The sequence below is a fragment of the Metabacillus sp. YM-086 genome, assembly GCF_048059995.1.
In the GTDB taxonomy this organism is placed as follows: domain Bacteria; phylum Bacillota; class Bacilli; order Bacillales; family Bacillaceae; genus Metabacillus; species Metabacillus litoralis_B.
Genome location: NZ_JBLUOI010000033.1, coordinates 1 through 53,769 on the forward strand (window position 1 = coordinate 1; position 53,769 = coordinate 53,769).

A 53,769-nucleotide genomic window follows, 5' to 3' on the forward strand; every position below is an offset into this window, starting at 1 on the left:
TCGGAAAGCAAGTGTCTGGAGCGCAATGGAACGAGCCCATTCTTGTGATTAAACTATATAAAAAATAGTCTTGTTATAAAACAGATTCATCTTCATTCTGTTTTTTTATGTTCTTCTAAATATAGAATTCTTTCCAACATCGTAGGATGCGTATACCGGAAAATCTTAACCAATGTTGGAGGATTAACTTGACTTAGCCCTGCCCTAGATAACTCTTGGAAAGATTGTATAGCAGCCTCATGGTTACCTGTCATCTCAATCGCATACATATCTGCTGACTTTTCCTGATACCTTGCTACCGTATTTGAAAGTGGACTTGAAGCAAAGGTTAGCACGCCTAAAAGCAATAAAAATAACGGAAAGGAAGGTAACTCTTTCATTGACCTGATCTTTAAAAACTTACCGTTGCGCTTAATAAACAATCTCATTAACTTATCAATTAAAAATAAGCCAACTAAGCTTAATAATAAATAACCTGCAATACCTACATAAATATGATTCATCACGTAATGACCCATTTCATGAGCCATAATAAACAAGATTTCTTCTTCACTTAAACGAGTTAACGTAGTATCCCATAATACAATTCTGGAGTTAGACCCAATTCCTGTTACATACGCATTCAGTGCATTTGTTTTTTCTGACATATTTACTTCATATACATGCTCAGCAGGAATATTAGCTTGATCAGCCAACTCTAATATCTTTTCCTCTAGTTCTTTGTTTTGTAACGGATAGAAATCATTATAAAGTGGATCAATAACTACCGGTTGAAAAAACATAAGAAATAACGAGAAAGGAATCGATAAAAACCATGCGTAAAGCCACCATCTTTTTTCAAAACGTTTGATAAGCCAGTAAAGAACAATGATGATAACTGTCATCAGCAAGTAATTAACCCAAAAATCAATGAGCTGATCCTTCATCCAAGCTGAAAAGGATTGCGTTGTAATATGATACATTTTTGATAATTGATAACCAATCATGTCTACAGGAAAGGAAAGAATACTAATAAATAATGATAACCAAAAAAAGTATATAGCTGATTGCAAGCTGAAAATTTTCGAGGTCGCATTTGACCAGTCCTGCATTTTACGAGAAAAACCAGTTATCATGAACACAAATAATAAAAACCATTCAAACGGAATCGTTACAAAATACAAGAAGTTTCGAATGGTCGAATATTCCTGTGACAAGACCAATTCTCTTCCTGTCATAAAGGTTGCAGGATCAGCTGATGTTCCCTCATAAGGGGCCGGTACGCCTGATCCGGAAAAGATAAATAAATACCAGTACACTGCTAATCCATATACAAAATAAAGTAAAATTGATCGCGTTAACCATTTCCTCATCCGCACATTCCCCCTTGAACAAGCTCTTATTTCTAGTTTAGTGCTTAGCTCGTTTCATTAGAACTGAAAAGGGAAGGCGTTTAAGTCTTTGTTCCCTCTCAACCTACGAAAAAAACATGCTATATAAAACAAGGGTACCAATTGATCCCATAACAACAACAATTACATTTGCGCCAGTAAAAGCTATTAGAGTTGCTGCAGCCGCACCTACTAATCCGAAAACGATATCATCACTAATCAGAAAAATTCCTGGAACAATTAAAGCACCTAATGTTGCATATGGTACATTCTTTAATACATTTTGGACAAATACCGGCAATTTTAACTGACCTAACGCAACTAAAGGAATCATTCTTGGTAAATATGTAACTAATCCCATCCCAATAATCATCAATAAAATTGTTTTATCCACGTTGTTCCACCTCATTTGTTTGTTTAGAATAGAAAAATTCCACGATTATTGCTGAAAGCAAGGTTGATAAAACAATTGCCCAGCCTGTTGAAATCATTTGAGATGCATAACAAAGTGAATTCAAAATCGCAGCAACCACTGCCAAATACATCACTTTTCGATGCTTCTTAAGTGATGGGATTAATAACCCAATAAACATGGCATACAACGCAATACCCATGCTTTCTTGAACAGTTGTCGGCAAGCTTGCCCCAATAACATATCCTATTCCTGAGTTAATAACCCAACTTGCATAAGAAATAAGCATAAGTCCAAATAAATATCCTGCATTGACGTTACCATCCCTCGTTGATGCCACCGTAAACGTTTCATCCGTTAATCCAAAGGAATACAGAGCCTTTTTCCACAATGAGTCATTTTCAACCTTCTCACTTAGTGAAGCAGACATTAAAAAATGGCGAATATTAACGATGAATGTTGTGAAAATAATTTCGATAATTCCCGTACCAACAGCTAGTAAACTTAAACATATATATTGTGAAGCACCGGCAAACACAATTAAACTCATTAACACTGTCTCAGAAAGTGAGAGTCCAGTAGATTTTGATAGTAAGCCAAATGTTAAAGCAACAGGTAAATACCCAATCGCAATGCTAATCCCACCTTGTGTTCCTTGAAGAAAATCAGATTGCTTTTTCGCTAAAGTGGTTGTAGACATAATAATACCTCCTTTTTATTGCTCATCATGATTTATGAATAATACATTAGTAGATAAAAACTCGTTTTTTGATCCGTAAGATTTGCATACGTATGGGACTGACTTGCCTGAAAACGCATAGAATCCCCTTTTTTCAGAACATATTTAACATCTTGAATGGAGATTGTTGCTTCTCCATCACAAACTAAAATATATTCCTCAACACTTCCATGATGTCTTTCTGATTTATGAACACAACCTGGCATTAATTCAAGAAAATACACCTCAAACTTTTTAGATGAATCAAATGGAAAATAAGGATATACTTGTAATTGTTCGTCATTTTCTGTTACTGCTGTTTTTTCGTGTAGTCTCACAACTGTAACAGTAGGTTCTTTCTCCTCCACTAATGAAGAAAATGACACTTGAAGACCGTTTGCAATCTTCCAAAGAGTGTTTACCGTTGGACTTGATTCTCCTTTTTCGATTTGTGAAAGCATCCCCTTGCTTACACCAGTTAATTGAGCAAGCTGATCATAACTATACCCTCTAAGCTTACGTATATTTTTTAGATTCTCCGCAATTTGAGTTTGAATTGAATTCATATATTTCTCCCATTTTTTGTTATTGTATAATATATTATACAATCGTACTTTTTAACATACAATACTTTTATCTTTTCTCACGTTATCTCCTTCCATTTCTTCACACCATAAGGTACATTAAAAGTAACTTTTATTTCTTAAAGGTGGGATAACTTGCTTGATGCCTATTTTGAAAAAATACAAGAAAAATTGAGTTTAGTCATGCAAAGCGAACAAGAAGGAATGGAGAAGGTTGCAGCAAAAGTGGCTCAAACAATAATGTGCAATGGTATTATCCAATTATTTGGATGTGGACACTCTCATATCCTAACAGAGGAAGTGTTTTATCGAGCAGGTGGACTAGCACCAATAAAACCCATATTCATCGAATCTTTAATGCTTCACGAAGATGCTGTTAGATCTTCTCAACTTGAAAGACAAAACCACTATGCAGAAGAGTTTTTAAAGCATCAGGATATACAACCTCATGACCTTGTAATAGTAATTTCAACTTCAGGACTTAATCCAGTACCTATTGACGTTGCCCTTCATGCTAAAGATAAAGGTGCAGATGTTGTTGGAATTAGTTCATTTCAATATATTCATTCTCAACCTTCTAGACATAGAACTGGAAAGTATCTATCACAAGTTGTTGATTTTGCTTTAAATAATCATGCGAATACAGGTGATGCAACCATTACATATGGAAATTTCGGTGTTCCCTTCGGACCTACCTCTACTGTTGTTGGAGCATCTATGCTAAATGGGATTTTTGCTGAGGCCATAAAGATTATGATAAATAATGATTTTGAACCTCCAATTTTTCGGAGCGGAAATATTGAAGGAGCAGATTTTCATAATCAACAACTAATTCATAAATACCGTGGAAGAATCCCCTTATTAACCCAAATTGAAAATAAATAAGCTTTACCTACATTTGCAGGTAAAGCTTATTTATTTTCGTTCTATATTAATCTTAAATTTATATCGGTCCGCACGATAGGAAGACTTAACAATCTCAAGTGGTGTACCATCTTCTAAATAAGTTTCTCGTTGGATGAGCAACACAGGAACATTTTTGTTAACATTCAAATGTTTTATATCTTCATCTCTAACAATAGCGGCTTCAACCGTTTGAGCTGCATGACCAATACTCAGCTGTAGGTCATCCTCAATATACTTGTATAAGGAATTTCCCAAAATATCAGGTGTTAGCCCCGGAATTAACTTTACTGGAAGATAACTAGTTTCAACTGCAATCGGTTCATCATTTGCTAAACGTAATCTTTTTATTTTATAAATAAGTTCTTCTTCTTCAAGGGAAAGCCACTCTTTTATTTCTTCTATAGCAGGGGAGACCTCGAAGTGTAACAGCTTACTCCCTGGTACTAGGTTTCGAGCCTTCATATCTTCTGTAAAACTTGTGAGTCCTTGTAAATTTTGTTCAAACTTTTGACTCGATACAAAAGTTCCCTTCCCTTTTTCTCTATAAAGATATCCCTTATTAACTAAATTCGTTATGGCTTGTCGAACCGTCATTCGACTTATTTGATAGTTTTCTGAGAGTTCTCTCTCTGACGGCAATACATCACCAGGCTGTAGCTCTTCAGAAATTATTGATTTTTTAATTTGCTCTTCTAACTGATAATACAAAGGAAGAGGAGAATGTTTGTCAATCACATAAAGATCTCCTTTCGATATCACTACTTATTCATTATATTAAATAATGCTAGGTTTTTACAATTATTTAAAGAAATTCATCGTATGACCGACATACGTTTGGAAAGGCATGGCTTGTCGCCAAGCCCTAATGGTGAAAGCCTTAGCTTTCCCCATATATACCATCCATAAAATTTTATGCTTTCTGATCGTACAAAATAGAAAACTACCTGTTTCAGCGATCAGGTAGTCTTCTTCTTTTTATTTTCTAATTTTTTCAATTTCATCAGCCACAAATTGAACTTGTGTCCCTATGATGACTTGTATGCTTTGTGGACCAACAATATTTATCCCTGGAATGTTTGTTGATTTAATTTTTTCTTGATCAACGGCATTCATATCTTTTACTTCAACCCTCAATCTAGTCACACAGTTATCTACAGATGTAACATTTTCATCTCCACCTAAACCTTCATATATCTTCTTCGCCATAATAGCGAACTTATTATCAGCTGAGTCCGTGCCCTCTTCTTGTACATTTGCATCTGTATCAGCTTCTCTACCTGGAGTAGCTAGGTTGAATTTAGTTATTAAGAAACGGAACAATACATAATAGATCATCGCAAAAACTAACCCTTGAATTAACAACATATACGGCTGATTAGCTAACGGTAATCTTGAACTTAAGACGAAGTCGACTAATCCTGCACTAAACCCAAAGCCTGCTGTCCAGTGAAATAATGAAGCAATGGCTAAAGATATACCTGTTAATGCTGCATGAACAACATATAGTGCAGGTGCTAAAAACATGAATGAAAATTCAAGTGGTTCTGTTACACCAGTAAAGAATGACGCAAAGCCTGCTGCTAACATTAAAGATGCTGCTTGTTTCTTTCTTTTTGTCTTAGCTGTATGATACATCGCTAAAGCTGCTGCTGGTAAACCGAACATCATAATCGGGAAGAAACCAGCTTGGTACATTCCAGTAATACCCTTCGTACCAGTACCTGCCCAGAAATTACCGATATCATTAATTCCTGCAACGTCAAACCAAAATACTGAGTTTAATGCATGATGTAAACCAGTTGGAATGAGTAATCGGTTAAAAAATCCATATAAACCAGCGCCTATAAACTCTAATTTACTAATAGCAGTTCCGAATGAAACTAATCCTGTAAAAATAACTGGCCATGCAAAGAATAAAACAACTGAGACAACTAGCATAGAAACAGCTGTCATAATTGGTACTAGACGCTTACCACTAAAGAAGGCTAAAGCTGCAGGTAATTGCACCTCACTAAAGCGGTTGTACATCATAGAAGCAACAATACCTGAAAGGATTCCGACAAACTGGTTTTCAATCTTAGCAAATGCCGGGTTAACTGCTTCTGGATCTACACCTTGCAGCAAAGCAACGGAGTTAGTTGATAATAGGGTTGTTACAACAAGAAATGCAACTAAGCCACTAAGTGCTGCGGAACCATCTTTGGTTTTAGACATTCCTAAAGCCACACCAACTGCAAAAAGAATGGACATGTTGTCGATAATAGAAGATCCAGCTTTAATTAAGAATGCCGCAATTGGATTACCTGCTCCCCAGCCAGATGGATCAATCCAATATCCTATGCCCATTAAAATTGCAGCGGCTGGTAATACTGCTACTGGAAGCATTAAAGAGCGGCCAATATTTTGTAAGTATTTCATCATATGACTTCCCCCTTATCCAAAGTTGAATAACAATAAATATAAAATGGCATTACAATATGTTGTTTCTTGTTACTTGGAAGCGTTTTTACACAAATATCTTATCACCATTAGATATAGATGTCTATACCAATTTTATAAATCAGAATCGTTAGTTTGTCATAATTCCTGTTATATTTTCATACATGGTTTTTTCAACCGGTATAGACAACTATATATTGAGATGCTATGCTTTAAATATGAATTCTTATAAAAGGAGTACATTTAAAATGAGCTCATTTTCAAATAAGCTGATCATTCAGAATGGAACGATTTACTCTGAAAACCAAGTCATTAAGAGCGGCTTTCTAAAGATAGATGAGGGAAAAGTTAGTGATATTAGTTTGTCTCATTTCACAACAAGTCACTCTGATTACACAATCATCAAGATACCAGATACTTTTACTGTTATACCTGGCATGATCGACCTTCATATCCATGGTGCAAATGGGGCAGATACTATGGATGCAACAAAAGAGGCATTGGATGTGATGGCTTCTACTCTTCCAATGGAAGGGACAACAAGTTTCTTAGCAACCACAATAACAGAAGATATAAAAGTGATAGAAAAATGTCTAGTAAATGGAAGTGAGTATATTCACTCCTTACAATCAGAAGGTAATGCAGAGGTATTAGGGATTCATTTAGAAGGTCCCTTTATTCATAAAGATAAAGCTGGCGCACAACCAATTCAACACATTTTAAACCCTGACTTGGAACTCTTTAAAACATGGCAATCAATAGCTAATAACAATATTAAGCTAGTTACCCTTGCCCCAGAGCTTCCAGGGGGGACCGAATTTCTACAATATTTAAAAGATCAAGGAATTATATCTTCCATTGCTCATTCTCAAGCAACATATAAGCAGGTATTGGTTGCAATTGAAAATGGTCTTTCACATGTTACACACTTATTCAACCAAATGACAGGCTTGCATCATCGTGACCCTGGAATTGTTGGAGCAGCATTTCTAAAAAATGAACTAAAGGTAGAGCTGATTGCCGACGGTATTCATGTTTGTCCTGAAGTTGTGAAACTAGCCTATGATCAAATAACAGATGAGAGATTAATCTTAATCTCTGACGCTATGAGAGCAAAATGGCTTGTTGACGGAAAATATGATTTAGGTGGACAAATGGTTACTGTGAAGGAAGGGAAAGCCCTACTAGAAAAAAACACTTTGGCTGGTAGTGTCCTTAAAATGATTGATGCATTTAAAAACATCCAGCGCTTTACTGGTTGTTCCATTAAAAGTGCTATTAAGATGGCTTCGGAAAATCCAGCAAAACAATTAAATGTGTTTGATCGTAAGGGTAGCATATCAATCGGAAAAGATGCAGATCTTGTCATACTTGATGAAGAGATGAACATTTTTATGACTATTTGTAATGGGAAAATCGCTTATACAAATCAAGAACATGGTCATAAAATAGTAGAGGAGTAGTTTTGAAAGCAGCTATTGCAAGATCTATTTTATGCTTGTTCTGTTAAGGAGATGACATCACTTGAAAATCATTGAAGTAAAAAATTATGATGAAATGTGTTTAAAAGCTGCTGAGTATATTATTAATAGGGTTAAAAATAATCTAAACTTGAATCTAGGTTTAGCAACAGGCGGAACTCCTAAAGGTGTCTATAAAAAACTAATTGAAGATCATCAACAAAATCACACATCATATAAGCAAGTAAAAACATTTAATTTAGATGAGTATATTGGACTTTCAAAAGAAGATTCTAACAGTTATCATCACTATATGAATGAAAACTTATTTCAACATTTAAATATTCTAAACGAAAATACTCATATTCCTTCAGGTTTGAATGATGACAATGAAGCTGAATGTAGAAAGTATGAAAGCTTGATTATCGAAGCTGGAGGAATTGATCTACAGATTCTGGGTATAGGAGCAAATGGGCACATCGGCTTCAATGAGCCTGGCACCTCCTTTCATTCAAAAACACATGTTGTTGATCTTGCCCAGTCCACAAGAAAAGCGAATGCCCGCTTCTTTCATAGTCTAGATGAAGTCCCAACCCAAGCCATTACAATGGGTATTCAGACAATTTATCAAAGTAAGGAAATTTTATTATTAGCTTCTGGAAAATCAAAACAAGATGCGATGGTGAAACTACTAAGTGGTGAAATTACAGAAGAGTTTCCTGCTTCCATTTTAAACAATCATCCTAAAGTACTAATAATTGCAGATGAAGAAGCCTTGTTTCGTGTTAAAGAAATAAGTATATTCTAGTAATAGAAAAAGGTACATGCTCCGCACTGGAACATGTACCTTTTCTATTACTAGCTCATCCTTAAATAAGTAGTGCTTTATCAGATAATGAGCTATCTGACTTAATTTTTGAGAACTCTTCTAATAATGAATTTACCGTTAATCCCTGTTTTTGGTCTCCCTCAGCCTGAAAAACAATTTGCCCCTTATCCATCATGATCAGTCGATTTCCGAGATCTACCGCCTGCTGCATATTATGGGTAATCATTAACGTCGTTAAATTCCCCTTTTCAACAAGCTTCTTCGTTAAGTTCGTAATCAACTCTGCTCTTGAAGGATCAAGTGCAGCCGTATGCTCATCAAGCAACAGAATATCAGGCTTTGTAAATGTGGCCATTAATAGAGATAAAGCCTGTCGTTCTCCACCAGAAAGTAATCCAACTTTAGCAGACAAACGATTTTCAAGACCAAGACCTAACATTTCAAGCTGCTCTTTGAAAAACACACGTCGTTTCGCTGTTACACCAGGCTTCAGGCTTCGTTTATGAACTCTGGAATAAGCAATTGCTAGGTTTTCTTCAATCGTTAAAGTTGGCGCCGTTCCAGCCATCGGATCTTGGAAAACCCGTCCAATGTATCGTGAGCGTTTGTACTCTCTTACATCAAGCATGGATTGGTCCTTAATTCGAACATCACCATCATCTGGAGTGATTCTTCCAGCAATAACATTTAACAGCGTAGACTTTCCTGCACCATTACTTCCAATAACCGTAACAAAGTCTCCTTCTTCTAAAGACAATGATAAATGGTTTAAGGCGATTTTCTCATCAAGGGATCCTTCATTGAAAACTTTATATATTTGCTTTAGTTGTAGCAATGTTCGCACCCCGCTTTCTTCGTAAGCTTTTCTTCCGTTTATCTTTTTGCTTATCAATGATTTGCGGAATAACAAGTGCTCCTATAACAATACATGCTGTAATCAGCTTCATATCTCCTGTTTCGAAAAAATTTACTCGAAGTGCCATCGCAACAATAATTCGATATACAATTGCCCCGATAATAACAGCTATCGTTGCGCGCACAATTGTTTTTGTACCGACTAATGCCTCACCAATAATAACAGATGCTAAACCAATGATAATCATCCCAATACCCATTCCAACATCACTAAAGCCGTTGTATTGAGCAATAAATGCACCAGAAAATGCAACAAGTGCATTGGATAAACCAAGTCCTACAATTTTTAACATATCTGTATTTGCAGAAAAACTTGTTATCATATTTTGATTATCACCAACAGCTCTAATCGCTAGACCAAGCTCTGTTTTCAAGAAATAGTCTAAAAGATATTTAATTACTAAAATCATGATTAACATCGTAATAACGACTGACCATGTTTTCGGGACAAATCCTTCCAGGCCAAGTGAAATAAAGAGACTCTGAAGGCCAGCATCAATCCCAAGCTTGTTCCAGCCTTCTAATAATTGTGTAAAAACTGTTTCTTCCTGTAATAACGGAACATTTGATTTCCCCATAATTCTAAGATTAATAGAATACAGGGCGATCATCATTAATATCCCGGAAAGCAGAGGGTTAATATTCCCTTTAGTATGCAGCACCCCTGTGATACAGCCAGCCAGAAAGCCTACAATCAATGCGACTAATGTGGCCATGAAAGGATTCACACCGTTAACAATTAATACGGCACTCACTGCTGCGCCAGTTACAAAGCTGCCGTCTACTGTTAAATCAGGGAAGTCTAATATTCTAAATGATAGGTATACTCCTAGAGCCATAATCGCATAAATTAAGCCTGACTCTACTGATCCAAATAGGGCTGTAAACATAATTTCTCACCTTTATTCAAGAATTTCTGCTTCTTCTTTCCATTCTTCTTTTATTTCAATTCCCATATCCTCAGCTGATTTTGCGTTGATTTGTAGTTTAAGTTTTTGAGGATATTGTACTGGAATTTCACTTGCTTTTTTCTCACCATTTAATATGCTAACTGCCATTTCTCCAGCTTCAAAGCCAATATCATAGTAATCAAAACCATAAGCTGCGAAGCCACCACGTTCTACAGAATCTAATTCACCAACAAATAATGGTAGGTCATTATCACTAGCAACACCAATTACACTTTCTAATGCAGAAACTACTGTGTTATCTGTGATAACGTATAAGGAATCAACTTTACCAACTAAAGATTCTGCTGCTTGTTTTACTTCTGCTGATGTTGACACAGAAGCTTCAACAACCTCTAAATCTGTTCCTTCCATTGCTTTCTTAACAAGATCAATTTGAGCAACAGAGTTCTGTTCTCCAGAGTTATAGATCATCCCAACTTTAGTTCCATCGATGTTTTCATCAATAAACTTCACTGTATTAGGAATTGCATCCGGATGAGTATCGGTTGTTCCTGTTATGTTTGCACCAGGTTCTTCAAAGCTTTTTACTAAGCCGCCTCCAACTGGATCTGTTACAGAAGTAAAGATAATTGGAATATCTGTTGTTGCATTTAAAGCACTCTGAGCGCTTGGTGTTGAGTTAGCGAAAATTAAGTCAACTCCATCACCAACAAAGTTATTAGCAATCGTTTGGCTATTATTTTGATCTCCTTGTGCAATTTGAACATCATATTCAACTTCCAAGCCTTTTTCTTTTAATGCTGCTTTAAATCCTTCTAATGCTGCATCAAGTGATGGATGCTCAACGATTTGGTTTACACCAATTGTATAGGTCTTTTCTCCGCTACCAGCATCTGAACCAGAGTCTCCGCTGCTACTTTCAGACGTTCCTTCACTGCCTCCACAACCCGATAATGCTAGAAAGCTAGCAAGCATTAAACCTGTACCAATTTTCCAACCTTTTTTCATACAAAAGTCCCCCTTTAATGATTGTTCCCTTTTATGCTTTTATGCTTTTATTGATTAAATTATACAGGAGAAATCAAATAGTTCAATATTTTTCGAAAATTTAATAATGTTTTTTTCTATATTTCAGCCTATACTTCCTTACTTTAAAGCGAAAAAACACAGATATCATAAGGATATCTGTGTTTTTGTTCATGAAAAAAATACCATTCATTTCATTCTAGCAAAATACTATTTTTGTAAAACTTGATCTTTAAGAGCTCTCCTTAATATTTTTCCAGTAGTATTCTTTGGTAGCTCTTCTAAGAATTCAATTGAACTAGGTACTTTGTACTTAGCAAGGTGCTGTTTACAGTACTCCAAAAGGTCATCCTCTGTCATTTTGTCATCCTTGACGACGACAAAGCATTTGACTGCTTCGCCAAAATTTGGGTCAGGAACGCCTAAAACAGCAACCTCTACAACTTCTTCATGATTATAAAGTACCTCCTCCACTTCACGTGGATATACATTATAACCACCTACAATAATCATATCTTTCTTTCGATCAACAATATAGAAATACCCTTCTTCATCCTGTCTTGCCAAATCACCTGTATAAAGCCAGCCGTCTCGTAATGTATGTGCCGTTTCTTCTGGCATTTTATAATAGCCCTTCATAACATTAGGACCTCTAACGATAAGCTCTCCTACATGATTTGGTGGTAATTCCTCTCCAAGCTCATTTACAACCTTATTTTCAACGTTCACAATATTTGTCCCAATTGAACCAGCCTTTCTTGGGCGGTCAAGTGGATTAAAGCAAGTAACCGGAGATGCTTCGGATAAACCATAGCCCTCTGAAACAATAACCTTGAATTTTTGTTCAAATCCTTTTAATAATGCTACAGGCATCGATGCCCCACCTGAAATACAAATGCGCAATGACTTTAAATCATCAGGCTGTGCTTTGTCATACTGAAGTAAGAAGTTATACATAGTTGGAACTCCAGCAAAAACTGTTGCCTGATAGCTCTTAACTAATTGAAAAATAACTTCAGGACTGAATCTCGGAACAATAAGTAATGTGGCTCCATTCATTAAAGGTGCATTTAAAGAAACTGTTAAGCAAAATACATGAAACATCGGCAATGTTGTCACAACAATATCATCACTTGTCATCTTTAAATAATTTGCCGTATCAATTGCATTGCTATATAAGTTTTTATGCGTCAACATCGCACCCTTTGGTTTACCAGTTGTACCAGACGTATAGAGAATAACAGCAACATCATCATCTGATAACTCCGGACCAACAAACCTCGGGCTACCTGTTGAAAGCATCTTTGTAAACCCTTTCATTTTTGTGTATATAGATAGCTTCGTTACATCTACATCTGTTTTGCTATCAGTAGGTGGTGTTTCACACGTAATAATGTGTTCAAGCTTAGGCAGCTTTTCATTCATTTTTTCAAATAACGGTATTAACAAATCTAACGTAATGACCGACTTAACATCTCCGTTATTAATAATATAAGCAATTTCATCAGGTGTGTAGATAGGATTGATCGGAATAACGGTTGCTCCAGCTCTTAAAGCTCCGTATAAAGAGATAACAAAATAAGGTGAATTTCCTAAAACAACTGCGACATGATCCCCTTTGTTTATTCCCATGTCTGTTAAGCTGCTTGCAAATTGATTAATTGCTCCCTCTAACTGCAAATAAGAAGTTTCATTACCTTCAAAAATAAATGCCGGCTTTGTTCCATGTTCTTTTACAGTTTCTGAAAACCGTAAAGATAAATTCATTCTCCCACCCCTTTAAAAATGAATGAGTAACCATTCATTTTATGTTTTTGAAAATACTCCCTTGCTTTCCATGAGACAACGGCTACACTAGAATATTCGATTTTTCATATAGGCTGTATAAATTACTTATATCGCCAACTTTTAAAATATTCTATCTTTATTATATTGAAAGTAGAAAAATTATACAATCACATGGAATGGATTTCATCTTATATTTTATAGTTTTATAGGAACTTCTCTGAAGTTATTACAGGATTTAAATGAACTTAAGCCTAATTTTATTACTGTATTAATTTTGAGGGCAAAATATTTTTACAGATAAAGGGTCACTAGTATATAGTAACCCTTTACGAACAATTAATCTTCAGACCACTCTTGGCAAGAAGTACTTTACCTGAGAAGATATTCTCCGCATCTCTTTTTAAATCATTATGATCTCCAAAATGAGGCAAATGAGTAATAAGCAGTTGGTTCACTCCTGCTTTTTGAGCTATTTCTCCAACTTCCTGACTATTCATATGTCCCATCTTCGCACCATCTTGATGTGAATAAAGACTGCACTCAGCGATAAGGAGATCTGCTTTATTTGAAAAAGGTATAAACTCATGCTTATAGCTAGAATCAGCCGTATAAATGACAGTTGATTTATGATCTGTTATTTTCATTGCAAAGCATGGTGCCGGATGAGATGTTTCTAAAAAAGAGATGGTAAAGGGTCCAACAGAAACCACCTGATCTGATGTATACTCGATGCCTTTTGTTGCATCTTTATATGTTAGTTTCTGGAAGCCTCCCTTATCTAATTTATGACCATAAATTGGCAGCGTCTTACCTTTTCCATTAATGATCGTTGTAACATAGCGAGCATATTGCAGGGGACCAACATCAGCTATATGATCGTGATGATAGTGGGATAAAATGACGGCATCCAATTCATCAATCGTTAAGTACTCTTGTAGTTTTGATAGCACTGCACTACCACAATCCACTAGTAGTTTAAATCCATCTGATTCCACTAAATACCCTGATGTCGCTTCATTTACTTTTGGAAAGCCACCCCAAAAGCCAATAACGGTTACTTCCATCTCTAATTCCCCTCCTTTTAGACCTTTCCATTATAAACCAATATTAGGATTCATAAAATCGAAATTCTTTATACCAAAAATTGGCTAATACCTATTTTTAGTTGGTAAAACTCCTACAAATCAACAACTTTTACCTTTCTACTCGAAAATTGTTACAAAACAGTTGTTGACACTTTTTAATCTGTTATAATACAATGAGTGTAATAAAATCAAACGGAGGGGATTCCAAATGATAATGAAAATAACTGAATTTTTCAGAAACTTACCTAAAAAACAATGTAAAGAGTGTGGAAACGAAATTGAAGAGCAACATGAATGCTATGGCAACACTTGCAATGAATGCTTGCATGTTACTGAAATCTAAGTCGTTTACTTGCGCCTAATCTGTTCAATAACAGTTTTATGTTTTTGTATCTGATACAGAACAAAAATAGAAGCTTTACTAAGTAGTTTGGTTTTCGAGTACAAAACTTAATTAGCAGTCCAATTCGCAATTGAATTGGACTGCATTTTTTGTTGCTTATCAAGAATCTTCATAAGTGTAAGGGTATTTTAGCACCCTAATTCTCATTCCTTTCAACAGGATGAGTTTGTTTGCTAAATTAATTGGGGATTGATGGACTGAAAGTGGTAGGTTTTTGGATATTCCAGTTAGAAAATAGTGTAGAAAGAAAAGACTCTGATGTTATTTAGTATAGAACTGATAGGCGGAGAAATTCCGGTTAACGTATATAGTAGGTGCTTAAGAAGCCGATATAAGCGGATATATTCCGGTTAACTTCCATATTTTCAACTAAATCTAAAGAATAGGTTCGTATAAGCAGAAAAACTCCCCTTATTTTGTAGGAAATGTTGGTATTTCCCAATTTAAAAGGAATTTTTCCGTTTATTTTTTAATTAACACAACTATAGAGTGCAAAAAATGCTTGGAGACAGTAAAATGTTCCAAGCATTTTTGCTAATCAAATTATCTGTTCATTTAAGCGAGAATGACCGTTCAAATAGTACGGATATTTCTAATTTTGTACTTCAAAACCGAACCCGTTAGGAACTTTACCTCTAGTTTCTTTTTCATTCATTAAAATAAAAAAGAAGAAGATTAGTATCTCCTTCTTCTTTAAGATGTCGCAACTAGATTTCTATTGTTCAATGATTCACGAAATACTAGTTTTGAAGAGAATTCATGGTTCTCAAAAACACGGAATTGTTTTTTATGTATTTTTTCACAAATGACTTCAATTGATTTTTTAGCCATGATTTCTACTGGTTGTAAGACGGTTGCAATCATTGGATCGATTAATTTTGTCATTGCCATATTGTCGTATCCAACAACCGTCAAATCTCCAGGAATATTCCAGCCTAACTTCTTAGCCTCAGAGATAACGCCCGCTGCCACAGCATCTTCACCAGCAATTAGTGCAGTTGGTGCAGCCTTCATATTTTCAAGCTTTCGAAAAATTTGCTGACCATCGTCCACTGTGGAAACCCTTTCAAAAAAGTACTGATCATAATCATGTATATTTGCTTCTTGTAAAGCAGACATAAATCCTTCCAGTCTCGACTGTGTTCCGTTTTTACTCATCCCACTAGAACAGTACGCAATACGTGTATGACCCCTTTCAAGCAGATACTTTGCAACCATGTAGCCACTTTCTGCCTGATTTATATACACCTTTGGTACTTGAGCACAATCTACATTTTCATTACAAAGAATGACCGGACCGAAGTTCAAATAAGTGTCAATAACTGACCAATCATTTTCAACTGATGTCATAATGACCCCATCTACCTGCTTGGTTTTCAAGAGATTTAAATAACGGCATTCTTTTTGTTTTGAAAATTGTGTCTGGCAAATAATTAATTGATACCCTTTAGAAGAAGCTTCCATCTCTAAGATTTCAATCAATTGACTAAAAAATGGATTTGATATTCTAGGTATCAAAACAGCAATAATCCCGGTTTTTTGATTTCTTAAGCTTCTTGCTGCAGAATTAGGAACATACCCCAATTGTTCCATTGCTTTCTGTACAAGCTTCTTTTTCTCATCAGAAACATACGGATGATCATTTAAGACTCGAGATACAGTTGTTCTAGATAAACCCGCTAGTTTCGCGACATCTTCAATGGTAGACAAATTTCTCCCTCCCCATAGGCTCTATGTTGCCCACCTTGTTTGACCTTTGGAAACGTTTTCAGGTTTAATTATATGAAAATATCTTTTGTAATTCAATCTTTTTTTCAAAATTGTTCCTATTTTCATAGAGAATAGGATGTTACTTTATAAAGGGGGCTATCGAATTAGGCTGTTCCATTGCGCTGCAGACACTTTCTTTCCGTGGGGCGTGCGCTGAGCCTCCTGGGCTTTTGCCTGCGGTTCTCACCTGTCCCGCTGCTCCCACAGGAGTCAAGTGTCTTCCGCTCCATTTCACTATTGCTTTAATAAAATCACTTTAATTCTACAATCTTAACGAAAAATAACCCTAAAACAAAAAACAAGAATAAAGCCCACTGACCTTATTCTTGTTGATTAAATTAGATAGATACAGAGTTACTTAGCCGTGACAAATTGACTGACTGAGTGTTGTAGTTCTTCATTTTGTTCTTTCATATTTTTTATTTTTTCTACCATGTCAAAGGTAAGATCTAGATTGGCTTTCATATTTTGATAGACTTGCTCCATTCTGCCTGTCATTTTCTTAAAGCTGTCTTGTTGTTCATATCTTCTTCCTTGGATTGTTACGGTATCTTGATTAACTCGTTCTAACGTAACAAGAAAGCTGTTCATAAAATGACTTACTTGAAAAACTTTTTCATCAATTGTACTGAATCGTTTAGGCATTTTTGATAATTCCGTGCTAAGTAGGTCTATTTTTTTAGAAAGCTCTATTACCTCTGAAAAACCGGCAGTGGTTTCTTGTGTTGTTTGCTGAATCATCTTTCGAATATCTTCAGTAGAACTTTTAGATTTTAGAGCAAGCTTTTTAATCTCATTCGCTACTATTGTAAAGCCTCTTCCTGATTCCCCAGCTCTTGCTGCCTCAATGCTAGCGTTGAGGGATAATAAGTTTATTTGTTCAGAAACGTCCGTAATAATGTCAATCATCTGTCCACTTTCATTTGCATAGTTGGTAATCTTAGAGATATTCTCGTTAAACAATGTCATCTTTTGATGAACATCATCGTTGAGCTCTCCTACATTATGAACAAAGCTTGATATGTCCGATATTTCCTTTTGAATCCAATTTAATTGATTTCCAATTTGTTCAATCGATGAGAATGCCTGCTGAATCTCAGCAATGACTTGATTTTCGACTTCTATTTCTTTCTCCAACCACTTTTCTGATTGTGTTACGTATGAATAAGTTTCCTCTATTTCAGTCATTTGAAGACTGGCACTCTGTTTTGAATCCTCACTTAGGGATAATACATTGCCTGTTGTGGAAAGCACATTAGCTGTTTGTGTTTTTACTTGATGCACAAGATCATTTAACGTTGATAGCACCGTATTAAATGCTTCATTAAGCTCGGCCATGTCCTCCCCAGCCTCATATCGGATTTTTTTCGTTAAATCACCCTTTGCGGCAGCAATCTCATTCATCGCGACAATTGTGTCTAATACAGATATTGAAGCACCATGCTCACTAACATTTAAGCCTGCTTCTTCCTCTTCTTTTTCTACTCTTATTTTCATTGTAAATTTCATAGTTCCGTAAATGATCAATCCCATCCCAAAAGCCCAGACAAAAGCCGCTCCAATTCCTAAAAGCTGAACACCAATTTGTTCTATTCTAGTTTCACGCACAAGACTTTCAAGTGGTGCAAATAAAGCTAAAGCCAACGTTCCCCATGCTCCACATACACCATGAACAGCAATCGCTCCAATGGCATCATCAATCTTAAAGACAGAGTCTATTAACCTTAAAGAGAAAATAACTAGAACTCCACCAATTGCCCCGCTTATCAAAGCAAACTCCGGAGTTAATATATTAGCACCTGCTGTTACAGAAACAAGACCTGCGAGAATTCCGTTTAATATATCTTCTACTCTCGGTCTTTTATCAAGCATCCAACTAATGATTAATGCAGCTGTTCCACCACTTACCGCACCAAAATGAGTGTTTAAAGATATTAATGCAATGCTTACATCTGCTACTCCAGTAGATCCTGCATTAAACCCAAACCAACCAAGCCATAAAATAAATACACCAGTTACAGCTAAAACTGCATTCGACATAGTGAATTTTCTACTTTCACCTGTAGAAGTATATTTTCCAATTCGAGGTCCTACTATAATCGCAGCCGCCAAGGCAACCCATCCCCCAATGGAATGAACAACAGTGGAACCAGCAAAATCTATAAAACCTAGAGACTCAAGCCATCCTTGACTATCTCCATTCCATAAGCTTCCCCAAGCCCAATGTCCAAAGATTGGATAAATGATTGCACTTATCATGATCGTCCCGATAATATACGCACCAAATTTCACACGTTCAGCAATAGCACCGGAAACGATCGTTGCAGCTGTTCCGGCAAAAACAATTTGAAATAATAAAAATGCCCAATTATAAGGATCTTCCCCAAGGCCTCGTAAAAAAAATCCATCTAGCCCTATCCACCCAGAAGCTGAACTGCCAAACATTAAGGCAAAACCAACCAGAGCAAACACAATTGTTGTAATGAGTAAATCAATAACATTTTTCATTGCTACATTAATTGAATTTTTTGCTCTTACTACCCCAGCCTCAAGCAAAGTGAAACCAGCCTGCATAAAAAAGACTAGAAAGGTGGCAATAACAATCCATAAAACATTCATATTTAGTTCGATCGTCTCCATTTCCTACCTCCAAATGATATTAATAGTTACATATAATGTTATATTTTATAACACATTAGGTAAAAAGGGGGAATTTTCTGAAAAAAATATATAAATTTGTTTTATTTTGTCATTTTTATAAGGTCAATCCTACTGCAAAACAAAAGGTCTGACCCGAACTCGGATCAGACCTTTCTTATCCTTCTATTTGACCTACGTCTTCTTGCACACTGGACTTTTTCACCTTTAATGAAAAATAGATGATCGTCCCGATAATAAACATTGCAAAAAAGCCAATCAATACATATGCTTGATTCCACATTTCAGTAAAATCTCCAGTGGAAATAATCGCTCTTAACCCTGCCACTGAGTATGTCATCGGTAACCAATGATTAATCACTTGAAAAACATCAGGAAGTAATTCAAGCGGGAAGGTTCCTGCACTTGTGGTTAACTGCAGAATTAATATAATGATTGCGATAAACCGCCCTGGATCAGCCATTGTTGTTACAAAAAATTGCACAATAGCCATAAAGGTTAAACTCGTTAAAATACTAAACAAGAAAAACAAACCAATATTTTTTACTTCCAGGCCCAATCCATATAAAAGGAGTATATCAGCTAAAACTGCTTGGAAAATTGAAACAACGAATAAAATACTAAATTTACTAATAAACCATGTCATTCCAGAGCTTGGTTCTCCAGCTGGTTTCCGTAATGGAAAAACAACCGTAAATAAAAGTGTTCCTACAAATAATGCTAAGGAAAGAAAGTATGGAGCAAGTCCTGTGCCATAATTTGATACTTTATTTATTTCTTCTTTAGACAGTTGAACTGGCTCAGCTATCATGTCATATTGATCTTCTGTTCCTTTAACATCTTTTGTATCTTCTGTTGCCTCCGCTAGTTTTGATGAGAGCTCGTTTGTACCATCGGATAACTCTGTTAATCCATTGTCCATTTTAGTGGAACCATCTGCAAGTTGAACAGATCCATCTTGTAAGGCCACCGCCCCATTCGCTAATTCATGTATACCACTTTCAAGCTTCACTCCACCATTTGTTAACCTAGATACTCCTGTTTTCATTTGATTGATTCTTTCGCCAAAAGTAGCTAAGCCAGACGTTATTTGTGATTGACCACCACTAACTTGAAGAGCACCGCTATAAAGTTTCTCTTGTCCAGTCCCAATCTGATCGATTGCCTCTTGAACAGCAACGGTACCTTCATAAAGCTGAGTACTTTTTTCCGGTAAGTCCACTACTTTTTCATGTAACTTTTCAGCACCTGCTGTTAATTCAGTTAAATTAGTTGCAAGTTCTTGCTGCCCTTTATTAATACTGTTTAATGCTTCAGCTAAAGCCATTAATTCTGCCTTTTGCTCCTCAGGTATAGATGCTCCTTCAAGCTTTGTCACCATTTCATTCACTTTGTTGGTTACACCAGAGAGATTTTCGGATAAATAAGCAGCTCCTTCACTAGCTGTGAGACTTCCTTCTGCCAATTGCTCCGTTCCTGTAACCAACTCAGGAGCTGATGTGTTTAATTGTTGGGTTCCAGTTGTTAGATCTGGTAAGGATTTCTCAAGTTCTTGAATTCCTTCCAAGGAGCTTTTTAAACCTGCTACCAGTTGAGTTGATCCACTTTCCGTTTCAACAGAGCCATTGTAAAGATCGTTTTGCCCTTGAAGCATGGCAGTTAAGCCATTTTCTACTTCACTCATTCCATCTGATAATTTCACTGTACCTTTTTCAGCTTCATTAAGTCCCTCTTTAAAGGTAATTGATTTGGTAACTAATTGCTTAAGGTTATCATTTAGTGTGCTTGAGCCTTCCTTCAGTTCATTTACACCATCATTGATTTTTTGAGAACCATCATTTGCCTCACTGATCCCATCAGCCATAAGCTTGATATTTTCAAATAACCCTTCTGCATATGTTTTTGTTAATGAATGAGAAACCTCTTCTTTTATTTTCTCAACGGCACTCTCACCTATTTGACCTGAAATAAAGTTATATCCTTTATTTGTTTTAAAAGATAACTCAAGATTTTGCGGACGATCATCTAATAATGTTGTAGCATTTTCTGAAAAGTTTTTAGGAATTTCGATAATCATGTAATAATCATGATTTTTTAAACCTTTTTCAGCTTCATCTTTTTCTACGTAATGCCAATTAAATGTAGAGTCTTCCTTAAGTGTTTCGATTAACTCGCTACCAACATCTAAAGGTTCACCTTCAAATATTGCCCCTTCATCTTGATTAACAACTGCAACAGGTAATTGATCGAGCTGTCCATAAGGATCCCAAAATGCGCTAAGATATCCACCGCTGTACATTAACGGTATAAACAATACTCCAATAACAGCGATCAATACTTTTCTATTTTGTAAGAGTGCTTTCCATTCTGCTTTTATTAAAGACACTTTTATATCTCCTCCAACAATAACTATTTGACCAAAATGTTCATTTAGTCATTTTCTATCAAAAAGAGAGGATTATCATAGTGACAATCCTTTAAGTAAATAGCCCTCAAAGATTTCAGCAATCTTTTCTTTCCCTAGGGGTTGATGATGTTTTTCCCAATCAAAAATAAGTGCAACATACAATTTTAAAATAATAAACGCAGTAAGCTCAGGATCACATTTTTTGATATCTTGGTTTTCTATTGCATCAATCATTTTTTGTTTTATATAAAGTAAGACCATTTCTTCTACCTTATGAACACCTTCATTTACGGTTGGTGTGCCTAGTTCTTGACTCTCTTGAAAGATTTTTATTGTTAATTGATGAGTTTTTCTGAATTCAAGAATACTATATAAGGCTAAGTGAACACGATCAACAAAAGGATGGCTTGTATCAAATGCCGCATCTGCAGCAGTCCTCATATCTGCCAATAATCGATCAATAATTTCTGAAAACAATTCTTCTTTATTTGTATAAAAAGTATAAATTGTTCCTTTACCAACATTCGCTAGCTTTGATACCAAATCCATTGTTGTTCCCTTATAGCCAAATTGCGTGAATGCTTTTGTGGCAGCCTCTACTATTTGCTGCTTCCTATCTATGCTCATTATATTCACTCCTGCATCAAAAATGACCAAATGAATAATTTGGTCATTTAGTGTGTAAGTAATATATCATGTTTAGATTTCTTTTACAAGTTCTATGTAGTTTGTTCTTTATGGTTTCCCACTATTCCATGTTGATCTAAGAAGGAAGTTATCTTTTTAAGATGTTCCTCATTTTCAACAACCACATAGCTTGATGGGCTCAACCATGATTTCTTACGGAATAATGTTAGCTTATATCCATTATCAACTCTCGTACTATAACCATAAAGCTCATGCCAACGTATGATCTTTTCTGTTTGATAAGAGGAAATTTGACTTGGATGATAGAACTTCCCATTTATGATAACACCTTTTGATAGGATAAAAAGACATCCCTTGTGTTGTACAGATTTAATTAATATAAAAAACAAATAAGCAGAACTAAATAAAGAGGATTCTAACCAATCCGTTGTTAGTACAACAACTAGTAAAATAAATAATAAAATAAGTGCAGCTAATGTGGCCCATTTTACATATTGATAAGACCTTGAATGTTTTGATATAGGCTGCATTTCTTTCCACTCAGCAGGTATAAGGATACTATTAAACTCTCGCTCTGTTCTAGGAAATAGAGCCTGCGTTGACATTTCAGCTGCTTTCTTAATATTCATTCTGTATTGAATGATGTAAGCAATACAAGTAATAAAGATGATCATAAAAATGATATCAATCATCTTACTTCCTCCTTTCTCCTTTTATTCCACTAGGTACTCTCCTTAAATAAATAATACGAATAAGTTACCATTAAGTTTCATAAATAGGGGAAAATTCCCACTTACCTCTACATATAACTGATCGAATGAATTTTCGAGTACAAAAACTTAATTAACAAACAAATTAGCAGCCCAATTCGCAAATCATTTAGACTGCTAATTGTTTGTTGCTTATCAAAGCTTTTCATAAATGTAATGCTATTCGCAATCCTTTCAACAGGATGACAAAAGTTAAGGTCAATATGCGAGTTTGTTTGCTAAATTAATTGGGGATTGATGCACTAAAAATGGTAAGGTTTTGGATATTCAAGTTGGGAAAATATTAGACTCTGATTTTTCAATATTGATTTTTTCGTGGAGGTATAGGAATTGATAGGCGGAGAAATTCCGCTTAAGGTAGATAGTAGGTGCTTAAAAAGCTGATATAAACGGAAATATTCCGGTTAATATCTATATATATAACTAAATCTAAAGATTAGGTTCATATAAGCGGAAAAACTCCCCTTATTTTATGGGGAATGTTGGTATTTCCCAATTTAAACGGAATTTTTACGCTTATTTTTCAAACTTAGTGAAAACACAACTATAGAGTGCAAGATAATGTAAAAAATGCTTGGAGACACAATGTTCCAAGCATTTTCTCTAATCAAATTATCTGTTTCATTTAAAGGCAAATTACCGTTCGAATTGTACGGTTATTTCTAATTTTGTACTCCGAAACCGAAACTGAACGAATGAGCCGACCAGTATTATTTCGCTTGAAATGGAGCAACTCGGTGTTTTGTTGCTTGCTCATATGAATAAGCAATTTCCAATAAAGTTGGTTCCATATACGCTTTGGCTGTAAAGGTAATTCCTACAGGTTCACCTTCATTTGTGTAACCAGCTGGTACAGTAATGGATGGATATCCTGCCTTCGCTGGAATCATTGCCCCAAAGTTGTTCGGGAAAACAATCGCATCTAATCCTTGCTCCTGCATGACATGATCAATTCCCTTTGTTTTGGATAAAGTATCATCTTTTTCTAAGCTTTCTAGATATTCTGGTTCAATTAGATTGCCACTTGTTGCATTTGCATCAAGGAATAGTTTTTGACCAAACTTTAATGCCTTCTCACCAATTTGTTCATTTGCTTTAATCACATCAGCTAGAGTTCGTACTCCGATACTAGAGTCAATTGTTTTTAGGTAAGCATTAAGATCGGTTTTAAATTCATATAAAAGGACATTTATATCCCATTCTTCATTTGTTGATGGGATGGTAATTGGATCAACGACTTCCGCACCAAGCTCCTTCAACTTATTAATCGCGTTGTTCATAACTGTTAAGTGTGATTCATTTAACTCATCAAAATATGTTTCTCGGGCAATCCCAATTTTCTTCCCCTTTAACCCCTCTTTTATAAGATGGTTGGTGAAATCTAAATCGGCAAGATCATTCGTTAAAGTGATAGGGTCTTGCGAGTCTTTTCCTGTTAGTACATTTAACAATATCGCAGCATCCTTAACAGATCTCGCCATTGGACCTGCCGTATCTTGGGTATGTGAAATTGGAATAATTCCTTTTCTGCTAATAAGACCAACAGTCGGCTTGATCCCAACAAGTGAATTTTGACTGGCAGGACTTAAAATAGAGCCTGATGTTTCTGTTCCAACTGCTACTACCGCTAGATTTGCAGCAATTGCCGCTCCTGACCCTGCACTTGATCCTCCTACAATAAAGTCCGTTCCGTAAGGATTTAATACCTGGCCGCCTCTAGAGCTATACCCTGTTGGCATATCCTCAGCGATAAAATTAGCCCATTCTGTTAAATTGGTTTTTCCCAGAATGATAGCCCCAGCTTCACGTAGCTGTTTAACAAGTGTTGCATCTTCTTTTGCATAAGATTCCGCCAGCACAAGAGATCCTGCACTTGTATGCATTTTATCAGCTGTATCGATATTATCTTTAATGACAACAGGAATCCCGTGTAATGGTCCGCGACTTCCTTTAGTTTTGCGTTCATAATCTAATGAGTCGGCCATATGTAATGCTTCGGGATTCACTTCAATTATAGAATTTATCTTAGGTCCACCTTGATCGACCTTTGCGATTCTTGATAAATACATCAAAACAAGTTGTCTTGATGTAATTTTATTGCTTTCCAATTGTTCTTGAATTTCCTCTATAGTTACTTCAATAAGCCATTCATCTTTTAACTGTTCGAGATAATGATCCATTCTAGGGTTACGTCCTTTCTCTTATTTTAATCATATTTTATCTACACCTTATAAAATTTAGAAGGATATGTTAATTATGAACTTGTCGTAGAAACATAGCAAATCTATTCCACATTTAAGTGGGAGTATAATTCTACTGACTCCCTAGTTATCTTATGAACACAGAAAAAGCCACCAATCTAATGGTAGCTCACGATTTTGTTGTTTTGTTTTTCTTATTAGATATGTCTAGCCAAACTGCTAAAATTAAAATACTTCCTTTTACAATGTATTGCCAGAAAGACTCCATCCCCATTAATGACATACCATTATCCAATGAAGTCATAACAAGTGCACCAATAATTGCACCAAAGATCGTTCCTACTCCGCCCATTAACGAAGTTCCACCTATAACACATGCAGCTATGGCATCTAGTTCATACATTTCTCCAGCAGAGATAGTCGCAGATGTTAAACGTGCTGTTAAAACTACTGCTGCAATGGCCGACAATAGTCCTGAAAAGACAAATAACATCATTGTTTTACTTTTGATATTTATCCCCGATAACTTTGCAGCATCTGAATTACCACCAATCGCATAAACATGGCGGCCAAACGTGGTTTTGTTAGAGAGGTAAGCAAAAATTAACGCTAAAATCATTACGAAAATAATAGGAAATGGTATCCCTTTATAGCTGTTCATAGCTAAAACGAAGGCAAGAGTAACACCGCCATAAATCACTAACTTTGTTACATCTATTCCTAAAGGTGCTACCTCAAAACCGTATGCTTTTCTTGATTTTCTCTTTTTAATAACAGATACCGCGATAAAGGCAATAACTGCAGTAGCTAGGATAATTCCAAACGCTCTTGAAAAATAAGCATTACCTAAAGCAACAAATACTTTATCTGAAACCGAAATGGTTGTCGAGTTTGTTACTCCTAATAAAATACCCCTAAATACCATCATGCCACCTAGTGTAACAATAAAAGCTGGTATGGCACGATACGCAATCAACCATCCTTGTAAGAGCCCTAGCAAAGCTCCAGCAGCTAGAGTTCCTATTAACACTACTCCAACCGGAAGTCCCATCCAGTTACTTAGAATTGCGGCAATCCCACCAGTTAGGCCAACAATGGACCCTACAGACAAGTCAATATGCCCGGCGACAATAACAAGAACCATTCCAATTGCTAAGATAGCTGTTACTGACATTTGTGTAAACAAGTTGGAAAGGTTTCTAGCTGTAAAAAAGGTCTCATTTAAGACTCCAAAAAATAACCAAATTAATACAACTGCTCCGATCATCGTGTATGCCCGAACATCCATTGTTCCGATAAGGGCTTTAATGGAATGTTGTTTTTGTATTTTACTTTCTTCTCTCTGTAAATTTGCTGACATGTTATTTCCCTCCTGTCGCTGCGACCATAATGTTTTCTTGGGTTGCTTCATGATAAGAAAATTCCTTTGCGAAAGATCCCTCATGCATCACTAATATTCTGTCACTCATTCCCAGTACTTCCGGTAACTCGGACGAAATCATGATAATAGCCACACCATTTTCAACTAATTGATTCATAAGGTTATAGATTTCATATTTTGCGCCTACATCAATTCCACGTGTAGGTTCATCAAGAATTAGAACCTTTGGGTTTGACATCAGCCACTTGGCTAAGACAACCTTCTGTTGATTACCTCCCGAAAGTGTCCCTACTGCTGTTTCCAAATTAGCTGTTTTTGTTCTAAGCTCTTTTACAAATTTGTTACTCACTTTTATCTCTTCATTTTCATTAATTGTCCCTAAACGGCTTATTTTATTTAAATTAGGTAGTGTTGTATTTTTTTTAACATCCATATCAAGCACTAACCCTAAACGTTTTCTATCTTCAGTAACTAACGCTAGTCCTTCTTTAATTGCTTGACTAATTGATTTAATTTGAGTAGCTTTCCCTTCAATTTTAACTGTACCTTCACTTTTGCCTTCGTAAGCACCAAATAAGCTCATTACAAGCTCCGAACGACCCGCTCCCATTAATCCAGCAATTCCAAGTATTTCTCCCCTCCGCAATGAAAAACTAACATTATCAATTTTCTTTTGGTCAGGACTATCTTTGTTCCACACAGAGTAATTTCTTACTTCTAGAACAGTTTCTTTTGGATGATGCTCCACTCTTGGATATCGTTCTGTTAATTCTCTTCCAACCATTAAAGCAATAACGTCATCTTCAACTACTTCATTTTTATCTAGAGTCTTAATTGATTGACCATCTCGTAAAACAGTAATACTGTCAGCTAGATGAAAAACCTCTGGCATTTTGTGAGAAATATAAATACAACTTACTCCTTTGTTACGTAATTCACATAAAATCCCCATTAATATGTCTACTTCACTCTCCGTGAGTGCTGCAGTTGGTTCGTCTAAAATTAGAATTTTTGTATTTTTCGATAGAGCTTTTGCAATTTCAACAAGCTGTTGCTGACCAATTCCAAGAGTGCTCGTTACTGTGTCAGGTTTTAAATGTAACCCTACCATTTCCAACCATTTAGCAGCTTCATAATAGAGAGAATCCCATTGAATAGTTCCCCATTTCTTAGGTTCACGACCTAGAAAAATATTTTCACCAACCGTCATATCTTTTACTAATGCTAACTCTTGGTGAATAATCGTGATACCAGCATCTTCTGCATCTCTTATTCTACGAAACTCTGCTTTTTTTCCATCAACAATAATATTACCTTCATACGTTCCTGCGGGGTATAAGCCACTTAGTACCTTCATTAATGTTGACTTTCCAGCACCATTCTCCCCACAGAGTGCATGGATCTCTCCCTGTTTTACTTTAAAACTCACTTGATCTAATGCTTTTACGCCGGGAAATTCTTTTGTAATTTGATCCATCTCTAAAATATAGTTCATTAAAGATCACTCCCACTCTAAAAATAGAGTATAGGACGATAGGTCCTATACTCATTTTTCAAACTATTCCTTAGATTAATTAACTTTCGGCCACTGATCTTTAGGTATATTTTTATAAATCTCCTCTAGCTTTTGGAACTTATCTTTTACAACAGTGTCCACAATATTGTCCTTCGTTACTGCAATTGGATCTAATAACACAGAAGGAACATCACTTTGGCCATTATTTACAGTGGTGTCAGTTGTTATTTCTTCACCCTTTGCTACTTTAACGGCCATTTCAGCTGCCTGTGTAGCAATTAAATGTATTGGCTTATATACTGTCATTGTTTGAGTTCCCTCAACAATTCTTTGTAAAGCAGCAATATCAGCATCTTGACCTGAAACAGGAATCTTACCTGCTAGTCCTTGTGCATTTAAAGCTTGAACAACTCCACCTGCAGTACCGTCGTTTGCTGCAACAACTGCTTGAATATTGTTATCATTAGCGGTTAGTGCATTTTCCATATTTTTTAGAGCTTCTTCAGGTTTCCAATCTTTAGAGAATTGATCATACACTAGGTTAATGTCACCGCTATCAATAAGTGGTTGCAAGATATTCATTGCACCTTCTTTAAACATATGGGCGTTATTATCCGTGTCAGCTCCACCAATATAGACAAAATCCCCTGAAGAAACTTGTTCTGTAATAGCTTGAGCTTGCATTTCTCCTACACGAACATTATCAAATGATAAATAGTAATCCACTTCTGAATTCTTAATTAAGCGGTCATATGAGATTACCTTTACACCCTCATCATGAGCTTTATTAACTATTGCAGACGAAGCTTCAGCGTTATGAGGAATAACAACCAGTACGTCCACACCTTCAGAAATAAGTTGCTCAGATTGGCTTAATTGAAGCGCGTCGTCACCATTTGCAGATAGAGTTTTCACTTCTGCCCCAAGCTCTTTTACCTTTGCTTCAAATAAGTCTCTATCTTTTTGCCAACGTTCTTCCTTTAATGTGTCCATAGATAGACCAATTACGAGTTTATCATCTTCTTTTTTTGGTTCTTCACTTGAAGCTTCGTCACCAGATGAAACAATCCCACATCCCGCTAAAGTAGAGGCGAATAAAACACTTACAGCACCTATCTTTAATTTTTTAAACAAACCTGTCATTTTAGTTCCCCCTGTTTTTGGTATCGCTTACAACTAAAATAGTATCATGTACAGAATTAATTGAGAGTTATAATCACCTATACTCATTTGTACTTTATCTTCACTTTTTTACGTTTTGTGAAACCACTTACCAAAAATCCTGCCTCTTTTAGCACATTTTTGTTTTTTCACCACAAAAAAATCCTAATCTAGAAGATTAGAATTTAAAAGGTTCTGCCGGTATTCTGTTGGTGAAAATTCTGTTACTTTCTTAAAAACACGACTAAAATAATTAGGATCGTTATAACCAACTAAAAAGCATATCTCCTTAAAACTGAGATGATGATCTAGTAATAATTCTTTAGATTTTTCAATTCTTACGTTTGTTAAATAATCAATAAACGTAATACCCTCATATTTCTTAAAGATTTTGCTGAAGTAAAAAGGACTTAGGTTAATAAGTTCAGAGACATACTCCATTGTTATTTCTTTATGATAGTTTTCATTAATAAATCGCTTAGCCTGATCAATCAAGGATTCTGTCCTATTTTCTTTTTCCTTTTGTACGGCTTCTATAAGTAGATGCAACCATATTTCCGCAACATGTTTAAGTTGTTCTAATTGAGTCGTATCACTTATGTTTCCAATATCCGCTACTTTCACTCCTTGGCGTAAAAAATGTTTGTTTAACGATATAAACAATGCCATCACTTCATTTCTACATTGGTTAAAATCCCCATCGGTTGACTCAACCAATAAGTCAAATGCTTGATCAAAAACTATAATAGCTTGATGAAGATTGAATTTGTTAATTTCCGCCAAAAGCTCAGTCTCTATATTTAAATGATATTCCTTTTGTTTATCCTTATTATATTGTGAGTAATGATAGATTGATTGTTCATGATAAGGACTGCTTACGACAGTGGTTGCCTCGTAATATGAATATCGAAGACCTTCTAGCCCTTTCCTCTTTGTACCTATCCCAATTATAGCTTTTATTCCATAACTTTCATCGATAAATTTATAAATCTTCTTAGCAAAAGTTATAGATTCCTCCCTTAGTGATTGTTTAACCGAATCTTCATTTAAAATCGTATTAAAAAGGGTTATACGATTTCCAATTAAAGGACTTACTAAACAATCAATTTCACTAAGTTTAATGAAGCTCTTTATACCGGCATATATCGTTTGCTTTTCTAGCTCATGTTCATCCTTTTTCGAAAGCTGTAGCGATATAACTAAGGCATAACCAGTTTCAATACGTGTTTTTAGTAATTCATTTAATTCATTGAAATCAGGTTCTATCACCAGTTTCATCATGATCATTAAACATATTTCGCTTTCAACTAACGGTTGTAACTGAGAAATAGTTTCCCTTTGTGTTAATTCCTTATTTCTTAGTTTTTTTTCCAATTCCATTTTTTCTATCAACTTATTCACAACATCAAGAACTTCTTGTTTTTTCTTTGGTTTTAATAAGTAGTCACTTACACCTAGTGATAAAGCTTCCTTGGCATAGCCAAAATGGTCATAGGCTGTAACAAGCACTGTTTTGGCATGAGGTAATATCTGAGCAATTTCTTTTAATGCATCAATTCCTTGAATCCCTGGCATTTTAATATCCATAAAAATAATATCTGGTTTCTCTTGTTCTGATTTTTCTATAGCAACTCTTCCATTTTCAGCATGAAAAAAAACAAACTTTCCAGGCATAGCTCTAGAGATCATGAGTTCTAATCCTTGTCGTTCTAACGCCTCATCATCAGCTATTAATATACGATACATTTAATAATAGACCCCCTCATTCTATTTTCCCTGTACTAGACACTATGAGAGCTTAGGTAACCTAAAAATCACTGAAGTTCCAACATCTTTATAACTTTTTATATTTATTTCCAATTCATCTCCATAAAATAAAGATAGTCTTTTAAAAACATTTATTGTACCAAGACCAGTTGACTTTGTAGTAGTTGATAAGGTGGAAGGTTCATCTTCGTTCATATAGTTTAATAACTTTTGTCTTATTTTTTCATCCATTCCATTTCCATTATCACTTAGTTCTATAAATACACCTGATGAAATTCCCTTCACAGTTATCTTAATTCTCCCACCTGTTTCCTTTTCTTCAATTCCATGAACAAACGCATTTTCTAAAATAGGTTGAAGAGTAAGAGATGGGATCATTTGATTTAAAACGCTTTCATCAATATCATACTCAAATGATACCCGATCTTGGAAGCGAGCCTTTTGAATGGTTAAGTATTCTTTAATATGATCTAATTCGTCTTTCAGTGTAACAGGCTTATCTAATTTGCGTAGATTATAACGAATAAGGTTAGAAGCTGATACCGTCAAATCACTCGTTCTCTCAGCTCCTTCAATAAAAGCTAACTTCGAAATAATATTTAATGTATTAAATAAAAAATGAGGATTTATCTGACTTTGAAGGGCTCTCAACTCTAACTCCTTAACAAGTCGATTACTTTCAATTACTTGTATATGCTGAGAAATATAATGCTTTAAATCCTTTAACATTTGATGAAATGCTTGACCTAATATACCAATTTCATCTTTGGTCTTAGTTAAGTCAATTGTTTCAATATCCAAATTTCCTTTTGAAATTTGTTTAGCTTTTTCTACTAATCTATCAATTGGAACTGAAATACTCCGTGATAACCACACCGCAAAAACAAAGCTCAATAAAGTAGTAATAAAAAATAAAGCAATACCAAGCTGGTTAATATCTTGTGAGTAATTAATAATTTTATGGTATATTGGCTGATAGTAACTTAATTCTCTATCTACCATTTGTTGACCTTCTTCTCGAATAAAACCAGCAATCTTCTCAGCTTCTTCGTATTTTAATAAATATGAATCAAAATCATCTCTTTTAAGGTGGTCAATTACTGCTGTCTCCGATTCAAGAAATGATCTAATCATTTGATAATAATTTTCTCTCTGTATCCCATCAACATTACTAGCATGGTCTTTACCAAGTTGATTCCATAGTTTTTCTAGTCTTTCTTTATGAAGAATATAATTGCCATAGCTTTTATTATCTTGATTTAATATATAAGTATTTAGCAAAAGTATGTTATCTTGTGTTTCAGTGGATATCTGTTTATATAGCAAAACACGTTCCATCATAATGTGGTAACTATCTTGTACCATTTTTCCGCTTTGAAAAATAACAAAAGATACAATATTTAACAAAACAACAAGTATCGGGATGAAAACAAATAATTTTGTCCTAATATTCAATGCTCTCACTCCATATTTAAGTCAGCAGAATCAATTATTGTTATTTCTGTATACGCCTTGGTTGGGATGGAGATTCCCTTAAAGTGATCATCCATTAAGGAAACTGATTTGTAACCAATTTGGTAAGGTTTTTGGACAACCGTTGCAACAATCATTCTCTCTTTAATAGCGTGAAGTGTGTCATCTATATCATCAAACCCAAATATTTGTACATCTTCTCTATTGAGGTTTTCTGTTGCTTGTAGAATACCCACTGCATCAAAAACACTTGTCCCCACTAATATTGATACTTCAGGATGGTTTCTCAATATTTTTTCAGCCTGTTGCCCCGCCTTTATTCTTGATATATTTGAAGGTAAAACCTCAATCACCTCCATATTATCCCATTTTTCTATAACAGATTTAAAACCATTTAGTCGTAACTTTTGATTTTCAGCCGTAATATCACCTATAATGATACCAATTTTTCCTCTTCCTCGCGTTTCCTTTAAAACTTTATTACCAAGTTGTTGACCTGCAAAATAGTTATCAGTACCTACGTACGATAATCGATTACTAGAGGGTGCATCTGTATCAATTGTTATTACAGGAATACCTTTTGCCATTGCTTTGTTAATTAACGGTGTGAATTTTTCATTATTCAAGCTTTGTACAATTATTCCATCTACATTTGAAGCAATTGATTTTTCTAATAGCTTTAATTGTTCCTCCATATTACTTTGTAAAGGACCGATATATTCGACTTGTATATTAAGATCTTTCCCAGCTTCCAAGGCTCCCTCTTTAATGGCTTTCCAATAAGGGTTATTATATTCCTGAGCAATTAAAACAAGATGAACTTTACTCTCTAGACTTTTTCGATTATTTTCTTTTATTTTTTGAACAGAAGCGTTAAGTCCATTGGCTGTAATAATAAATTGACTTAGCAGGATGATAAATATTAATGATAGGGAGAGTAGTAATAGAGGCCAATATCTTTCTTTCATATCATTACCTTCACCTCCTAATGAAAACACTTACATATAGTCATACCATGAGGTTATCTGATTGGCAATGATAAATGTAAAGTCCGAGGGATTATTTATCATAATTTTTTCATTTAAAAACAAAATTAATTTTTAAGAAAATTATAAAGCAGTGGGTAAAATAATTAACCCACTGCTCCTAGTAATTATATTTTATTTTTCCAAATGCTTTAGTACAACTGTTGATAAACAGTCAATAAATTCTGGTTTTGCGTTTGGCATTTCAGGGCGGTAGTAACCTGCACCGAGTTCATCTGTAATGACCTTACATTCATAGTCATTATCATAAAGAACTTCGAGATGGTCAGCTACAAACCCTACTGGTACATAAACAAACGTTCTGTAGCCTTCTTCGTATAAATCTCTAGTAAGATCTTGAACATCTGGCCCTAACCAAGGCTCTGGAGTGTTACCAGCACTTTGCCAGCCTGTTACATATTTCTTAATACCAGCAGCTTCCGCAATTAAATCAGCTGTTTCTTGAAGCTGCTGTGGATATGGATCTCCATTTGCAATAATCTTTTCTGGAAGACTGTGTGCAGAAACGACAAGAACAGAAGAGTTTCTTTCTTCTTCAGTCATGCTGCTGTATGTTTCCTTGAGTTGATCTACCCAATAGCTGATAAATTTAGGCTCTTTATACCAGCTTTCGACTGATGTAATGGTTAATCCACCAAGCTTTTCAGCCTCTTCCTTCGCTCGTCCATTGTAGGACTTTACACTAAATGTTGAGAAGTGAGGTGCTAATACAATACTCACAGCTTCTGTGATTCCATCCTCATGCATCTGTTTTACAGCGTCCTCAACGAATGGCTCGATATGTTTTAAGCCAAGGTACATTTTAAATTCTATTTCATCTTGTATGCTATTTAGATGTTGTTCAAGCTTTTCTGCTTGCTCTAATGTAATTTTAGCTAATGGAGAAATTCCACCGATTGCTTCATAACGATCCTTTAAATCCTGTAGCATCTCAGGAGCTGGTTTACGACCATGACGGATATGAGTATAGTAGCGCTCAATGTCTTCCTCTTTATAAGGCGTACCATACGCCATTACTAGTAATCCCATTTTTTTCTTACTCATATTTTTCACCTCAATAAAGTACTATCTTTTATTATGCCTTAGTTGCTTACCTTTGCCTTTTTGGAATAATCATGCACAAAAGAAGTTAATTTTTTTAGTGACTCTGGATTTACCTGTGGAAAAACACCATGTCCTAGATTGAAAATATATCCGTCCTGCTGCATTCCCTGATCTAATATAGCTTTTGCTCTTTCTTCAATCACTTCCCACGGAGAAAGTAAGATTGCTGGATCAAGGTTCCCTTGCAGCGTTTTTGTCAATCCCATGGAACGTGCCTCAGAAACAGGTAATCTCCAGTCAAGGCCAACTACATCAAGTGACAGATCATGCCATTCTTTAGCTAGGTGGCTAGCTCCAACACCGAACATGATAAGAGGTACGTTTTCTTCTTTAAGCTCACTGAAAATTCTCTCCATCGTAGGCTTAATAAATGTACGATAATCTGCAACATTTAAAGCTCCTACCCATGAATCAAAAACTTGAATGGCTTTAGCACCCGCGCGAATTTGTGCTTTCACATATGTAATACTCATTTCAGCCAGCTTATCCATCAATGCGAACCATGCATGCGGCTCTGAGTACATAAATGCTTTTGTTTTATTGTAATTTCGTGAGGGGCCTCCTTCGATCATATAACTAGCAAGTGTGAAAGGAGCTCCGGTAAATCCAATAAGCGGAACAGATAATTGCTCTTCAGTAAGCAATTTGATTGTATCCAATACATAAGGAACATCACTTTCCGGGTCTATTTCTCCCAATTTCTCGATATCTCTCATTGATCGGATCGGGTCATCAATAACAGGACCAATTCCTGATTTAATTTCAACATTTACCCCTATAGCTGGAAGTGGAGTCATGATGTCTTTATATAGAATGGCAGCATCAACATCGTACTGTTCTACCGGTAATCTCGTTACGTATGCACAAAGTTCGGGTTGATGCGTAATCTCAAACAGGCTGTATTTTTCCTTAATTGCCCGGTATTCAGGTTGTGATCTCCCTGCCTGCCTCATATACCAAACTGGAACATAGTCCGTTTTTTCTCCACGACACGCTTTTAAAAACGTATCATTGATCTTTTTTTCAGCCATCCAAAAAAGTCCACCTTTCTATGTAGAAGGGGCTAACCCCTTTATTAAATAATATTAATTATAAAGTAATATTTATTCTATATTAAACTCTCTGCCCTTTCAACTATAACGGTTTCATTTCCTGTTGTATAGCTTAGATATGCAAATGTCAAAAAAAAGACGAAAACATCCTAGCTTTCCTTTCAAATCAATGATTTGAACTAAATAAAGTAGGTTTCCGTGATTTCGTTTGAATTCCTTCCTCATTCGTTTGCGTGTTATAAGGAGCAACAGAATAAGAGGTACCTGAAAACACATTAGCAAATGGAATCTCATAGACTCCAGTTCCCTTCACCGTGCCTATTAACTCTGTTGAGTTTCCTTCTGAATGCTCATAGATGCGGTATTCCACCCGTTCGTCTTTTAAAGGTTCCCATTCAAGTGTTAATGTAATTAACCCAAGCGGTTTAAACGTATATCTCGCTTCAACTTGGTCGATCTCTTTTATTCTTATAGGGCTTTCTAGATCCTGTACACCTTCAGGCATAGCAAAGGCTACATCTTGATCCCATTTAGCATCATTTAAAATGTCTTTAAAAAGCTTCGTCGGATAAGAGCTTCCATGTGTTAAATAATGTTCTTTATCTGTTTGATCATAGCCCATCCAAAGAGCTCCAACTACATTTTCCGTGTATCCTACAAACCAGGCATCCTTTGAGGCTCCAGGGACATTAGGATATGAAGTGGTTCCCGTTTTACCTGCTAACTCTCCTTTAAAATGACCATTTTGTGCTGTTCCTTCTGTAACTACATGCTGCAGCATACGTGTCATATCCCAAGCTGTTTGAGGTGAAAACACATCTTTCGTTTTTGAATGATGCTCTGCTATCACCTTGCCATCTCTATTTTTTATTTCTTGTATAAAGTGATGTTCACTGTAGCTTCCATTTGTAGCAAAGGTCCGATATGCATTTGCCATTTGAATAGGTGTTACCCCTTCAGACAGTCCACCAAGGGCAATTGCAAGACCATCATCCTTAATCCCCATTCCGAGAGACTTTAAGTATTCTTTACTAGTTTTTATCCCTAATTCTGATAACGTCCAAACAGCAGCAGCATTTTTTGATGAAATAAGGGCATCAAACATAGATACCTCTCCTGCATACTGATTATCATAGTTTTTAGGGGAATAATCACCATATGTTAACTGCTCATCTTTTAGCAACGAGTATGGTTTAAATAATTTTGTTTCTATTGACGGGGCATAAACAGCAACTGGTTTAAAGGTTGATCCAGGCTGTCGTTTCGCATTAAGTCGATTTAATCCTTTTGGTACATAATCACGGCCACCTATTGCTGCTATCACTCCACCTGTTTTGTTATCGAGTAAAATAAAAGCTCCTTGTGCAAAATCATCTGTTCCAGGAAAATATTCCTTTTTCTGAAATAAATCATACGCAGATTTTTGCAAGCTAAGTTGTAGTGGAACTTTGATGGTATATCCACCTCTTAATAATTCTTCATTCGATATGGCATACGTTTCTCTTGCTTCATCAAAAACCATATCAATGTAAGTAGTAAGCCATGGACTTTCTTGTTTTTTATTCACATTAAGCTTAACTGTTTTCCCTTGTGTACTAACAACTTCATCATATGTGATGTAGTGTTGATCTCCCATTAAACTTAAAATAACATTCCGCCTTTGCTTACTTTTTTCTGGATTTGCAATCGGTGAGTATGTTGAGGGAGCTTTTGGAATTCCTGCGAGCAACGCCCCTTCTTCAAGGCTCAATTCCGAAACATCTTTATCAAAATAAAGCTTTGCTGCAGCCTTTATCCCGTATGCTCCATGTCCAAAATATACTTGATTTAAATACATTTCTAGTAATTTGGCTTTGCTATACCGTTTTTCTAAGTTAACTGCAATGATCGCTTCCTTTGTTTTTCTTAGGAGTGTTTTGTCATTTGTTAAAAAAATATTTTTGGCTAGCTGTTGAGTAATTGTACTACCGCCTTCTACTTTTCCCCCAGCCAAAATATCTTTATAGAGGGCACGTGTTATTGCTCTAGCATCAATTCCATGATGCTCATAAAACCTCTGATCCTCAACTGAAATGAAAGCTTTTTGAACATATTCAGGAACTTCAGAAATATCGACAAGCTCTCTATTTTCTATGTAAAGCTTTGTAATTTCTTTTCCTTCAAAATCGACAAGCTTTGACGCTGTATTCATTACTAATTTTTCTTCATCGATGACATAATTCCCCATAAAGATAATAAAAAGATAACCTAAAAAAGCAAAGATTACGATACTAACCAATGCAATGCTTGATAAAAGAAGTTTCTTTTTCATTTCATCACCCCTTTTAGCTTAGTATTGTTAATAATAGGAAGGTATATGTGTTGAAAACACTAAAAATGGAAATATATAAAAAACAGTTGATATAATATAACCAAATAAATTATTTGAGGTGAAACGAATTGAAGCTATACATCACATATGGAACAGTGGATTATTTAGCCAAATTAGAAAAAAGCCATACTGGCGAAACCCTTTTACTCATGGCTAACCAGGACACTGGTGTGCTTTTTCACGAATCAAATGGCGAAACGATTTTTAAGGAACCAAAAACATACGAGGTATTAGATTCAACTGGTAACATCAAAAATGGATCTTTTGCTGTTTTGAACAATATCCCTGTATCAGATGAAGGAAGGCCACTATTCGAAAAACGGTTCAGTGAAAGAGCTCGGATGATCGAAAATGAGCCAGGCTTCTCAGCTATTCGTGTGCTGCGACCAAAAAGCAGTGATACTTATATTATCTTAACATTATGGGAAAGTGAGAAACACTTTAAGGATTGGCAGAACTCCAAAGCATACGAGCACGCACATAAAAAAAGAGGTTCAGAAGAAGGTATTGACCGACAATCCATTTTCCCTCGCCCGTCATATGTAACGACTTATTCCATTGTTAAAAACGACGAATAACTATTCAAGGGGGCTGACCAATAGTAACAGGTCAGCCTCCTGTCTTATTACCTATTCAGTTTCTCTGTCATTTTGACAATATTTCCTTGGAAATGACACCTTATTTCTACACAGTATGATGCTAAATTTCTACATCTACTATCAATAACATATAGTATTCTTCCCTTCATTCCTTCCTCACATCTTATCCTCATTCCTCATAAGGTGTAAAGAAAACCATTTAGGCTTTTGCTGAGGAGTGATCATAATGGGATAGAAATAACACTCATTCACTGGGTTTACCTACTGTTTATAGTTGGAATCATCGGTTTTATGCTTTTCCGACGTGATACAACGATTGTTTGTATAGTAGGAATACTTTCATTAGCTGCTTTTTCAACACTCTCTGTTAGTGATTCTATAACAAGTCTTTTTAATAGCTTTACCTTTGCAATTACACAGCTTTTACCAACAATACTCGTTATTTCAATTATTGTCGCAATGAGTAAGATTTTGACCATATCAGGCATAAATGAAGTAATGATTTTACCATTCTCAAAAATCATTAAAAATCCAACAACTGCCTTTTGGACGATTGGAATTTTAATGATGATAATTTCCTTTTTCTTTTGGCCTTCACCAGCAGTTGCACTAATAGGTGCTGTATTGTTACCCGTTGCCATTCGGGCCGGATTGCCTGCACTTGGTGTAGCAATAGCTATTAATTTGTTCGGGCATGGTATTGCTCTTTCCGGGGACTTCATTATTCAGGCAGCTCCTAAACTTACTGCTGATGCAGCGGGAATTCCAGTTGGGGATGTGATTGAAGCAAGTATTCCCCTTGTCATTACAATGGGACTTGTAACGACAACCTCTGCTTTTTTTCTTTTAAAAAGAGATATAAAACTAGGTAAAGATTTTCCAACTGTTTCAACATCATCTCCTATTGAAGACACAGACCACAGCTTGTTATCAGCAGCCACAAAAAAATGGCTTGCTATTATCATTCCAGTCATTTTTGTAATTGATGTTATTTTAATGATTACATTAAATCTACAAGGTGGAGATGCCACGGCATTAATTGGTGGAACAGCCTTACTTATTTTAATTCTCACAACCTGTTTAGCTCATAAGAAAAAGGGACTTGAGGAGTCAACAAATTATTTAATTGAGGGCTTTCAATTTGGTTTTAAAGTGTTCGGTCCAGTCATTCCTATCGCTGCATTTTTTTATTTAGGTGATGCGGGATATTACGACATTGTCGGTCATTATCTTCCTGAAACCTCTGAAGGAATCGTAAATGATTTAGGTATTGCTCTTGCACATATTGTTCCTTTAACACCGGAAGTTGGAGCTGTCACACTAACAGGTGTAGGGATATTAACAGGACTAGATGGTTCAGGCTTTTCGGGTATATCTCTCGCTGGATCAATTGCCCAACTGTTTTCAACAGCAATTGGAGTCAGTACTGCCACATTAACAGCATTGGGTCAAGTAACAGCTATCTGGGTTGGAGGCGGAACGATTATTCCATGGGCACTTATTCCAGCAGCTGCGATTTGTGGAGTCGATCCGTTTGAATTAGCTCGCCGAAATCTTCTTCCAGTCTCAATTGGTTTAGTCATAACAACTATTGTAGCTATGTTTTTATTGTAGACTCAAACCTCAAAAGTAAACGACAAAAAAGATCCTGTAAACAGAACTGTTTAACAGGATCTTTTTGTGATTATCTTTGGAATTTCTCAAGAAATCTTGTCGGATATTCACTAGGAAGCTTACTTATCTCATCTAGTTGATTCCATTGTTCAGCTGTTAACTCCCAATCAACACTTCCCATATTTTCATTAAATTGCTCCAGGCTGCTGGCACCAAAGATTGGTGATGTAATCTCTTCTTTTTGTAGAAGCCACCTTAGAGAAACCTGTGCAGGTGTTTTATCAACTGCTTGAGCGATCTCCTCGATTGTTTGTAAAATCTTAAAGTTCTTTTCATTATTTCGGTTCTCCCAGCTAGACTCACCCACACCTTTAGAGAGCCGTCCTGTTGTAGGAGATTCACCTTGTTTATATTTTCCTGTTAAAAATCCTCCACCAATCGGTGCCCACGGAATTACCCCAACATTTTCTTCTTTACAAAGAGGTAAAATTTCACGATCCATTTCTCGGTTGATTAAACTATACTGAGGTTGAATGGAAATGAACCTAGCCATATTATGAAAATCGCTGTATGACAAAGCTTTCATCATCTGCCACGCAAGGAAGTTTGAACATCCTATGTATCTTACCTTACCTGAACTAATAAGATCATCAAGTGTTCTTATTGTTTCCTCAATAGGTGTTATATTATCCCAAACATGAAGTTGATAAAGGTCAATATAATCCGTATCTAACCTTTTTAAACTTTGCTCTACCCCTTCCAGAATTCTACGTCTAGAATATCCAAAGTCATTAGGATGTGGACCTACTCGCATTCTAACTTTTGTAGCTAAAACAACCTCGGAACGGCGATCTTTGATGGCTTTACCAACAATTTTTTCTGATTCTCCACCAACATAGACATCTGCTGTATCAACAAAGTTACCACCCTGATCAAGAAAGTTGTGAATCATACGAATAGAATCCGCTTCTGTTACTTCTTTTCCAAATGTCATGGCGCCTAAGCATAGCTCTGAAACTAATAAGCCACTTTTCCCTAGTGTTTTATACTTCATTGTCTTTCTCCCCTCGTTTTTAGTTCTGTCTATCTAATATTCTAGATGCAATAAGTTTATTCCTTTAAATAACTACCGTAGAAAAGAAGCTACTAAAACATCAATTTCTTTTACATCTTTTGTAAAAAATAAAGTCATACTAAGAAACAATAGGAGGTGAAGAAGTTGCCTAATCCATTTGAAGCTGTATGGAATACATTAAAAACAACAATAGATAAAGTAGATGAACCGCACTCTCCTCTCCATGTTATTGAGGTTGGTGACCTTTGGAAGTATGTAACGATGGTGGAAGAGTTCATAAGATATGAAGAAGTTGGATTAAACACAACCTCAGATGATGAGGTAAGAGAAATGCTCGTTGATGCGGTCAAATTGTGTGAATCTCAGGTAAAAAGGTTAAGTGACTTTATGAAAAAAGAGGGTGTGCCTTTACCAGATGTTACGTCTGCGAAACCAGAGTCAAACCCTAAGGAAGTTCCTTTAGGTGTAAAACTAACAGATGATGAGATTTCAAATGGGATTTCATTTAAATTAGTCCTGTGTATGCAAGCATGTGCGAAAGGCCAAGCTGATGCTATCCGTAACGATATGGGTTTACTTTGGTTAAACTTCTATACAGAATGGGTAGCTTTTGGAACAACATTAAAAACGTTAATGCGTAAGCGTGGTTGGATTAAAATTCCGCCTTATTATTACCCACCAGGTTCTCCTGTTCAATAAATAAAAAAACCAACTCAATGAAGCGCAGGAGTTGGTTTCTTATTTATTAACTTACTTTTAAATAGAAAGGTCACTTTTTACTTTTCTTCGGCTGATTATTTTATGTAAATAAACATCTAAATGTATAATCCCAATTAGCAAAAGAGAACCAGCAATCATTCCGCCAATTACATCTGTTAAAAAATGCTCTCCTTCCAACAGTCGGCTCATCCCAATTACAACGACTATTAAACTTGTACAAACTAAAATGATTTGTTTCATTTTCTGATCATTTGTTTTTTTCAATAGTTTATAAGCGATTGTTCCGAACAGAAGAAGTCCAACCATAACATGACCACTAGGAAAGCTATATCCATCTTCAATATGTTGGGGAAATGTTGGACGCTCTCTCCCAATAACAGCCTTTAATGCTTTATTTAAAAAATTTCCAAATAGAACAGCAACAAATAGAAGCGAAGAAGTTATAAAACCTTTTTCCACAATGGCAAATACGATCATAAAAATGAATAATGTCACAATAATTCCGATAGTTGATCCAAGCATTCCTATAGCTTCAAATATTGTTGCTAGAGCATGATCATGAAAAGAGTATAACGTTTCTCCAATTATCGTTTCGAACTTATTTGTAGCATTCAACATCACTAAAGCAATTAATCCTATAAATAACACCGTTAATAAAATACCTATATTTTTTGTTTTCACTATTATCCCTCCTCTCCAAATTATTTTCTTGAAATTTTCAAAATTTTTCAATACAATCTATCTAATATTAATACGAATCTATTTTAATACATTTCACATTGTAAACATATGATTTTACATGGCTTTTTATATGTAGAAACTCGTAGATACTTAAAATCAATATGATAGGGGGAATACGATGCTTGATCATCTCTGGTCTACTCTAGACAGTTATTTTTCGGAAATGGTTACCATTCGCAGATATTTACATATGCATCCAGAGCTTTCTTTTAAAGAAGAAAAAACAGCTGCATATATTTTAAATTATTATAAAAAACTTGGTGTTAACGTACGTGGGAATGTTGGTGGTAACGGTGTTGTTGCAACAATAAAAGGTGACCTCCCTGGTCCTACTGTTGCACTAAGAGCCGATTTTGACGCCCTGCCAATTCACGATGAAAAAGATGTTGAATACAAATCAACTGTTCCTGGTGTGATGCACGCATGTGGACATGATGGGCACACAGCAACATTACTTGTGTTAGCAAAAACTCTTCATGAAAATCGACATCAGCTTAACGGAAACATTGTTCTTATTCACCAACATGCAGAAGAATACGCACCAGGTGGAGCAAAATCAATGATTCAAGACGGTTGCTTAGACGATGTTGATGTAATCTTTGGTACACATTTATGGGCTACTGAACCTGTCGGTAAAATTCAGTATCGTGTAGGTCCATTAATGGCCGCTGCAGACCGCTTTGAAATTACTATTCGTGGAAAAGGCGGACACGGTGCACAACCTCATAAAACAAAAGATGCCATATTAATAGGGTCTCAAGTGGTAACCAGTTTACAACAGATTGTAAGTCGTAAAGTGGACCCTATTCAATCAGCCGTTGTAACGGTTGGTTCATTTGTAGCGGAAAACGCCTTTAACATTATTGCAAATTCAGCCATGCTTATTGGCACAGCACGGACCTTTGATGAAGAAGTTCGTACACAAATTGAACATGAGATTGAACGGGTTGTGAAAGGAACCTGTCTCATGAGCGATGCAGATTATGAATATGAATTTTTCAGAGGATACCCTGCTGTTGTTAATCATGAGAACGAAACAGAGTTTTTAAAACAAATTGCACCTAGCGTACCTGGTGTGTATGAAGTTGAAGAAAGCCCTCTTCAAATGGGTGGAGAGGATTTTGCTTATTATCTACAAAATGTGAAAGGGACTTTTTTCTTCACTGGAGCAAAGCCCGTGACTGCAGATGAAGCTTACCCTCATCACCATCCTAAATTTGATATTGATGAAAAAGCTTTACTTATTGCTGCTAAAACACTATGTAAAGCTGCTATTCAATACCAAATCGATCACGTCAAACATTCATCAGCCATAAAGCAATGAAAGTAATAAACAAAAGGCAGAAGCTATGATTATAACGGGTTCGGTTTCCGAATACAAAAACTAAATTAGCAAACTAATAAGCAGTCCCATTCGCTACTGAATATGACTGCTTATTTTTATTGATATATATGGGGTTTAATTAAATGGAAGGTAACTAGGCCCAGAATTCCGAACCACTTTTAACATGGTGACATAAGTATTTGTCAGCAATAAAATTCGCAAGCTCATTGCTATTCCAAATGGTGTGCTAAAAATGATTTTAACTACCAGAGGGGGGATGATGGTCTGAGAGGCGGATAAATAAAGCAGATTATCCTTAATTGAGTAACCAATAGTTTATAAATAAGCGGAGTTTTTCCGGTTAGAATGAAGAGTGGAAATCAATTTGGAGATATAAGCGGAATTTTTCCGGTTAAGTAATGTAAAATGGACCATTTTCGTCTTTTTCGATTAAATAGGCGGAATCTTTCCGTCTATTTAATCTATTTTTCATGTTATTTCCTCAATAAGGGGAATTTCTCCGCTTATTAGTAGCTTATTTCCTTGCGATTCTTGAAGAGTTGGAAACGGGTACTTATCTTGGTATAAAAAATGCTTGGAGCATATAATATGTCTCCAAGCATTTTTCTTTGCTGATTTACTTGTCAAAATGCTTTTTAATCATAGTGCGAATGACTATACGAAAAGCAATGTTAATTTGTATTTTGTACTTCAAAACAGAACCTGTTACTATGATTAGCCCTGCCTTTTTACTGTTTCAATTCATGACCTGTGCTATGAAAGTCATTCGACAAACTTCGGGAAGTGACAGGCACTTCAAAACACCCTCAACCGATAACTATTCATCGTACATTCCCCAAGCTGTTGTACAAGGTGGTAATTTGCTACACCACCTACAACAGCGCCGATTCCTGGAATGATTTGCATTAGTTTTACAAGGTCTATATAGTCGCGATATTCTTGTTGAAAGATACGCCAATCTAAGTCTTTGATTTCTAGTTTTTTTGTTTCCCAATTTTCAATGATTGTAAGAGTTTCTTCTTTATGTGTTTCACTAGAGAAGGCTAGTTGAAACACATAAAGCAAAAATAATCTTTCCTCATATTCCTTCGTACTGTATCCATAATGGTTTGCAACTTCAAAAAGGAACTTCATTTTAATACTAAGAAATAACGGAAAATCTGCTAAGCCTAAAAGAAGACCACCTGCTCCGGTTGAAGCCCCTTCAATTGCAGCTGTTTTTTTGTACATTCCAATTGATTTTCTCACCAAATTTTCTCGTTGCTCAAATGTTAGGTCCTCAACATTTTTAGGAAATGTTGTGATATTAGATCCTAGTAATGTTGCCTCGATCATCTTTTTAATACTCTCGGTAACAGTATGGTGTACTTTTTCTGGTATCATTCCGTTCATTTTGTTTTGTGCTTTTTTAGATGAACGTTCCCAAAACGATGCTTTTCTCAATAGCTTCTGTTTCCACATTCTTGCTTCTTCAGCAGCTCGTAATTCATAGCTCATACCTATACATCCTTTTCACTCTTCTTTATTCTATTTTTCATATAAATAAAAACAAAAAGATAGGAAAATAAAGCTGTTACAATAAAGGTTCCACCAAAAATAGATACAGTTGCAAATAGTAATGTGATGAGTGAATAAATCACCGTTTGTACCAAAAAGACTGTAAACATTATTTTCAAGAAGCTTGTTAATCTTTTCTTTTCAGCATTTGGATATAAGTTAGTCAACTCTAATAATTCAAAATGTTTATATAAACTCATGATCTGAATGCCGGTTAAAAAAATAAATAAAATGGATACAACGATGTAGCCTGTTAACTGTTCATTTAAGAATGACAAGATTATGCTTCCGATGATTGTTAGCCGAACAATAATGCCCAAATAGTCGCCTGATCGAATTAATGCACGCACATACAAATACTCATATACATTTTCCTGATGATACTTTACTTGCTTGACCATCCAATCGAGATACGCACGACGCTTTGCCTGTTTCTTAAGCTTAGGCACATCTGTAAATAAGTTTGCAAGCTTATAAAAAGATTGCTTCTTTCCTTCTTCTCTTTTAATAAGTTGCTCCCATTTTAATGCCTTCTGTTTTACATTGTTTGAAAAATACAAAACATAACCTGTCATAATAACAAACAGAACAATTAAGAAAAGGTAATCTTGTGAGAAAATAAAATAAATCACAGATACATTTAAAACAAATCGAACAATCAGATCACTCCATTTTGCTGAAGCTTCTGTATAAAAGCTCATCGCCCAACTTACCCTTAAGTTCCAAAACTTTACCAGTAGTAAAAGCCCCAAACAAATAAGAAGAGTCCTTCCGTTTGCATCTGTTACTTTAAAATACAAGGGTGTAAATAAAATTAAAGGAACAATAATGAAAAAGCTTTGTGTAATAAAACTGTATCTAAAAGCTTTTTGAAAATAACCTCTTAGTTTAAATTCCATCGGTAGTAAAAAAACAATGTCAGCTTCTTTCAACAATGTTCGAACACTTGACGTTATGACGATAAACGCAAAGGTGAATGTCATAATTACGATAGCCGGAAAATCAGGAGATAATGTTTCAAGCCATCTTTGATAAGTTAAAGCTCCACCTGCTCCTAAAAAAATAAAAACAAAAAGAAGGTGGTCATTTAACATATACTTCAAGTACATTCTAGTTTCATTTATATGTTGATTTACTCGTGTTTGCCATATCTCATTAACGCTCTTCATCTTGATCTTCCTTTGTTAACTGAATATAAAGATCATCTAAAGTCGCGTCTCTCATCCCAAACTGTTCCCTTAATTGAAGTAATGTTCCTTTTGCGCGAACTTCTCCGTTATGTAAAATAATAAAAGAATCACAATATCTTTCCGCTGTTGCTAGTATGTGTGTTGACATAAGAATACCTGAGCCTTGTTTTTTCGCTTGATCCATCATTTCCAATAATGAATTTATAGCTAATGGGTCTAAACCAACAAAAGGCTCATCAATAATATAAAGCTCAGGTTCAACTAAGAAGGCACACATTATCATGACCTTTTGCTTCATACCCTTTGAGAAGTGAGCTGGAAACCACTTTAACCTCTTCTCCATCCGAAATTCCTTTAATAACGGCTGAAGTCGTTTTTCGAAAGTGTCCTTATCAATTCCATATGCCATCGCTGTTAGCTCTAAATGTTCATATAGTGTTAACTCATCATATAAAATCGGTGTTTCTGGTATAAAGCTAAATTGTGAACGATAGGCTGCAGAATCTAAAGCAAAGGTATTCCCATTAATGGAGACTTGTCCTTTATGAGCTTCCATTGTTCCAATAATATGCTTGATTGTTGTACTTTTACCTGCACCATTTAGACCGATTAGACCAACAATATTGCCTTTTTCCACCTCAAATGAAATATCCTTTAAGACAGGTTTTCGAGTATACCCGCCTGTTAAATGTTCAACCTTTAGAAGCGTCATGATCACGTTTCTCCTTTTACTTTTTAATTTGTCCATTTAGTTTTGCAGGAAAAAATTAAAGACTTTTTTCGCTACCTTCTTTTTATAGTATCAAAATTTAAATCACTTGCCTAAACTTAGAAAACTTTTTCGCATAATCCTGTAATTACGGGACATCATAATTAGTGAGGAAGGGTTAATTGTTCAAACAAAAACCTTTAAATGAGGTGTTTGTCCCAGACAATTTCTTTTAACTCAAGGGATCATTGCTTAACCATTGAAAAAACACTCGCGAAATGAGGTGTTTACGGGCCGCTATTCTGTTGAATTAGATGCCTGAATGTAACATCATTTTGTAAATGAGGTGTTTGTCAAAGACAATTCCACTTTTTGTTATGTTATATAAACAACTAACAAGGGGATGATTGTATTGAACAATGGTCACTACACATCAAATAGCATTTAAATAAATGTTAAATGAGGTGTTTGTCAAAGACAATTATATTGTTTTTACCCATTGATGATTGAACACTCACGAAATGAGGTGTCTACAGGCCGCTATTTTCTGAAATAAACGCTCTGTATAGCATCATTTTATAAATGAGGTGTTTGTCAAAATACAGTTTCCGAAATGTTAGAACGTTTATTTAGTAACAAGGGGATGATTGCATTGAACAATGGTCTTCACACATCAGATAGCATTTAAATCTAAATGTTAAATGAGGTGTTTATCAAAGACATTTTCCCATAATATGAGTTTTTTTCCTTCCTCGGGAACAGGGTGAACATTCGTTTCACTCTGTTCTTTTTCTTTTCTCTTATGGTAAAATATAGTTGTTTCGAAAATGAGATGGATTTCTAGTAGTTAAACATAACATACTTGCTTTACAAATAATGTTGAAAGCTGTTGAATAAGAATTTTTTTGAAGGAAGTGAAAAAAATGAGTGACTGTATTTTTTGTAAAATTGTTAAGGGAGAAATTCCAAGTGCAAAAGTATTTGAAAATGAACATGTGATTGCCTTTCTAGACATTAGCCAGGTAACGAAAGGACATACGCTGGTTGTTCCAAAAGTACATAGAGAAAACATTTATGAATTAACACCTGAAATTGCGAGTAAATTATTTGAGGTTGTTCCCCAAATTGCCAACTCCATAAAAGAGCAATTTCAGCCTGTTGGCCTAAATTTACTTAACAATAATGGAGAAAAGGCCGGACAATCTGTTTTTCATTATCATATGCATATTCTGCCAAGATACGGCAAGGGAGACGGATTTGGTGCTGTATGGAAGTCACATGCAGATCAGTATACACCAGATGATCTCCAAGAAATTGCTAACACAATTAAAGAAGGAATTAAATAAAAGGGCCATGACGGCCCTTTTGTTTTTTCATGACAATAAATGAAAATTGTTTTTTCCTGCCTTCTTTGCTATATACATGGCTTCATCTGCCATCTTAATAAGGGAATGATAATCTGTCCCATGTTTAGGCGATTGTGCTATCCCAATACTTGCCGATACAGTGATCACAATCTTATTGATTTTATAAGGTTCATTCAGTTTCTTGATCACTCTGTCAGCTAATATTCTTAATTGATCTTCGTCCCTCTTCATATTTACAAGCAAAACGAATTCGTCTCCACCAAGCCTTGATACTGTGTCACCCTCACGAACGATATGTTTAAGCCGTTCAGCTACAAGCTGTAATAAACTATCACCTGTTTCATGACCATAAGAATCATTCACTTCCTTAAAACCATCTAAATCCATAAAAAATACAGCAAATTCTTCTTCAGCTGAAAATAAATCATTCATTTTTTTTGTTAGATATCCTCTGTTAGGGAGATTAGTAAGGGAATCAAAATTTGCTCTTTTCTTCCATTTGTTATTATATTTTTCAAGTGTTGTAAGCATATCGTTTATTTGCATTGCTAAGTGGCCAATCTCATCATCACCGTGACTACCAACGCTATTTCCATTATTGTTGTAGGAACGAATGTTGGCAATACTTTGCTTTAACGATAAGATTCGCGAAACGAATATCTTATCAAAAGTAAAATAAAGTACAGTACAAATAATTGTTACAAGGGCTAGAAATGAAAGTAGATTTAATAGAATTAACATCCTACCATTTTTATAAATGGTTCTTTCACTTTTCACTTCAATATAAGAAAGTGGATCACCTTTCAGATCGGTTAGAACACTGTAGCCTGCTATTGTAGTATCACTTACCTCGTCAATATATAAATTTTCATTTTCTAATTGCTCCATCTCTTGTTTAGACAATTTCTTAGGTGCGTCTTGAAAAAACGAAAGATCAAGCTCAATGATATTGCCTAATTCACTAACAAGTTCTTGATCTAACTTTCTAGTAAAAATAAGTGTTCCATTTGAAGGTCCTTCATATTGACTGTTTAAGATCGGGCGAGCGGATAATAGCATGATTCCTTCAGGAGTTTTAATTAAACCGTTTATCTTTTCATTTGTATGAAGAACTTTTTTAAGTTTATATCTATCTAGCCAATTACTATCAATATAATTTTCATTAAGTTTTCCTTCAGCATCAATTTGTCTAACAAGAACAATCTTTCCCCTATTGTTTATGAAGACCATATGATCAATATTGTTTTGTAGAAATGTCTCAGAGGTAAGATTCGATTGAATATAAAGATCGTTTTTGTTTTCAATAAAAGAAAAAGTGTCATCCCATGCAGCATAGTCTAAATTTAAACGATCCAAAGATTTTAATTCATTATTTAATAAATTACGTGTTTGGTTAACTTGCGTTGTAACCTGCTCTTGCTCGTATATATGATGAATTCGACTCGTGATTATTCCAACCAATAGAACGATCATTAACATAAATATAGAAATAATACTGATTGAAGCAATTAGTAGCTTTTTTCTTAGAGTCATGAAAACCTCCTTTTTGTGTGCAGTTACTCATTGTATCATTTTAGTATTTGGAAGTGTTTATACAAACATAAACTTCCATGAAAGAATAGAATGTGATTTTTTCTTTACTATTTTAGTAGTTTATCAAACACTAAGTCATTAAGAAATGTTTTTCGAAGGAAATGTAAACGTTTTCTGCACCAACATTCACAAAGATGAAAATTTTCAGTCTACATTTCCTTCTCTATTCATGATAGGATATGAGTATTATTTTACGTTCATATCAAGGAGGGCAATACATTGAGAGCATATAATTTTAATGCTGGACCAGCGGCAATTCCATTACCCGTGCTAGAGCGCGCACAAAAAGAGTTAGTGAATTTTAATAACACAGGTATGTCTGTTATGGAGCTTAGTCACCGTAGTAAAGACTATGAAGAAGTGCATAATCGTGCAAATTCATTATTAAGAGAGCTTCTAGGAATTCCTGACAATTACGAAGTTCTTTTCCTACAAGGTGGAGCAAGCCTACAGTTCACTATGATTCCAATGAACTTCCTAAAATCTGGTCAAACAGCTCATTTTATTACAACTGGCTCATGGTCAGAAAAAGCGTTAAAAGAAGCAAAAACATTTGGAGAAACTCTTATTTTAGCTTCAAGTAAAGATGAGAATTACACACACATCCCAACCAACTATTCATTAAATGACGTTGAAAATGGTGCTTATCTTCACATCACATCAAACAATACGATTTTTGGTACTCAGTGGAAGGAATATCCTGAAAGCCCTATTCCTTTAATCGCTGATATGTCTAGCGATATTCTTTGCACTGAAATTGATGTAGAGAAATTTGATCTTATTTATGCAGGAGCTCAGAAAAACCTTGGACCGTCTGGGGTAACTGTTGTTATTGTGAAGAAAGAGTTTCTAGAAACAGCAAAAGAAGACGTTCCAACGATCTTAAAATATTCAACTCATTCTAAAAATAATTCATTATATAACACACCTCCTACCTTTGCTATTTACATGCTTTCTTTAGTACTCGAGTGGGTAAAAGAACACGGTGGAGTAAAACAGATTCAACAAATCAATGAAGAAAAAGCTGGCTACATCTACTCTGCGATTGATGAAAGTAATGGATTTTATAAAGGACATGCTGAAAAAGACAGCCGTTCTTTAATGAATATTACCTTCACACTTCAAAATGAGGAACTTACAAAAAAATTCCTTCAGGAAGCAAAAGAGCGTAAATTTATAGGCCTTGCAGGTCATCGCTCTGTAGGTGGATGCCGTGCTTCAACTTACAATGCTGTTCCTAAGGAAGCATGTGAAGCATTAGCAAAATTCATGACAGAATTTAAAAATCAAAACAGTTAATAAGATGTAAGGGGCTGTTCCTAATTAGGGTGACAGCCCCTTTTTTTGGTAGTAACACTCAAAGAAAAAATCTGTACGGAATAAGTAATTGTTGCTATAATAACGATAAGCTCTCGCAATAGGAAATGAGTTCACTATTGGGGAGATTAGTTTATGAGATTAGAAGAGGAGAGATGAGAAAATGAACACGAGAGTATTAGTTATTTTATCTTTATTTGCGGCAATTGGGGCTGTTTTGCATATGGTGATGCCTCCATTCTACAATGGAATGAAGCCTGACATGATTCTATTGATGATGTTTATTGGAATCATTATGTTTCCAAGTATGAAAAATGTTACTTTACTCGGTATCGTAACTGGATTTTTATCTGCGTTAACATCAACATTCCCTGGTGGGTTTCTACCAAACATCATTGACAAAATCATTACAGCATTTGTATTTTACGGCTTATTCTTAGTTGTAAAGAAAATTGCCCATAAAGTTGCCACAGCTACTGTACTCGCTGTTATTGGTACAATTGTTTCAGGAACAATCTTTTTAACTGCTGCCTTATTAATTGTTGGATTACCAGGTGGTGTCGCATTTACAACATTGTTTCTAACTGTTGTTCTTCCTGCCACTTTATTTAATGGAGCAGCCATGATTATTATCCTGCCAATTGTTCAAAGTATTTTCAAACGCTCAAAAAACTTAACAGTTGCTTAAGAACGTATAAAGAAAAACCCCGATCACATTTGATCGGGGTTTTTCTTTCATTATTTTAAGTACGCAGATCTAAGTCACCTTTCACCCGGATCTCCATTACTGATTAAAAAACATTAAAATAACACCAATTACCAGCATGATGACTCCTCCAGTAGCAAGTACAGACACCTTTTGTTTGACTACTTTTTTAGGTGGATAAGATGTTGATTGTTGTAGAAGTTTAAAATAATGAAAAGCACCAATAAATAGTAATAAGCTTATGACAAAAAATAAAAAGATAACACCTGACATGCTCATCCTCCCTTCAATCTTGATGCATTTTTGAAATTGGTTTGGTGACATCTTATGTTGGTTTTGCCTCCTTGAAGCAAAATCTCAAAAGAACCTAAATTTACGAAAACCTGTCCATCGAAGCACGAACCGAAGTGGACAATAGTAGGAAGTAATGAAGGACTTTCTAAATATTTATGCTAACTTTTCTGTATCTATGTATAATGTTTAATGAAGACACCTTTGGGTATGTTGATAAGAGGTTGTACGAGTGTTTTAATGATCTACATAAAATATGGAGGGATAAGAATGGCAAATAAAAATTCTTTACTATTTGGTCTCGTTGTTGGAGGAGTGATCGGCAGCATTGCCACATTACTTTCAACTCCTTCTTCAGGAAAAGAATTACGCGGACAATTAAACTTAAATCGAAAGCAACTCGAAGATCTTTTACACCAACTTAAAAATGAAAGCAAAGCATTGAAAGAACAACTCATCAAAACGGTAAAGGATGGCTCAGTAGTCATGAAAGAGGTATCCTCTGACTTTAAAAAAACAGTCGAACAATTTCAGCAAGAAATTGGACCACATAAAAATGACTTGATGAAAGAAATTGAAGAAATTGACATGAAAATAAAAAAACTCGAACAAACCTTGAAGTAAAATAAATCCTCTTAGGATATGAATTATTTTTCTATTTCATCAAAAAGTGTGATGGACAAGCATTGTCTTCACACTTTTTTTTATTCTTAAACCATTGATAATAAAGGGTTTACAAAAATTTTTAAAAATTTTGTAAATTTATATCTTTAT

At 35.3% G+C, this 53,769-nt stretch carries 45 protein-coding genes; 12 read left to right on the forward strand and 33 right to left on the reverse strand.

What is annotated here, in order from left to right; genetic code table 11:
• Positions 1-92 precede the first annotated feature (92 nt).
• The 4 genes from ACEWK1_RS14890 to ACEWK1_RS14905 all read right to left on the reverse strand — a co-directional run bounded on the left by ACEWK1_RS14890 (position 93) and on the right by ACEWK1_RS14905 (position 3,066).
• Entirely contained in the window at positions 93-1,352 is a 1,260-nt protein-coding gene (locus ACEWK1_RS14890; RefSeq protein ID WP_212136097.1) for a M48 family metallopeptidase, read from the reverse strand.
• Positions 1,353-1,455: 103 nt separating this feature from the next.
• Complete coding sequence (locus tag ACEWK1_RS14895; RefSeq protein ID WP_098794861.1) at positions 1,456-1,764, reverse strand: AzlD domain-containing protein; 309 nt, start codon at positions 1,762-1,764, stop codon at positions 1,456-1,458.
• Positions 1,757-2,482, reverse strand: coding sequence for an AzlC family ABC transporter permease (locus ACEWK1_RS14900; protein WP_121664658.1), 726 nt, complete (start codon positions 2,480-2,482; stop codon positions 1,757-1,759). Before ACEWK1_RS14900 ends, ACEWK1_RS14895 begins: the two co-directional genes overlap by 8 nt.
• Before the next feature lie 32 nt (positions 2,483-2,514).
• A complete protein-coding gene (locus ACEWK1_RS14905) occupies positions 2,515-3,066 on the reverse strand; it encodes a helix-turn-helix domain-containing protein (RefSeq protein ID WP_212136096.1) in 552 nt (183 codons plus the stop codon).
• Between the two features lie 153 nt (positions 3,067-3,219).
• Here ACEWK1_RS14905 and ACEWK1_RS14910 point away from each other — a divergent pair, with 153 nt between their 5' ends.
• Positions 3,220-3,969: an SIS domain-containing protein gene (locus ACEWK1_RS14910; protein ID WP_212136095.1), complete on the forward strand. Its 750-nt coding sequence runs from the start codon at positions 3,220-3,222 to the stop codon at positions 3,967-3,969.
• Positions 3,970-3,999: 30 nt separating this feature from the next.
• On the opposite strand, the gene ACEWK1_RS14915 is transcribed toward ACEWK1_RS14910, so the two are convergent.
• The gene (locus tag ACEWK1_RS14915) at positions 4,000-4,725 is read right to left on the reverse strand and encodes a GntR family transcriptional regulator (protein ID WP_212136094.1); all 726 of its coding nucleotides are present in this window, start codon (positions 4,723-4,725) and stop codon (positions 4,000-4,002) included.
• A gap of 240 nt (positions 4,726-4,965) precedes the next feature.
• A complete protein-coding gene (gene nagE / locus ACEWK1_RS14920; protein WP_212136093.1) occupies positions 4,966-6,411 on the reverse strand; it encodes an N-acetylglucosamine-specific PTS transporter subunit IIBC in 1,446 nt (481 codons plus the stop codon).
• A 266-nt stretch (positions 6,412-6,677) separates the two neighbouring features.
• Between nagE and nagA the strand changes: the two genes are divergently transcribed.
• Together nagA and nagB are read left to right on the forward strand one after the other, a co-directional pair.
• Positions 6,678-7,892 carry an N-acetylglucosamine-6-phosphate deacetylase gene (gene nagA, locus ACEWK1_RS14925; protein ID WP_212136092.1) on the forward strand — a complete coding sequence of 405 codons (1,215 nt, stop codon included), beginning with the start codon at positions 6,678-6,680 and terminating at the stop codon, positions 7,890-7,892.
• A gap of 61 nt (positions 7,893-7,953) precedes the next feature.
• Positions 7,954-8,697 (forward strand): glucosamine-6-phosphate deaminase, encoded by a 744-nt coding sequence (gene nagB / locus ACEWK1_RS14930; RefSeq protein ID WP_212136091.1) that lies wholly within the window; start codon positions 7,954-7,956, stop codon positions 8,695-8,697.
• Between the two features lie 61 nt (positions 8,698-8,758).
• On the opposite strand, the gene ACEWK1_RS14935 is transcribed toward nagB, so the two are convergent.
• From ACEWK1_RS14935 to ACEWK1_RS14955, 5 genes are all read right to left on the reverse strand, one after another.
• Positions 8,759-9,553, reverse strand: a complete 795-nt coding sequence (locus ACEWK1_RS14935) for an ABC transporter ATP-binding protein (protein ID WP_212136090.1) — start codon at positions 9,551-9,553, stop codon at positions 8,759-8,761.
• Positions 9,528-10,523: an ABC transporter permease gene (locus tag ACEWK1_RS14940; RefSeq protein WP_121664651.1), complete on the reverse strand. Its 996-nt coding sequence runs from the start codon at positions 10,521-10,523 to the stop codon at positions 9,528-9,530. Before ACEWK1_RS14940 ends, ACEWK1_RS14935 begins: the two co-directional genes overlap by 26 nt.
• Before the next feature lie 12 nt (positions 10,524-10,535).
• Entirely contained in the window at positions 10,536-11,552 is a 1,017-nt protein-coding gene (locus ACEWK1_RS14945; RefSeq protein ID WP_121664650.1) for an ABC transporter substrate-binding protein, read from the reverse strand.
• Positions 11,553-11,780: 228 nt separating this feature from the next.
• Positions 11,781-13,337: a fatty acid--CoA ligase family protein gene (locus ACEWK1_RS14950; protein WP_212136089.1), complete on the reverse strand. Its 1,557-nt coding sequence runs from the start codon at positions 13,335-13,337 to the stop codon at positions 11,781-11,783.
• 347 nt (positions 13,338-13,684) lie between these two features.
• A complete protein-coding gene (locus ACEWK1_RS14955; RefSeq protein ID WP_212136088.1) occupies positions 13,685-14,422 on the reverse strand; it encodes an MBL fold metallo-hydrolase in 738 nt (245 codons plus the stop codon).
• 229 nt (positions 14,423-14,651) lie between these two features.
• Between ACEWK1_RS14955 and yhfH the strand changes: the two genes are divergently transcribed.
• On the forward strand, positions 14,652-14,786 hold the full coding sequence (yhfH, locus tag ACEWK1_RS14960) for a protein YhfH (RefSeq protein WP_098794870.1): 135 nt from the start codon (positions 14,652-14,654) through the stop codon (positions 14,784-14,786).
• A gap of 753 nt (positions 14,787-15,539) precedes the next feature.
• Here the strand turns inward: yhfH and ACEWK1_RS14965 are convergent.
• From ACEWK1_RS14965 to ACEWK1_RS15035, 15 genes are all read right to left on the reverse strand, one after another.
• Positions 15,540-16,556, reverse strand: a complete 1,017-nt coding sequence (locus ACEWK1_RS14965) for a LacI family DNA-binding transcriptional regulator (RefSeq protein ID WP_121664647.1) — start codon at positions 16,554-16,556, stop codon at positions 15,540-15,542.
• Between the two features lie 414 nt (positions 16,557-16,970).
• Positions 16,971-19,256 carry an ammonium transporter gene (gene amt, locus ACEWK1_RS14970; RefSeq protein WP_121664646.1) on the reverse strand — a complete coding sequence of 762 codons (2,286 nt, stop codon included), beginning with the start codon at positions 19,254-19,256 and terminating at the stop codon, positions 16,971-16,973.
• A gap of 175 nt (positions 19,257-19,431) precedes the next feature.
• Positions 19,432-21,660 carry a YhgE/Pip domain-containing protein gene (locus ACEWK1_RS14975; RefSeq protein WP_212136087.1) on the reverse strand — a complete coding sequence of 743 codons (2,229 nt, stop codon included), beginning with the start codon at positions 21,658-21,660 and terminating at the stop codon, positions 19,432-19,434.
• Positions 21,661-21,735: 75 nt separating this feature from the next.
• Positions 21,736-22,308 (reverse strand): TetR/AcrR family transcriptional regulator, encoded by a 573-nt coding sequence (locus ACEWK1_RS14980; protein WP_121664644.1) that lies wholly within the window; start codon positions 22,306-22,308, stop codon positions 21,736-21,738.
• A 92-nt stretch (positions 22,309-22,400) separates the two neighbouring features.
• Positions 22,401-23,021 (reverse strand): hypothetical protein, encoded by a 621-nt coding sequence (locus tag ACEWK1_RS14985; RefSeq protein ID WP_212136086.1) that lies wholly within the window; start codon positions 23,019-23,021, stop codon positions 22,401-22,403.
• 788 nt (positions 23,022-23,809) lie between these two features.
• Complete coding sequence (locus ACEWK1_RS14990) at positions 23,810-25,279, reverse strand: amidase (RefSeq protein WP_212136085.1); 1,470 nt, start codon at positions 25,277-25,279, stop codon at positions 23,810-23,812.
• A gap of 190 nt (positions 25,280-25,469) precedes the next feature.
• Positions 25,470-26,588, reverse strand: coding sequence for a sugar ABC transporter permease (locus tag ACEWK1_RS14995; protein WP_396653827.1), 1,119 nt, complete (start codon positions 26,586-26,588; stop codon positions 25,470-25,472).
• A gap of 73 nt (positions 26,589-26,661) precedes the next feature.
• Positions 26,662-28,176 (reverse strand): xylose ABC transporter ATP-binding protein, encoded by a 1,515-nt coding sequence (locus tag ACEWK1_RS15000; protein WP_212136083.1) that lies wholly within the window; start codon positions 28,174-28,176, stop codon positions 26,662-26,664.
• 75 nt (positions 28,177-28,251) lie between these two features.
• On the reverse strand, positions 28,252-29,340 hold the full coding sequence (gene xylF, locus ACEWK1_RS15005) for a D-xylose ABC transporter substrate-binding protein (RefSeq protein WP_212136082.1): 1,089 nt from the start codon (positions 29,338-29,340) through the stop codon (positions 28,252-28,254).
• A gap of 183 nt (positions 29,341-29,523) precedes the next feature.
• The gene (locus ACEWK1_RS15010) at positions 29,524-31,104 is read right to left on the reverse strand and encodes a response regulator transcription factor (protein WP_212136081.1); all 1,581 of its coding nucleotides are present in this window, start codon (positions 31,102-31,104) and stop codon (positions 29,524-29,526) included.
• A gap of 42 nt (positions 31,105-31,146) precedes the next feature.
• The gene (locus ACEWK1_RS15015; protein ID WP_416636450.1) at positions 31,147-32,589 is read right to left on the reverse strand and encodes a sensor histidine kinase; all 1,443 of its coding nucleotides are present in this window, start codon (positions 32,587-32,589) and stop codon (positions 31,147-31,149) included.
• Positions 32,586-33,566 (reverse strand): sugar-binding protein, encoded by a 981-nt coding sequence (locus tag ACEWK1_RS15020; RefSeq protein ID WP_212136079.1) that lies wholly within the window; start codon positions 33,564-33,566, stop codon positions 32,586-32,588. Before ACEWK1_RS15020 ends, ACEWK1_RS15015 begins: the two co-directional genes overlap by 4 nt.
• 192 nt (positions 33,567-33,758) lie before the next feature.
• Positions 33,759-34,688 (reverse strand): ferrochelatase, encoded by a 930-nt coding sequence (hemH, locus tag ACEWK1_RS15025; RefSeq protein WP_416636451.1) that lies wholly within the window; start codon positions 34,686-34,688, stop codon positions 33,759-33,761.
• A 38-nt stretch (positions 34,689-34,726) separates the two neighbouring features.
• A complete protein-coding gene (gene hemE, locus ACEWK1_RS15030) occupies positions 34,727-35,779 on the reverse strand; it encodes a uroporphyrinogen decarboxylase (RefSeq protein WP_416636452.1) in 1,053 nt (350 codons plus the stop codon).
• 187 nt (positions 35,780-35,966) lie between these two features.
• Positions 35,967-38,111, reverse strand: a complete 2,145-nt coding sequence (locus ACEWK1_RS15035) for a transglycosylase domain-containing protein (protein WP_416636453.1) — start codon at positions 38,109-38,111, stop codon at positions 35,967-35,969.
• Between the two features lie 128 nt (positions 38,112-38,239).
• On the opposite strand from ACEWK1_RS15035, the gene ACEWK1_RS15040 reads away from it, so the two are divergent.
• Positions 38,240-38,749, forward strand: a complete 510-nt coding sequence (locus ACEWK1_RS15040; RefSeq protein ID WP_212136076.1) for an antibiotic biosynthesis monooxygenase family protein — start codon at positions 38,240-38,242, stop codon at positions 38,747-38,749.
• Between the two features lie 231 nt (positions 38,750-38,980).
• On the forward strand, positions 38,981-40,384 hold the full coding sequence (locus ACEWK1_RS15045; RefSeq protein ID WP_416636461.1) for a hypothetical protein: 1,404 nt from the start codon (positions 38,981-38,983) through the stop codon (positions 40,382-40,384).
• A 70-nt stretch (positions 40,385-40,454) separates the two neighbouring features.
• Here the strand turns inward: ACEWK1_RS15045 and ACEWK1_RS15050 are convergent, their stop codons facing one another.
• Positions 40,455-41,438 carry an aldo/keto reductase gene (locus ACEWK1_RS15050; protein ID WP_416636454.1) on the reverse strand — a complete coding sequence of 328 codons (984 nt, stop codon included), beginning with the start codon at positions 41,436-41,438 and terminating at the stop codon, positions 40,455-40,457.
• A 156-nt stretch (positions 41,439-41,594) separates the two neighbouring features.
• On the opposite strand from ACEWK1_RS15050, the gene ACEWK1_RS15055 reads away from it, so the two are divergent.
• The gene (locus ACEWK1_RS15055) at positions 41,595-42,158 is read left to right on the forward strand and encodes a DUF3231 family protein (protein WP_416636455.1); all 564 of its coding nucleotides are present in this window, start codon (positions 41,595-41,597) and stop codon (positions 42,156-42,158) included.
• 57 nt (positions 42,159-42,215) lie between these two features.
• On the opposite strand, the gene ACEWK1_RS15060 is transcribed toward ACEWK1_RS15055, so the two are convergent.
• Positions 42,216-42,860 carry a phosphatase PAP2 family protein gene (locus ACEWK1_RS15060; protein WP_251396562.1) on the reverse strand — a complete coding sequence of 215 codons (645 nt, stop codon included), beginning with the start codon at positions 42,858-42,860 and terminating at the stop codon, positions 42,216-42,218.
• Between the two features lie 178 nt (positions 42,861-43,038).
• Between ACEWK1_RS15060 and ACEWK1_RS15065 the strand changes: the two genes are divergently transcribed.
• A complete protein-coding gene (locus ACEWK1_RS15065) occupies positions 43,039-44,244 on the forward strand; it encodes a M20 family metallopeptidase (protein WP_251396564.1) in 1,206 nt (401 codons plus the stop codon).
• Positions 44,245-45,060: 816 nt separating this feature from the next.
• Here the strand turns inward: ACEWK1_RS15065 and ACEWK1_RS15070 are convergent.
• From ACEWK1_RS15070 to ACEWK1_RS15080, 3 genes are read right to left on the reverse strand one after another with little or no spacing between them, the layout of a single operon-like run.
• Entirely contained in the window at positions 45,061-45,762 is a 702-nt protein-coding gene (locus ACEWK1_RS15070) for an EcsC family protein (RefSeq protein ID WP_416636456.1), read from the reverse strand.
• 2 nt (positions 45,763-45,764) lie between these two features.
• Complete coding sequence (locus tag ACEWK1_RS15075) at positions 45,765-46,991, reverse strand: ABC transporter permease (RefSeq protein WP_212136071.1); 1,227 nt, start codon at positions 46,989-46,991, stop codon at positions 45,765-45,767.
• Entirely contained in the window at positions 46,978-47,724 is a 747-nt protein-coding gene (locus ACEWK1_RS15080; RefSeq protein WP_098795302.1) for an ABC transporter ATP-binding protein, read from the reverse strand. The genes ACEWK1_RS15075 and ACEWK1_RS15080 overlap by 14 nt, the downstream gene beginning before the upstream one ends.
• A gap of 920 nt (positions 47,725-48,644) precedes the next feature.
• Between ACEWK1_RS15080 and ACEWK1_RS15085 the strand changes: the two genes are divergently transcribed.
• Positions 48,645-49,067 carry an HIT family protein gene (locus ACEWK1_RS15085; protein ID WP_416636457.1) on the forward strand — a complete coding sequence of 141 codons (423 nt, stop codon included), beginning with the start codon at positions 48,645-48,647 and terminating at the stop codon, positions 49,065-49,067.
• A 27-nt stretch (positions 49,068-49,094) separates the two neighbouring features.
• Here ACEWK1_RS15085 and ACEWK1_RS15090 read toward each other — a convergent pair whose 3' ends face one another.
• The gene (locus ACEWK1_RS15090; RefSeq protein ID WP_416636458.1) at positions 49,095-50,621 is read right to left on the reverse strand and encodes a diguanylate cyclase domain-containing protein; all 1,527 of its coding nucleotides are present in this window, start codon (positions 50,619-50,621) and stop codon (positions 49,095-49,097) included.
• 279 nt (positions 50,622-50,900) lie between these two features.
• On the opposite strand from ACEWK1_RS15090, the gene serC reads away from it, so the two are divergent.
• Both serC and ACEWK1_RS15100 read left to right on the forward strand, forming a co-directional pair.
• Positions 50,901-51,980 (forward strand): 3-phosphoserine/phosphohydroxythreonine transaminase, encoded by a 1,080-nt coding sequence (gene serC, locus ACEWK1_RS15095; protein ID WP_416636459.1) that lies wholly within the window; start codon positions 50,901-50,903, stop codon positions 51,978-51,980.
• A gap of 181 nt (positions 51,981-52,161) precedes the next feature.
• Positions 52,162-52,686 carry a tryptophan transporter gene (locus ACEWK1_RS15100; protein ID WP_121664628.1) on the forward strand — a complete coding sequence of 175 codons (525 nt, stop codon included), beginning with the start codon at positions 52,162-52,164 and terminating at the stop codon, positions 52,684-52,686.
• 96 nt (positions 52,687-52,782) lie between these two features.
• Here ACEWK1_RS15100 and ACEWK1_RS15105 read toward each other — a convergent pair whose 3' ends face one another.
• Positions 52,783-52,977 carry a hypothetical protein gene (locus ACEWK1_RS15105; protein WP_121664627.1) on the reverse strand — a complete coding sequence of 65 codons (195 nt, stop codon included), beginning with the start codon at positions 52,975-52,977 and terminating at the stop codon, positions 52,783-52,785.
• A 288-nt stretch (positions 52,978-53,265) separates the two neighbouring features.
• Here ACEWK1_RS15105 and ACEWK1_RS15110 point away from each other — a divergent pair, with 288 nt between their 5' ends.
• Complete coding sequence (locus ACEWK1_RS15110; RefSeq protein ID WP_416636460.1) at positions 53,266-53,619, forward strand: YtxH domain-containing protein; 354 nt, start codon at positions 53,266-53,268, stop codon at positions 53,617-53,619.
• The last annotated feature ends 150 nt before the right edge of the window (positions 53,620-53,769 follow it).

Bases quoted from the DNA above. Each gene is read 5' to 3' on its own strand.
- ACEWK1_RS14890 (WP_212136097.1), bottom strand. From the start codon at position 1,352: ATGAGGAAATGGTTAACGCGATCAATTTTACTTTATTTTGTATATGGA.
- ACEWK1_RS14900 (WP_121664658.1), bottom strand. From the start codon at position 2,482: ATGTCTACAACCACTTTAGCGAAAAAGCAATCTGATTTTCTTCAAGGA.
- ACEWK1_RS14905 (WP_212136096.1), bottom strand. From the start codon at position 3,066: ATGAATTCAATTCAAACTCAAATTGCGGAGAATCTAAAAAATATACGT.
- nagE (WP_212136093.1), bottom strand. From the start codon at position 6,411: ATGATGAAATACTTACAAAATATTGGCCGCTCTTTAATGCTTCCAGTA.
- nagA (WP_212136092.1), top strand. From the start codon at position 6,678: ATGAGCTCATTTTCAAATAAGCTGATCATTCAGAATGGAACGATTTAC.
- ACEWK1_RS14940 (WP_121664651.1), bottom strand. From the start codon at position 10,523: ATGTTTACAGCCCTATTTGGATCAGTAGAGTCAGGCTTAATTTATGCG.
- ACEWK1_RS14945 (WP_121664650.1), bottom strand. From the start codon at position 11,552: ATGAAAAAAGGTTGGAAAATTGGTACAGGTTTAATGCTTGCTAGCTTT.
- ACEWK1_RS14950 (WP_212136089.1), bottom strand. From the start codon at position 13,337: ATGAATTTATCTTTACGGTTTTCAGAAACTGTAAAAGAACATGGAACA.
- ACEWK1_RS14955 (WP_212136088.1), bottom strand. From the start codon at position 14,422: ATGGAAGTAACCGTTATTGGCTTTTGGGGTGGCTTTCCAAAAGTAAAT.
- yhfH (WP_098794870.1), top strand. From the start codon at position 14,652: ATGATAATGAAAATAACTGAATTTTTCAGAAACTTACCTAAAAAACAA.
- amt (WP_121664646.1), bottom strand. From the start codon at position 19,256: ATGGAGACGATCGAACTAAATATGAATGTTTTATGGATTGTTATTGCC.
- ACEWK1_RS14980 (WP_121664644.1), bottom strand. From the start codon at position 22,308: ATGAGCATAGATAGGAAGCAGCAAATAGTAGAGGCTGCCACAAAAGCA.
- ACEWK1_RS14985 (WP_212136086.1), bottom strand. From the start codon at position 23,021: ATGATTGATATCATTTTTATGATCATCTTTATTACTTGTATTGCTTAC.
- ACEWK1_RS14990 (WP_212136085.1), bottom strand. From the start codon at position 25,279: ATGGATCATTATCTCGAACAGTTAAAAGATGAATGGCTTATTGAAGTA.
- ACEWK1_RS14995 (WP_396653827.1), bottom strand. From the start codon at position 26,588: ATGGATGTTCGGGCATACACGATGATCGGAGCAGTTGTATTAATTTGG.
- ACEWK1_RS15000 (WP_212136083.1), bottom strand. From the start codon at position 28,176: ATGAACTATATTTTAGAGATGGATCAAATTACAAAAGAATTTCCCGGC.
- xylF (WP_212136082.1), bottom strand. From the start codon at position 29,340: ATGACAGGTTTGTTTAAAAAATTAAAGATAGGTGCTGTAAGTGTTTTA.
- ACEWK1_RS15010 (WP_212136081.1), bottom strand. From the start codon at position 31,104: ATGTATCGTATATTAATAGCTGATGATGAGGCGTTAGAACGACAAGGA.
- ACEWK1_RS15020 (WP_212136079.1), bottom strand. From the start codon at position 33,566: ATGAAAGAAAGATATTGGCCTCTATTACTACTCTCCCTATCATTAATA.
- hemH (WP_416636451.1), bottom strand. From the start codon at position 34,688: ATGAGTAAGAAAAAAATGGGATTACTAGTAATGGCGTATGGTACGCCT.
- hemE (WP_416636452.1), bottom strand. From the start codon at position 35,779: ATGGCTGAAAAAAAGATCAATGATACGTTTTTAAAAGCGTGTCGTGGA.
- ACEWK1_RS15035 (WP_416636453.1), bottom strand. From the start codon at position 38,111: ATGAAAAAGAAACTTCTTTTATCAAGCATTGCATTGGTTAGTATCGTA.
- ACEWK1_RS15050 (WP_416636454.1), bottom strand. From the start codon at position 41,438: ATGAAGTATAAAACACTAGGGAAAAGTGGCTTATTAGTTTCAGAGCTA.
- ACEWK1_RS15065 (WP_251396564.1), top strand. From the start codon at position 43,039: ATGCTTGATCATCTCTGGTCTACTCTAGACAGTTATTTTTCGGAAATG.
- ACEWK1_RS15070 (WP_416636456.1), bottom strand. From the start codon at position 45,762: ATGAGCTATGAATTACGAGCTGCTGAAGAAGCAAGAATGTGGAAACAG.
- ACEWK1_RS15075 (WP_212136071.1), bottom strand. From the start codon at position 46,991: ATGAAGAGCGTTAATGAGATATGGCAAACACGAGTAAATCAACATATA.
- ACEWK1_RS15080 (WP_098795302.1), bottom strand. From the start codon at position 47,724: ATGACGCTTCTAAAGGTTGAACATTTAACAGGCGGGTATACTCGAAAA.
- ACEWK1_RS15085 (WP_416636457.1), top strand. From the start codon at position 48,645: ATGAGTGACTGTATTTTTTGTAAAATTGTTAAGGGAGAAATTCCAAGT.
- ACEWK1_RS15090 (WP_416636458.1), bottom strand. From the start codon at position 50,621: ATGACTCTAAGAAAAAAGCTACTAATTGCTTCAATCAGTATTATTTCT.
- ACEWK1_RS15100 (WP_121664628.1), top strand. From the start codon at position 52,162: ATGAACACGAGAGTATTAGTTATTTTATCTTTATTTGCGGCAATTGGG.
- ACEWK1_RS15105 (WP_121664627.1), bottom strand. From the start codon at position 52,977: ATGTCAGGTGTTATCTTTTTATTTTTTGTCATAAGCTTATTACTATTT.
- ACEWK1_RS15110 (WP_416636460.1), top strand. From the start codon at position 53,266: ATGGCAAATAAAAATTCTTTACTATTTGGTCTCGTTGTTGGAGGAGTG.